Origin of the sequence: Pacificibacter sp. AS14 (genome assembly GCF_038899935.1) — a bacterium.
In the GTDB taxonomy this organism is placed as follows: Bacteria; Pseudomonadota; Alphaproteobacteria; order Rhodobacterales; family Rhodobacteraceae; genus Celeribacter.
Genome location: NZ_JBBMQI010000003.1, coordinates 1 through 57,671, shown reverse-complemented (window position 1 = coordinate 57,671; position 57,671 = coordinate 1). Strand labels below are relative to the sequence as shown.

Below are 57,671 nucleotides of genomic sequence, written 5' to 3'. Positions count from 1 at the left end.
GCGCTTGGGCGAGACGCCTGCCCATTTTGAAAACACTTTTTGAAAGTGTTGCGGGCTCATGCCTAGGTCTCTCGCCAGCGCTTCTAAGGTCACAGTGGATTTGGACTGATCAATGTGCGAGATCGCACGACGAATGACCTGATAGTGATAGCGATCTTCGACCGTCATTTGAGCCTCCCATGTGTTTGAGGCGATAATCACACAAAACCTCTCGTCATGGCGACCCGAAACTTGATTAATGAAACAGATTTAGGCGACCATGCTCCGCGTGGCCACGGCGTAACGTGGTTGGGTCACAATAGCTTCGCCGCTGTGTAAAACCATCCGTGCGGTTTGCGATGTCGCTTGATTGGGGCCAAGTTTGGACAGGATCTCTGCGGTCGTGCGAGGACCTAAAAACTTTAAGGTTTCCTCATCGGGGAAAAGGCTCTCTATCCAAACGCCCTCGGACAAAATGATTTCGTGTTGGGCTAGTAGAACATGGCAGTAGGCGTAGTTAGAATAAGGGATTTCGAACTCAGTTTCTGCTTGCGTTGCAATGTCGGACGCGGGTGCCAGCACTTCGTTTTCGCCAAAATGCAGGCCCACCATAGGAGAATTCAAAAGTAACTTATGGTTCGGCGAAACGATAAGATCATGTTCAGGCGTGCGCCCGCCCAAAGACCCCGCATAAATGCGTACAGGCGGCAGCGCGCCGTCGTCATCCATGGCGCTGCGGCCAACCCAGACAATGGGTTGATAACCGTTGTCGCGCGTGAGCAGCAGGTCGCCAGCACGTAGCCATTCCACAGGTTGAGCCCCTTCAGACGTTTCGATCATCACGCTGGGGCCGAAGCCCGATAGCCCTGGCGGCGTACGTATTGGCTTTGATGCAGCATTGTCTTCGTCTGCGTCAAAAAGGGCCAGCGTGTCGCGCGTCTCGGGGCGTTCAAATTGTCCGAATGGGGTATGCATGATATTCGCGTCCGCTGATAAGTGTTGTGTCGAGAATGCGGCGAATTGGTCAACGCAGGATTAATCGCAATATCAGATCTGTCGCCAATTTTATGAAAACCCAAGCCTTGCCGTTAAGGCCACAAAAAGGCATTAAACGAAGTATGGTAAAACAACTCGATTATCACACGATCTTTGAAATATTTTCGCGTTTTCACGCCGCTGAGGCGGAACCCAAAGGTGAGCTTGATCACACCAACGCCTATACTTTGGTTGTGGCGGTGGCCCTGTCTGCGCAGGCCACTGATGTGGGCGTGAACAAGGCGACGAAAGAGTTATTCAAAATCGCGGATACCCCGCAAAAGATGCTCGATCTGGGAATCGAGGGTCTCACCGAACACATCAAAACCATCGGGCTATTTCGCCAAAAGGCCAAGAACGTGATGAAAACGGCGCAAATCTTGGTGGATGATTTTGACGGCATCGTGCCCTCATCGCGCGCGGCGCTTGAAAGCCTGCCTGGTGTGGGCCGCAAAACTGCGAATGTGGTGCTGAACATGTGGTGGCATGTGCCAACCCAAGCTGTGGACACGCATATCTTGCGTTTTGGCAATCGCTCTGGTGTCGCGGTCGGCAAAGATGTGGTCGCGGTTGAGCGCGCCATCGAAGACCAGATTCCCGCTGAATTTCAACAACACGCGCATCACTGGATGATCTTGCATGGTCGCTATACCTGCAAGGCGCGTAAACCTTTGTGCAGCACTTGTCTGATACGAGACATCTGCGCCTTTGAGGAGAAGAATTTTGACTAAAACCTACCAAGTTGTCGGCATCGGCAACGCGATCGTAGATGTGATCACCCAGGCGGATGATAGCTTTTTAGAGCTTATGGGCATCGAAAAAGGCATCATGCAATTGGTCGAACAAGCGCGTGGCGAGATGCTTTATGGGGCCATGGAAAACCGTGTGCAAACGCCCGGTGGCTCAGTCGCCAACACTTTGGCCGGCTTGGGCAATCTTGGCTTGAAAACGGGTTTCATTGGTCGGGTGCATGACGATGCTTTGGGGCGCTTTTATGCGGCTGAGATGGAAACCGACGGCACTGTTTTCGTCAATCCGCCGGTTGCTGGCGGCGAGCTGCCGACATCGCGGTCTATGATCTTCGTGTCCCCAGATGGGGAACGCTCGATGAACACCTATCTTGGCATTTCGTCTGAGATTTCGTCTGCAGACGTGAATGCAGATGCGGCCTCAGACACGACCATTATGTTTCTTGAAGGCTATCTGTACGACAAAGACATGGGCAAGGCGGCGTTCGATGAAGCGGCTAAGTTGACCCATGCGGCAGGTGGCAAAGTGGGGATTTCTTTGTCCGACCCATTCTGTGTGGACCGTCATCGTGATGATTTTCGACAGTTCGTCAAAGAAATGGATTTCGTGATCGGTAATGAACACGAATGGGAAAGTCTCTACCAAACAGATCTATCCGCAGCACTTGAGATCGCAGCGACCGAATGTGGTTTGGTGGTCTGTACGCGTGGTGGTGGTGGCGTTGTATTGGTGCAAGGCGACGAAGAGGTCGTGGTGCCTGTAGAACGCGTGCAGCCAGTGGATACCACAGGCGCGGGCGACCAGTTCGCGACAGGATTTTTGTACGGCTTTGCCACAGGGGAAAGCTTGGAAATCTCTGGCAAAATGGGCTGTGTCGCGGCCGCCGAAGTGATTTCTCATATCGGACCACGACCTGAGGCCGATCTTAAGGCCCTGTTCAAAGACGCAGGGCTGCTCTAAGTTTCAGATGAATTCGAATAACGGCGTTAGGAATGTGTGATGGATGGAGCTATGGCAGCCGCGTTTTTGCTATTCGGGGGGCTTGATATGGTCCTAAATGATTGCGGGCCTGGTTCTGGTTGCTTGGCTCAATCTGACGTACCTGCGCGTTTTGCCATCTCAACAGGGCTGGTCGATTTTGATGAAGACACAGTGTCTCAAGAAGCCTATTTTCGTTACGATTTTGGCAAAAAATACGGACCGTTTCAGCCCATCATGGGTGCGTCCTTTACAGGTCAAGGTGCTGTTTGGGCCGGAGCGGGCGCGGCCTATACCAAAGAGCTAGCTGAGACGGGTCTTTACGCCCAGCTTCATCTGATGGGTGGCCTTTTTGACAAGGGCTACGGGGAAGACATTGGCGGAAATATACATTTTCGCTCTGGTGTTGAGCTTGGCTATGAGGCTGACAATGGATGGCGCTATGCTGTGTCATATGATCACCGATCCAATGCAGAGTTGGAGGGCGTGAATCCTGGCCTAGAGACGCTACAATTCCGCATTTCTGTTCCGCTCGACTAAAGCTAAAAGCGCGTAGACATTAAAAAAAGGCGCGTTGAGATCAGTCTCACGCGCCTTTTTTTAATGGGTGTTCAAGCCAAGGCGCCTAATGCGCCTCTGCCCAATTGTTGCCGATGCCTGCGTCGACTTCAATTGGAACGTCTAGTTTCACGGCGGGTTCTGACGCGTTTTCCATCACGTCTTTTACGGCCTCGATTACCTGATCGCAGGCGTCCTCATCCACTTCAAAGATCAACTCATCGTGGACTTGTAGCAGCATCTTTGCAGGCAGGTCTTTAATCGCGTCGGGCATACGGATCATCGCGCGGCGGATGATATCAGCAGCGGTGCCTTGGATCGGTGCATTGATCGCGGCGCGTTTGGCAAAGCCTGCTTGCGGACCTTTGGCGGCGATCTCAGGCGTATGGATTTTGCGACCAAACAGCGTTTGCACGTATTTATGCTCTTTGGCGAATTCCACCGTTTCGTTCATGTATTCTTTGATGCCGGGAAAACGTTCAAAATAGCGGTCGATAAAGCCTTGGGCTTCTTTGCGCGGAATGCGCAGATTGCGCGCCAGACCAAAGCCTGAGATGCCGTAGATCACACCAAAATTGATGGCTTTCGCTTGGCGACGGATCATCGGATCCATGCCTTCCATTGGCACATTGAACATCTCAGAGGCTGTCATCGCGTGAATGTCGTGACCATCGCGGAAGGCTTGTTTAAGACTTTCGATATTGGCGACATGGGCCAAGATGCGCAGCTCGATCTGGCTGTAATCCAGCGAGATCAGTTTCTTGCCTGCACCTGCCACAAAGGCTTCGCGGATTTTACGGCCCTCTTCTGAGCGCACAGGTATGTTTTGCAGGTTCGGATCAGAAGACGACATGCGGCCTGTCACGGCACCTGTTTGGATGTATGAGGTGTGCACGCGACCGGTGTCTGGGTTGATAAAGGTTTGCAGCGCGTCCGTGTATGTTGATTTTAACTTCGACAATTGGCGCCAATCCATCACGCGGGCGGGCAATTCGTGGCCTTCAGAGGCAAGGTCTTCAAGAATATCAACACCTGTAGCATAGGCACCGGTTTTGCCTTTTTTACCACCGGGTAATTCCATCTTATCAAACAGAATTTCACCAAGCTGTTTGGGCGATCCTACATTGAACGGCTGGCCTGCAAGATCTTGAATTTCCGCCTCAAGTCCTGCCATTTTTTGCGCAAAGGTATTGGACATGCGCGACAGCACATCGCGATCGACCTTAATTCCGTTGCGCTCCATTTGGGTGAGCACAGGCGATAAGGGGCGCTCTAACGTCTCATAGACCGTGGTGACCTGTTCGATATGCAGCTTAGGCTTGAACACCTGCCACAAACGCAGGGTGATATCCGCATCCTCGGCGGCGTATTTGATTGCCTTGCCCAGTTCGACTTTATCAAATGTAATCATAGACTTGCCAGAGCCCAACAGTTCCTTGGTGGGGATCGGCGTGTGGTCCAGATAACGCGTCGACAGGGCATCCATGCCATGATTGTGTAGGCCTGCGTGCAGCGCATAAGACATCAACATGGTGTCGTCATAGGGCGCAACTGTGACGCCGTAGCGGGCAAAAATCTTGGCGTCGTATTTCATGTTTTGGCCGATTTTCACGATGCTTGGGTCTTGCAACATGGGTCGCAGCGTATCGATCACCAGATCAAGCGGCAGTTGACCCTCGACCAAGCTATCGCCGCCGAACAGATCGTCATCCCCCGCTTTATGCGCGATGGGAATGTAACAGGCTTGGCCCGCCTCAACGCACAAAGAGATGCCGACCAAATCGACCTGCATTGCATCCAAGCCCATGGTCTCGGTATCGACCGCCACATAGCCACGCTCATAGATGGCATCGACCCAGCGCTCGAGCGCCTCGATCGTGCGGACATGTTCGTAGGCGCCCAAATCAAACGGCTTGGCGGCAGGCGTTGCCGCCTGTTGTGTTGCTATGGCCGCACCACCGGCTGGTACATCGGGCAGGGCAGGCGCATCAACGCCAAAGCGCTCGGAGGCGCGTTTGACCATGGTGCGAAATTCCATTTTGACCAGAAAGGCGACCAAATCGTCGACATTTGGCTCTTGGACCTCAAGGCTTTCCAGGGTGAAATCCAGCTCCATCTCGCAATCCAGTTTCACCAGTTCGCGCGAAATGCGGATCAGTTCAGCGTTGTTTTGCAAGCTTTCGCGGCGTTTGGGCTGCTTGATTTCATCTGTGCGCGACAAAAGCGTTTCCAGATCGCCGTACTCATTAATCAAAAGGGCCGCCGTTTTGATACCAATACCGGGCGCGCCGGGCACGTTGTCAACGCTGTCGCCCGCAAGCGCTTGCACATCGACGACGCGGTTGGGGCGCACGCCGAACTTTTCCTCGACGCCCTCGGAATCGATGCGCTTGTTTTTCATCGGATCGAGCATTTCAACGCCGTCGCCGATAAGCTGCATCAGGTCTTTGTCGGACGAAATAATGGTGACACGGCCCCCCGCATCGCGCGCGTTGCAAGACAGGGTCGCGATGATGTCATCGGCCTCAAAGCCTTCGACTTCGATGCACGAAATATTAAAAGCACGGGTCGCGTCACGGGTGAGCGAAAACTGGGGCCGCAAATCTTCGGGAGCCGGCGGGCGGTTCGCTTTGTATTGCGGGTAGATTTTGTTGCGAAAGGTGTTGCCGGAGTGGTCGAAAATCACCGCGGCATGTGTCGGTGCATCGGGGCCAGTGTTGGCCTCAATATAGCGGTACAACATGTTCGAGAACCCTGAGACCGCGCCCACAGGCAGGCCGTCAGATTTGCGCGTTAAAGGCGGCAGCGCGTGATAAGCGCGAAAGATAAAGGCGGAGCCGTCAATAAGGTGAAGGTGATGTCCCTTGCCGAAAGTCATATGCGCGCCGCCTTTGTGTAAATGTGCCTTGCTTTGATAACACGAAGGGGTGCCCCACCTGCAAGCTGTGATCGTGTGAAAAGGTCAAGCTTGCTTGTTGTTTTCTGGGGCAAGATACAATGGGGTCAAACATGGTAAAACAGCCGGCGTGAGCGCGACTGTTTTTAAAGATCATACTTTGGCCGAGGAAAGACAGGGCATGGGTTGAGAAAACCGCGGCCTAGGCCTCGCTTTCCAATTTTGATGACGTGTGGACGAATTTTTTATCGCAATAGCCACATTCAACGAATCCTGTGTCATGCGGGATCACCAACCAAACACGCGGGTGGCCTAAAGCGCCTTCGGAGCCGTCACAGGCGACTTTCCATGTGGAAACGATTTCGGTTTCTGGGGCATCGGTGGTCATGTTTGTCGCTCACTTTTGGCTGATTGCATCCCTTGTTCGATTTGCACAAGGGGTGCGCAGGCTGTCACTGTTGCCGAACCTGTTTGTACGGCTTATGTCAACCACACATGATAGCGATCCGCGCGCCGCGAGCAAGGGGGTGCGGTGAGATCTGCGCAGGAAAAGCCCCGCGCGAAAGGGAGAGACGATGACAAACAATGCCATTGAGATCAGAGGCCTGCGTAAAACCTATCGTGGCCAAGGTCATGCACCCGCCAAAGACGCGCTCAAAGGTATCGACTTGGACATTCCCAAAGGCTCTATTTTTGGGCTTTTGGGGCCAAATGGAGCCGGCAAATCCACTTTGATCAACATTTTGGCTGGGCTTGTGGTTAAGACCTCTGGGCAAGCCAAGATTTGGGGGTTTGATCAAGACGTCAATCCACGTCAATCGCGTGCAGCCATCGGGGTGATGCCGCAAGAATTGAACCTTGATCCGTTTTTTACCCCACGCGGCGCGTTGGAAGTGCAAGCGGGGCTTTACGGCGTGCCGAAAAAAGATCGCCGCTCTGATGAAATCCTCGAAATGGTCGGTCTCACAGATAAGGCCGAGGCTTATGCGCGCACCTTGTCGGGGGGGATGCGTCGCCGTCTTTTACTGGGCAAGGCGCTTGTTCATAAGCCTCAAGTGCTGGTTCTGGACGAACCAACAGCAGGAGTCGACATTGAGTTGCGCCACATGTTGTGGGCCAATGTACGACGCTTGAACGAGACCTTTGGAACCACGATTATTTTGACAACGCACTACTTGGAAGAAGCTCAAGAAATGTGCGACGAGATTGCCATCATCAACCACGGCGAAGTCGTCGCGCGCGACACGACCAAGAACCTTATCGGGTCTATGGACGCAAAGACTTTGGTGATTGTACCAGAAGGCGACGCACCCGAATCCTTTGAATTGCCGACGGGTGTCACCTTAGATAGAAAAGTTGACGGCTCCATGGCCTTTTCTTATTCGCGCTCTAAAACCTCGGCCAATGTCATTTTGGATGCGGTGAAAGCGGCTGGAATCGTCATTGGCGATGTGCGCACAGTTGATCCTGACCTTGAGGATGTTTTTGTGAATTTGACCTCTGGCAAATAGGGCTTAGCCTCAGCAAAACCGACCTTTGAGTAAAATAGAGAAAGCCCCACTGATGTCAGCGGGGCTTTTGCGTTGTCTGCTTGGGGCTCTTAGTGTGCCGTCAAAGGGCCGCAGGTTTCGCCGCCCAAAAGATGTACGTGAAAATGCGGAACCTCTTGGTGGCTGTCTGGGCCAGAATTGGTGATCAAGCGATAGCCATTGCCACCGTGAGCCTCAGAAGTACCGGTTTGCTTGGCGATCAGGGCAACAGACTTGAAAAAATCAAGCTGCTCTGTATCGCTTGCTGTTGTTACAAAGTGGTCATAGCAACGGTACGGACCTTTAGGTATCACCAAGATATGCACGTTTTTTTGTGGCGAAATGTCTGGAAAGGCGACGGTGTGATCGCTTTCAAACACAGGTTTAGACGGGATCTCGCCGCGTAAAATTTTAGCAAAGATATTTTGATCATCATAGGTATAGGCCATGGGGAGTCCTTTGGCTTAGTCGTAAAACAGGTAGTCAGTATTGGCGATCTTAAGGGCTTCTTCTTCTGATATTTTCAAGAACCGCGAGATGGGGCCAGCGTTTTCTTCCGGCGTTTTCGATTGAGAAATCCGTTCATGATTTTCAAATTCAGCATCGCGAATGCCATCGTATTCATGGTTGATGTCAGATTTCAATGTTGGAAGCAGTCTTTCGAGCGCGTCTTGGGGCGTTTGGTCGCCCGCCAGCCCTACACGTTTGGCGTGGCCCTCTAGGTAGTCATCCGTAAATTCGCATTCGATTTCTAATAATCGCGTGCCAGAGCGATCACTGTAAAAATCTTTGATCAGCTCCAAGCCGTCGGAATCCAAACACACCACCATGCGATCGGTTTCATAGTAATCGAACAACATACGCACCCAGGCGCGTCGGTGGCGGGTTCGTTTTTCAAGGCTTTTCTCGATTCCGCCCAAATCAGGTAAGGGGGTGCTTTCCTCATTAAACAGGTACTCGATGCATGGCACATCGCTGTGTTCTTTGATCTCGGCTATAAGCCGTTTGGCAACATGCCATTTCTTGCAAACTATCATCAATAGTTCGCGGTCACGTCCTAGCGAGCTTTCGGTTTCCCAAAATCGTTGCGCAAAACGTCGACCATCACGTCCTCGCCCAGTAAGGAACTTGTACAAAGATCGCCCTTCGCCAGAAATCTGAAACTCAACGCCTTTTGCCGCAAAAAGATCGCCAAGCCGCTTTTTGAGTATAGTGGCTTCGGGGGAAATTTTGCGCGCGAATAGAAAATCTTGCGTCACCAGCAAATCATAATGATCATTATAAAGTACAACGGGCATGCCATAATCGGTGAACATCAAAAAGGTTAGCGTACGCGCACGAATCTCTGATTCGGGCACGAGATGCCGGACCAGCGTTTGAAAGAATGTCTCATCGGGAATCCACGTGGTGCGGAAAAACTTCATTACATCTTTACGTTTGCGCGTGAATTCTAAAATCCACTCGACGGTGCGCCGGCGCAAGCACCACCACTGAGATCCGATTTGAACCTGAATGTCTGCTGGGATCTCGCGTTGAAGTCCAAGACGGCGCTGCAGCCAGAAACTTTGATAAAAACGCCACTTTTGTGTACGCTCATTGAACCAGTGACGATAAATGAGGCGTTCTTCTTTGATCCCTGTTTTTATCCACTCCGATTCGAAAAAATCAAAACTCTCGACATAGTCGACATCCTCTTGATCCAAATAGTCGTGCATATATTCTGCTGTCTTCACAGACATGCAGTCGCCAGAGACCATATAAAAATGTGTTGCGCGTGGAAACGCTTTCTCTGCGGCTTCAACGGCATACAAAGATGCTTGGACTAGTGACCACGCACCCCAGCCGCATTTGATGCGCCTGGTGGCGTATGCGACGTTTGGATTGCCTTTTAAGCCTGCGCGAATCTGCTCAAAAGGCGCACGACCACTGCGTGCATCAAAGTGAATAGAGATAAAATCGCCTGCCGCTGTGAGTCTGCGGGCTTGATCTATGATCGCTTCTGGGTCTTTGTGGCACAGAAGAATGAATGCAATTCGTGCCATTATGGAAACCGTATCCTCATTTTTGCCGCATTGTGCATTATAATCGTAACCAGTTATTGAATAAACAAGCCTAATTTGCTTTTAAAGTGCAAAACGTTGCTTGTGTGCAGTCTTGAGGAGAACGGGTCGATATGGGCTTTCCAGGAACTTGGATGACCGAGAGTGAAAGCGTGGTTTACCGCGTTGTTCCAAAATGTGCATGTTCGACCATTGGTCAGATCATGTTTTATTCAGATCACGGCGAATTTTTCGACGGCGATATCCACGACAGCAAAGATCGTATGCATAAGTGGTCGCAAGAAGATAGCCAGCCGCTGATCGAAGCGAACGCGCAGAGACATACGTCCTACGCCTTCACATGTGTGCGCAATCCGTACACGCGCGTGCTGTCGTCTTTCTTTGACAAAATCTGTGGCATCCAGCGCAACGGCAAACGCTACCGTGGCAATATGGTGCCGCAGCTTGTGCAGAAATACGGCATCGAAGTGGGTGGGGACGATGGCAAACAAGAGTTTGACCAGATCGCGTCGTTCCGTCGGTTCCTTTTGTTTGTGCGAGACACCATCCGCTGGCGTCGCCCGATGGACCCGGACATTCATTGGTCTGCGATGTCAGGCCATGTGTCGACATTTATCGCCAATGGCGGTCGCTACGACAAAATCGTTTACACCGAAACGTTCAACGATGGCATGCAGGACGTTCTGAATGCGATTCAAACACCTCACCAAGTTGATTTGACTAATATTCCACGTTTCAATGAATCAGAAGGTCACGGTCCAAAGCGTCTTCACCCTGTTGAGGACTACTTTGATGATCTGTCCAAGCATTTGATTTGGGAAATCTACAAGCGTGATTTCCAACTTTTCAAATATGATTTCGAAAACCCTGCCAACAAATTCCCAATCGCGGAGATTGACTTGGATGAGGTTCACGCCAAACTTGGTGATTGATCCAAAATCGATATGATTTCAAAAAGCGTCGCCCGAAAACGGCGGCGCTTTTTGTCTTTGGACTTTTTTCATGTGGCCCTGCGCCCATTGCAGGCCTTTGGAAGTGCGAGCTTTTGGATTGTATTCGCCAGAAATCCAACCGATATAGCCGCTCTCATCCACTGCCTTGAAAAACGCAGGATAGTCGATCTCGCCTTTCAGTGGTTCTTGACGATTGGGCGACGACGCGACTTGGATATGGCGCACATGACGATGGTGCGCGTCCCATGTGTCCATGGCGTCGCCTGTGATCATATGGGCATGATAGGCGTCGAACTGCAGCCCAACATTGGGCAAATCTATAGCCTCGATAATCTCAGCAGCGGTTTCAAAATCGCTAAGGAAATATCCAGGCATATCGAATTCATTCACGGGCTCGATCACAAGGCTCATGTCGGGGGCTTGCTTCGCGGCCCAAGTCAAATTGCGCTTGAATGTCTCAAGCGCTACGATGCCCTTGGCCTTTCCAGCCATAATATGCATGTGCTTCGCGCCCAGCAATTTGGCAAAGCGCAGAGCGCGGATAAAATCGTTGCGAAAGCGTTCTTCTAAGGCGGGCACAGCAGCAAATCCGCGTTCACCCCCAGCCCAATTGGGCGGCGGGGTGTTGATGACGATCATTTCCAATCCGTGCTCCGTCAGTTTGCGCGCAATCTCGGACGCCGCTTCATCATAGGGAAACAGCACTTCGACCGCATCAAAACCATTTGCTTTGGCTTCAGCAAAGCGTTCAATAAAGGGAAACTCTTTGAACAGATAGGTGAGGTTGGCGGCAAACTTTGGCATTAAAGGTTTTCAGTGGTCGCGGGGGCGTCGAGACAAAAAAACTGGCCTGAGGACCAAACGCCGATACGCAGCGCGCCGCTTATTGAGTGCTCAACCGCCAGTTCAGCCAATCGAAAAAAACTTTTACGGTCAATGAGCGCGTCTAGACCTGATCTGATCTCGACATAGGGCGCAGGCTCACCCGAGGCGCGGGTCTCAACACGCAAAGGGTGCTGCGCGTCCAAGATTGCGTCATCGCCCATCGATGTGTGAAAGGTTAAAATCTGATCTACACCAGTGCCTTCCACATCAAAATCTATCGCCAAAAACGGCGCATCCTCGACTGTGATCCCGACCTTTTCAGCGGGCGTGACCAAGAAATAGTTATCACCTTCTTTTTTCAACACGGTCGAAAACAGGCGCGCCAAACGCACCCGCCCAATCGGGGTGCCAAGGTAAAACCATGTGCCGTCCTTTTTGATCTGAATATCGAGATCGCCACAAAAGGGCGGATTCCAAAGGTCCACGGGGGGCAAACCACGGCCTTTTGCGGCGCTGATCGCGGCCGCGATGCTATCTGCAGAGACACTCACGATAAGTTCACCTTAAAATCACTCCATTATCGATACCATAGCATCATTGTCTGTTTGTGCTTTGGCTCAGACCTGTTTCTAATAGTGCACGCAATTGTAGGATAGGTGAAGACATGTCGCAAAATGATCTTGTGCTCGAAATCGAACAGCTTGGCACCAAATTGGCACAGGCCAAGGCCTCGGTGACACGGCGTTTTATAGGACAAGAACAGGTTGTTAATCTGGTGTTTTCTGCTTTGCTGTGTGGCGGTCATGCGCTTTTGATCGGCCTGCCCGGTTTAGGCAAAACCCGACTTGTCGACACGATTTCCACCGTTATGGGGCTCAAAGGCGCGCGGGTGCAATTCACCCCCGATTTGATGCCTGCCGACATTTTGGGATCAGAGGTTCTGGAAACTGCGCCGGATGGTACGCGGGCCTTTCGCTTTGTCAAAGGGCCAGTGTTTTGTCAGCTCTTGCTGGCCGATGAAATCAACCGCGCCTCGCCGCGCACTCAATCAGCATTGTTGCAAGCGATGCAGGAAAAATCAGTGACCATCGCAGGGCAGGCGCATGATTTGGAACCGCCTTTTCATGTGCTCGCCACGCAAAACCCGCTGGAACAAGAGGGCACCTATCCGTTGCCCGAGGCCCAGTTGGACCGTTTTTTGGTTCAGGTGGATGTTGAATACCCTGACCGTGACACAGAGCGCGCGATCCTGTTGGCCACAACAGGCGAGACCGAAGAGGACGCGCATGAAGTGCTCAGCGCCGCTGAATTGATCGCGGCACAGGCTTTGTTGCGCAAAATGCCAGTGGGCGAAAATGTGGTCGAAATGATCCTTGATTTGGTGCGCTCTTGTCGCCCCGACACAGCCGATACCTCTGACGTTATTTCAAACTCTGTCGCATGGGGGCCTGGTCCGCGTGCGGCACAGGCTTTGATGTTGACCGTGCGCGCCCGCGCTTTGCTGGATGGACGTTTGGCCCCGTCACCCGATGATGTTTTGGCCTTGGCGCGCCCTGTGTTGAGCCACCGTATGGCGCTGACGTTCGCGGCACGCGCGCGCGGAGAAACCCTTGGGCCTTTGATTGATGCCGCAGCACTTGCCGCTTTGAAAAACCGAGCAGCCGCGTGAGCAACACTGGCGCCTCTTCAAGCCATTTAAGGGCGCAGGCCGAACAGCTTGCAAGTCCGATGCCCGCGCTTTTGGCCAAGGCTGACGCACTTGCACGCACCATGATGATGGGCGGGCATGGCAGGCGGCATTCAGGCAATGGGTCTGAGTTTTGGCAATACCGCCCCGCGCAAGCGGGCGATCCTGCGCGCGCGATTGATTGGCGTCGTTCGGGTCAGTCGGACGGATTTTTTGTGCGCGAACAAGAATGGCAGGCTGCGCAATCGGTGCACTTTTGCTGCGATCAATCCGCGTCGATGCAGTTTTCTTCGTTGAAGGACCAGACCACCAAGATGGATCGCGCCGCTTTGCTGACATTGGCGTTGTCGATTTTACTGATGAATGGCGGCGAACGGGTGAGTTTGGATGGCTTGGGCACGCCGCCACGCAATGGCGCGCAGCAATTGCGGCGAATCGCTCAGGCTTTATGTGAGCCTAAGAAGGATGAGTTTGGTGCCTTTGATGCGGCAGATTATCTGCCCAAATCCCGTGCTGTTTTGATGTCCGATTTCTTGGGGCCGATTGTGTCAATTGAACGTGCTGTCGGCACCGCTGCGGATCGTGGCATTCACGGCGTGTTGTTTCAAATCCTAGATCCAGTTGAAGAAGCTTTCCCGTTTCAAGGTCGTACGGTGTTCAGCTCGATAGGGGGCGGTGTGTCGCATGAAACTTTGCGGGCAGGTGATTTGAAATCGCGTTATCTGGACCGTTTGGCTGAGCGCAAAGACGCGTTGTACAATTTTGCGCGGCAAGCAGGCTGGCAATATGATTGCCATCACACAGACAAGCCTGCACAGGTCGCGATGGTGTGGTTGTTCCAAGCCTTAGACGGGGGCGCAAGCTGATGTGGATCGTCGGGCCAATAGGATTTGCAACGCCTTGGTTGCTGTGGGGGCTGTTGATTTTGCCGCTGCTATGGCTGTTGTTGCGCGCGGTGCCGCCTGCGCCCAAACGTTTGCGGTTCTCAGGCGTGTCCTTGCTTTTGGGTCTGAAGGATGCCGACGCTCAAGCTGCAGCCACACCGTTATGGTTGCTGCTGTTGCGCATGGGGGCAATCGCCGCGCTGATCTTGGCATTTGCCGGCCCTGTTTTGAACCCAAAAATAGAGGACGCTGAAAACGGCCCGATGATTCTGATGGTCGATGGCACATGGGCGGACGCGCCGATTTGGTCGTCGCAGATCGCGCGCATCGACGATATTTTGGAACGTGCTGAACGCAATGGCCGGCTTGTGGCATTTGTCGTCGCGACGGATTTGCCCAACGGTGGTCTGAGTTTCAAACCCGCGCGCGATTGGCGTGCTGCATTGGCGGGTATTCAACCTGCTGCTTACGCACCTGACGCAGCCAAATTGACCCAAGTGATCGCATCATTAGACCGCGCTTCAAACACAACATGGCTGTCGACTGGTGCAGACTTTGATGGGCGTTTGGAAGTTTTGGAAGCCTTGCAAGACAAAGGCACTGTCAGCGTTTTGCAGATGCAAAGACTGATTTTTGCCCTAGGTCCCGTGACACGGACTGAACAAGGCGTGTCATCTGTCGTGCACCGGATCGGTGGCTTGGGCGCGGCTGACGTTACCGTCACGGCTATAGGTCCTGATCCGAACGGTGTTGAGCGAGTCTTGGGTCAAGCCAGCCTTTCGGTCAATGCTGGCGAAACTGTCGTGAACATCGCGCTGCGCACGGAATTGCGCAATCGTGTGACGCGGTTTGAAATTGAAAACATCCGCTCAGCGGGGGCCGTACAGTTGATCGCGGACAGTTTGAAACGCCCCGAAGTGGCGCTGATCTCGGGCGAAGATGACGGCAGCAGTGCACAGTTGTTATCGCATCTGCATTACCTGCGCGCAGCCTTTGGCGCGACCTCTGATGTAATTGAAGGTGAGTTCAGCGATTTGATTGCCGCCAATCCCGACGTAATTGTCTTGGCGGATGTCGCGCGGCTTGCTGGCGGCGAAGCCGCAGACCTGTTGGAATGGACACAAAAAGGTGGCTTGTTGTTGCGTTTTTCAGGTCCAAAGCTCGCTGCCTCGGATGTGGCGCGCGAGGGCACTGATCCTTTGTTGCCCGTGCGGTTGCGCGCAGGCGGGCGGTCTGTAGGCGGTGCGATGACTTGGGGGGATCCCAAAGGGGTGCGCCCCTTCGCCGAAACCTCGCCGTTTTACGGCCTCGCGGTGCCCGAAGATGTCACAGTGACTTCGCAAGTCATGGCGCAACCAGACCCAGATTTGGCAGAGCGCGTGATTGCGACTTTGGCGGATGGCACGCCTTTGGTCACCCGCAAAGCGGTTGGCCAAGGCCAAGTTGTCTTGTTCCATGTGACCGCCAACGCCCAATGGTCCACTTTGCCATTGTCAGGATTGTTCGTGTCTATGTTGCAAAGATTGACCTCCGTTTCGAATGCCCAAGGATCTGAAGAGAATGATTTGTCTGGGCAAACCTTGACGCCTGTTACGGTTTTGAATGGGTTCGGCCAATTGCTGGATGCTGGGTTGCAAGCCTCTGTCGATGGCGACGTTTTTGCCGATGCACTTGCATCCAAAGAAACGCCAGCGGGGGTCTACCAAACACAACAACAGGCTGTGGCATTGAATGTTTTTGGCCGCGCAGATGCACTGACGCCCGCAGTTTGGCCCAGCACTGTTCAAATGCTTGGAACACAAGACACAGGCGAAATTAGCTTAAAGCCTACTGTGTTAACAGCGGCTTTGATCGCGCTCGCTCTGGATTTGATTGCAGTATTGATGCTCTCTGGGCGTGTTACGCTTGGCCGCGCCAGTACTGCAATCAGCGGTGTCATACTGGCGTTAGGGCTCGCGGGGCCTCAGCCTGCACGCGCGCAAGAGAATGCGGATGCATTTTTGCGTCTGGCCAGTTCAGAACTGACATTGGCCTATGTGATAACCGGAGACGAGGCCGTCGATAGGGTCTCGCAGCAAGGGCTTTTGGGCCTCTCACACGTTTTAGCCAATCGTACTTCTGTGGAGCCGTCCCCCCCGATGGGCGTGAATTTAGAGGTCGATCCTCTGGGTGTCTTTCCGATGCTGTATTGGCCAATGACAGACGCGCAGCAACCTTTGTCGGCGGGCAGCTATGCCAAGCTTAACGCCTATATGCGTGCGGGTGGCATGGTCTTTTTCGACACGCGCGATGGCGATATTTCGGCCTTTGGGCGAGAGACGGCGCTGGGCACCAAGCTGCGCAATATTGCCTATGCGCTGGATGTGCCGCCGCTAGAACCTGTGCCGCAAGATCATGTTCTGACCCGCACATTCTATTTGCTGCAAGGCTTTCCGGGACGTTTCTATGGGGCTGACGTTTGGGTGCAAAAATCAGCTCAGGACACACAAGACATCGAAGGTATGCCATTTCGCAATCTCAACGACAATGTCAGTCCGGTGATCATCGGCGCAAATGACTGGGCTTCGGCTTGGGCCGTGGGCGATGACGGGCGTGCCTTACGGCCCGTTGGCAGCGGATACAGCGGTGAGAGACAGCGCGAGATGGCGTATCGCTTTGGCGTGAACTTGATCCTTTATGTGCTCACAGGCAGCTATAAATCAGATCAAGTACATGTGCCTGCGCTTTTGGAAAGATTGGGCGAATGAGATCAGATATCACCTTTGTGCCCTACCTGCCTTGGCCGTTTCTAGCTGTTGCTGCCGTGGTTTTGATCGGCGTTTTGATTTTTGCAGCCTCTCGTGGTTTCAAAGGTTGGCCGCTGCGGGCGCTGGCCTTTGGTGCAGTACTTTTTGCCTTGGCCAACCCATCTATCTTGCGCGAAGATCGCGCGCCTTTGACCGACATCATAGTGCTTTTGATTGATAAAACAGCCTCGCAAAACCTGTCTGCGCGCGCGGCGCAAACGAAGGCAGCACAAGAGCGTCTTGAGGCGCAAATCGCAACGATGCCCAACACCGAATTGCGGACCGTCACCTTGGCTGATGGCACGGACAATCAAGGGTCTTTGTTGATGGCGCGGGTGCGCGATGCGATGACTGATGAGCCTCAAGGGCGTTTGGCTGGCGTATTCGCGATCACCGACGGCCAGATACATGATGCTGGTTTGGCACCTGATTTTCCGGCCCCTTTGCACGTTTTGCTCACGGGGCTGCCTGATGATTGGGATCGACGGCTGATTGTCGAAAACGCGCCCGCTTTTGCCATTTTGGACGAAGAAATAACCTTGACCTTGAAAGTCGAAGACCAAGGTGCGGTGCCCGCAGGGCTGTCTGCGACCTCGCCTTTGATCGTGTCGATTGACGGCGGCGAAGACATCGTACTGGAAATGCCGGTGGGACGCGCAGTGCAAGTGCCGCTGAAACTGCCCCATGGTGGCATGAATGTTCTGCAATTTTCAGTGCCTATGGCGGATGGCGAGCTGACGGATCGCAATAATGCATCGGTGGTCCAGATCAACGGCGTACGCGATCGTTTGCGTGTGTTGTTAGTGTCGGGCGAGCCGCACAATGGCGAGCGCACGTGGCGCAACCTGCTTAAATCTGACACTTCAGTCGATTTGGTGCACTTCACCATTTTGCGCCCGCCTGAAAAACAAGACGGCGTGCCTGTGACCGAGCTGTCTTTGATCGCCTTTCCGACTCGTGAGTTGTTTTTGGAAAAAATAGATGATTTTGATCTGATTATTTTTGATCGCTATAAACAGCGCGGTATTCTATATGCCAATTATTTTGAAAATATCGCCCGATATGTTGAAGACGGTGGCGCGGTGTTGTTTTCGGCTGGTCCAGATTTTGCCTCAGCCGACAGCCTTTATCGCTCCGCTTTGGCACGGGTTATCCCAACGCGACCAACAGGGCGGGTGTTTGATCAGGCCTTTGCGCCGCAGATATCAGAGCTCGGCCTACGCCATCCCGTGACCCAAGGCTTGGGGGGCGTGACGCGATCCGATATTACTCCCGAATGGGGGCGTTGGTTCCGTCAAATCGATCTCGACCCTGCCGCAACGACAGGCGATGTGATCATGACGGGCAGTGAGGGGCGGCCTTTGCTTGTTGTGGACCATGTGGGTGCGGGACGCGTCGCGGTTTTAGCCTCGGATCATGCTTGGCTCTGGGCGCGTGGCGTTGAAGGCGGGGGACCTCAATTGGAATTGTTGCGACGTTTGGCGCATTGGATGATGAAAGAGCCCGAGCTGGAAGAAGAATCTTTGTCTGCTAGCGCTACTGGCAATGAGATTACTGTGACACGTCGTTCTTTGACCGATACTCCACGCAGTGCGACGGCCATCGCGCCGAACGGAACCGAGTTCAGTTTTGACATGACAGAAATCCGACCTGGACTATTTCAAGCTGTCATCACGGGCGACGACATCGGACTTTACCGGCTCGCACAAGACGATCATAGGGCTGTTGTTGTGTTGGGACCTGCCGCGCCCAAAGAGTTTGAGCAAACTATAGCGACTGGCACAGTGGTGGACGCCGCGGTGCGTGCCACACGGGGTGGCGTTTTCGCATTGTCCGATGGCATGCCGGATCTGCGTCGGGTTTCCGTTGGTCGCGCCGCCGCTGGGCGGACTTGGATGGGCATCACGCCGCGCGCCGCCTTTACTACAGTGTCGAGCTCTAAAACGCCGATTATACCTGCGTGGCTTTGGATGTTAGCTCTTTCGAGCTGGGTTATTTTTATGTGGCTGCGTGAAGGTCGCAGGTAATATAAAAAATGACCAATTGGTGTGATCTTCACTCAATTTCATAGGTTTGTTGAATCGGCAAAGAACCAATTCGGTGACTAGGTTTCGTCTTGCAAAAGCACTTCGCGCGACGTAGAGGCAAATTCGCGACGCACAAGAATGAATACAGTGATCAAGGTGGCAACAATCAGACCCATTGGCCCCAAAAACCACCCCAATGCACCAAGTGCGAAATAGATGCTGCGCAGCCCTCGGTTAAACGCACGCGCTGCGGCAATGTTTAATTCGCCTGCTTTCTTAGCGCGCGGCAGGGCTTCTTTCGCGTCCACTTCGTTGGGCACTGAAGCCATAACGACGCCGCAATAGCCAAACAACCGATTGGCCCAAATGAATTTCAAAAAGGCGCTGGTGATAAAGATGAGCGCCACAAGAATTTTAACTTCCCAAATGATTTCAGGCACATCAATCGTCAGGTCTTGGGCGACACCGCGCACACGCTCAGCGTTGGACACTGCCGCCAATCCGCCGCCAATCGCAATCATGCAGGCGGATGCGAAAAAGGCCGTACCTTGGCGTAGGGTATCCAAAACGGATGCATCAAAAATACGCGGTTGGCGTGTAATCATCTGGACCATCCACTTGCGCCGGTAATCCGCCATGATGACAGAGGTCGAGGTGCGCGATTTTGGTGGACTTTCAATGATGTACCCCAAGGCAATCCAAGACAGAAACAACAGCGCGACAGCGATGCCATCTAGCGGGGTAAAATAGCGCATTTGATCCAGTAATTCCATAAGCTTGCTATACGCGTTTGAGTTTACCTTGTCATACGGAAAAATTGGTTATAAAAACTTACCAATAGAAATGACATCGCGGAGTCGCCCATGGAAATGCCTGTCCCCAACACCGAGGTTTTGTCTCGAAGGCCCGAATTGGTTTCAAAATTGCGCGCTGTTCTAGGTGCGCAGGGCGTCATCGATGCCCCCGAAGAGGTGAGAGCCTATGAATGCGATGCCTTGGCGGCTTACCGGTGCCCACCTTTGGTCGCCGTGCTGCCAAGCACCACGGAAGAGGTGGCACAGGTGCTGCGCATTTGCTTTGAGATGGGCGTGCCTGTGGTGCCGCGCGGTGCGGGGACGTCATTGGCGGGCGGTGCCTTGCCCACCGCGGATTGCGTCATCTTGGGCGTGGCGCGGATGCGCGATGTTTTGGACGTCGACTTCCCCAATCGTGTGATCAAAGTCCAAACGGGCATCACGAACCTGTCAGTCACAGGCGAAGTAGAAGACGATGGTTTCTTTTACGCGCCGGACCCCTCAAGCCAATTGGCTTGCGCGATTGCGGGCAATATTGCGATGAATTCTGGCGGCGCGCATTGTTTGAAGTACGGCGTGACCACCAACAATCTGTTGGGCGTAACAATGGTTCTAGCAGATGGCGAAATCATCGATATCGGCGGCGATCATATGGATGCAGGAGGCCTAGATTTGCTTGGCGTTATTTGCGGTTCTGAAGGTCAGCTTGGGATCGTGACTGAAGCGACTTTGCGGATTTTACCCAAACCCGAAGGTGCACGCCCTGTATTGATCGGCTTTGACAGCAACGAAGTCGCTGGCGCTTGTGTGTCGGACATCATCAAATCGGGACTTATTCCTGTGGCGATTGAATTTATGGATCGCCCATGTATTCGCGCCACTGAGGATTTCGCCAAGGCGGGATACCCTGATTGCGAAGCCTTGCTGATCATTGAAGTCGAAGGATCAGGCGCAGAAATTGACGAACAATTGGCGCGCATCGTCGCCATCGCCCAGCAGCACAATCCCGTTGAAGTTCGCGAAAGCACATCACCCGAGGAAAGCGCGCGTATTTGGCTTGGGCGCAAATCGGCCTTTGGCGCGATGGGGCAGCTTGGTGATTACATCTGTCTGGATGGCACGATCCCCGTGGGCGAATTGCCTTATGTTTTGAAACGTATCGGCGAGCTGTCTAAAGACTACGGTCTGGGTGTCGGTAACGTGTTTCACGCGGGCGACGGCAATATGCATCCGCTGATTTTGTATAACGCCAACAAAGAGGGCGACCTTGAGAAATGCGAAGCCTTGGGGGCGGATATCTTGCGGCTTTGTGTTGATGTCGGCGGCTGTTTGACCGGTGAACATGGTGTGGGCATCGAGAAACGAGACCTGATGACCCATCAATATACGCTAGATGATTTAGAGGCGCAGATGAATGTGAAAGATGTGTTCGATCCAAGCTGGATGTTGAACCCCGCGAAAGTGTTCCCGCTTGCGGCGTCTACAACACGCAGGGGGCAGCTATGAGCATCTTAGGCACGAAAAACCCCGATGTCGCAGCATGGGAAACACAGTTGGCTGATCAAGTGCGTGCAGGCGATGCGCATTTAATCATAGGTGCTGGATCAAGTCGGATTGGATTGGCCGCAGGAGCTGAGTTGAAAGCGCCTGATCAAGCGTGGGATTATGATTCCAGTGCGTTAACCTTGACCACATCTGCGGGCGTACCTGTTGATGTGATCCAATCGACCTTGGCCAAGGAAGGCCAAAGGCTTGGGTTTGAGCCGCCAAATCTAGCGCCTATGTTGGGTCGCACTTCCGCAGGCACGATAGGCGGGCTTGTGGCCACCAACGCCTCTGGCCCTAGTCGTGTGACCGTTGGCGCGTGTCGTGATTTTTGCCTTGGTGTCGGGTTCATTGACGGGCAAGGGCGCGTGATCAAAAACGGTGGTCGTGTGATGAAAAACGTCACAGGGCTCGATTTGGTCAAGCTGATGGCGGGCAGTCAGGGCACGCTTGGGTTGGTCACTGAAGTGAGTCTCAAGACGCAGCCCATTTCTGAAATGATCGTGACCCTCGTGATCGAAGGGCTGACCGATAGCGATGCTGTGGCTGCTATGTCTGCAGCTTTGGGAACACCTTATAGTGTGACTGGCGCCGCGCATATTCGGGCGCATGAGAAGACAGGTCAAGCACGCACGTTGATCCGCATCGAAGGGTTTGAACGCTCTGTGACATACCGCGCTGAGGCGATGCAAAATGCGCTTGCGGGTTTCGGGGGGAGCCATGTGATCTGGGATGCTGATGAGACTGCGGCCCTTTGGGCATCCGTTCGCGATGTCACGCGCTTTCAGGATGTGGTGGGCGATGTCTGGCGTCTGTCGGTCAAGCCATCAGATGCGCCAAAACTGGTCGCGGCCGTGCAGCCAGAGGATGTCATTTATGACTGGGGCGGCGGGCGACTTTGGCTTTTGACCAAGCCTGACACCGATGTGCGCATTCATATGGGGGCAGGGCATGCCACGTTGGTGCGTGCAAGTGAGACGACCAAACAGTCTCTTGGGGTGTTTCATCCTGAGAACGCCTTGGTGACCAAAATAAGTGCAGGATTGCGGGCCAAATTTGACCCCATGCAAAAATTCAATCGCGGGATGATGGGCTGATGCAAACGAACTTTACACCTGAACAGCTCACGGATTCGGCCACGGCAAGCTCGAATGAGATTTTGCGGGCCTGTGTTCATTGTGGGTTTTGCACCGCCACCTGTCCGACCTACGCGGTTTTGGGCGATGAGTTGGACAGCCCGCGCGGGCGAATTTATCTGATTAAGGACATGCTGGAAAATGATCGGCCTGCGGATGAGAAGACGGTCAAACATATTGACCGCTGCCTGTCGTGTCTGTCGTGCATGACGACCTGCCCGTCTGGTGTTCATTATATGCATCTGATCGATCACGCGCGTGTTCATATTGAGAAAACCTATAAACGTCCGCTGATGGATCGCCTTCTGCGCTGGACGCTGGCGAAGATTCTGCCCTATCCAGGGCGATTTCGGTTGGCTTTGCTGGGGGCTAAAATCGGACGACCGTTTCGCCATATGATCCCTGATCCGCGATTGCGTGCGATGCTTGAAATGGCACCAAAGACTATTCCGCCTGTCTCGCGTAATGACGATCCGCAGGTGTTTTCTGCTGTGGGGCCTCGCAAAATGCGAGTGGCCTTGATGACAGGCTGTGCGCAAAAGGCGTTGGACACCAACATCAACGACGCGACGATCAGCCTGTTGACACGCCACGGTTGCGAAGTTGTTGTCGCCAATGGAGCTGGGTGCTGTGGCGCGCTTACGCATCATATGGGACGTGAATCTGAGGCGCATGCCTCTGCTGCGCGCAATATTCGCGCGTGGATGACCGAGAAAAACGGTGAAGGCTTGGATGCAATTGTCATCAATACCTCTGGTTGTGGCACGACCGTTAAAGACTACGGGCACATGATGCGGGATACTGATTTGGCTAAGGATTCGTTGACGGTTTCGCATTTAGCAAAAGATGTGACAGAGATTCTTATGAAATTGGATTTACCGACCGGCAAACAAGACATGATTGTGGCATATCATGCCGCTTGTTCGCTTCAACACGGGCAGCAGATCAAATCTGATCCAAAGGTTCTTCTTAAACGGGTGGGATTTACGGTGGTCGAACCCAAAAACAGCCACCTTTGTTGCGGTTCGGCAGGCACATATAACCTTTTGCAGCCTGAAATCTCACAAAAATTGAAAAAAATGAAGGTCGACAGCTTAGAGGTGAAGACCCCAGATGTAGTGGCTGCAGGCAATATTGGCTGCATCATGCAGATAGGATCGGGCACACAACTACCGGTTGTTCACACTGTTGAGCTGTTGGATTGGGCAACAGGCGGCAAAATTTCACCCAAATTGTCCACAAATCAGACATAATCGTGCCCTGAACTACCGGTAGCTATAAGTTCAGAAATAGGTTCTGGGGACGAATATGAAATACTTACTGACCATCCTCTTTCTGATCTGCGCAGCAGGTCAGGTTCAAGCAGACAGCCGTCTTAAAACGTTTCGGACGGGTGATGATAGCCGTGGGTGGGAAGCTGTTGGTCGTCTTGATTTCGGCGGACGCAGTTTTTGCACCGGATCATTGATCTCGCCATCGTTGGTTTTGACAGCGGCCCATTGTTTGTATGACATCGACACGAAGAAGCTGCACAACTCGAATGCGATTCAGTTTCGTGCGGGATGGCGCGACGGGCACGCCCAAGCCTATCGCAGCGTGTCGCGCTATTTTGTGCATCCGGACTTTGCTTTGAACAATGGTAGCCGGCATGACAGATTGACCAGTGACATCGCGCTGATCGAACTGGACCGTCCAGTGAATGATACGTCTGTGTTGCCGTTTCCAACTGCCCATCGCCCCAATAAAGGTCAAGCCGTAGGTGTTGTATCTTACGCCCATGACCGCGCCAATAGCCCCTCTTTGCAAGAGACATGCCATATTTTGGCGCGCCAAGGTGGTGTATTGGTGACCTCTTGTGATGTGGATTACGGATCTTCTGGCGCACCAATCTTTTCGATGACGAATGGCAAACCGAAAATTGTCTCTGTTGTTTCAGCCAAAGCAAACTTTCGCGGACAAAAGGTGTCAGTGGGGACGTCCTTGGATGGACCTCTGGAAGATCTGTTGGCTATGGCCAAAACCGGACGCAAGTACTTCGAGAAAGCTGAATTGCATCCTATTATAGGCGAATTGAGCGATGTTGAAGCGGTGGTCGGGTTGCTCAAAAACTAACCCCTTGAAAGACGAAACCTCCATCCCCAGATGAATTGTATCGGACGCTGCATAGCGGGTCCGATACAAGCCTGTCCCCGATGGGAAGGCATTTATTTGGATCGCTCAATGGAGGATACCCATGCGAAATTTTGACCTTACACCGCTGCACCGTGCAACTGTTGGCTTTGATCAAATCACGGACCTGATGGACCGTGTGATCCGCCAAGATGTTTCTCAGCCCAGCTACCCCCCTTACAACATTGAAAAATCTGGAGACGACGCTTGGCGAATCTCGCTGGCCGTTGCAGGGTTTTCGACAGATGACATTGTGATCGAGCAGCGTGAGAACGCCCTGATCATCGCCGCACGCAAGCCTGACGATGCCAGTGAAGCGGGTAAAACCTATCTGCACCGCGGGATCGCAACGCGCGCGTTCGAGCGTCGGTTCCATTTGGCAGACCATGTGAAAGTGACCGAGGCGTCCCATGCAAATGGTATGTTGCATGTCGATCTGCTGCGTGAAGTGCCCGAGGCGCTGAAGCCGCGCCGTATCGCGATTGCCTCGACCAAAGATGTTGAGACGCAGGTCGTTGAGACCTTAGAGGCCTAAGCCGACTTAACATTTGAAATAGAAAACGCCCGAGAATTTTTCTCGGGCGTTTTTGGTTTTTGGGTGATAAGGCCTCAGCTTTTTATCAGGCTTACATCTTGCCGATGGACCAGAAGAAGGTCTCGCCAGAGCTGTCATCCACACCATCGTTGTCGGTGGATACGAACATTTCACCGTCCGCGTCGATGGCCAAGCCTTCGATCTTGTCAACAACATAGCCGTTGTACGATTTGAGATCTGGGATCAAGTCGCGCACTTCTTCTTTGGACACTGTTGGCAGGTCGCCACCAAGGGGGGCAGGCACCATGTCTGAGGCTGGGATACGGAAGATTTTCTTGGTCACAGCGTTAGACCCGATTTGGTTGTCGCGCTCGATGACATAGAAATAATCGCCAGCAGCCACGATTTCGGACATGCCAACCCAACCTTTTGCAGGCTCGGCTTTCTCGTAACGCACAGCGCCCCATTCTTTGGTGTCTGTGTTGTAAGACACAAGCTTCACAGTGTTTTTAGGATCGTCTTTCCATTCGCGTTGAACGGGCATCCAAAGCGTATCACCGACTTTGGTGATGCCTTCAAAGCCAAAGCGTGTCTCAACGCCCATCAACTCAGCTGGAAGGCCGATTTCTGCTTTGATTTCGCCTTTGGCGTTCACGTTATAAAGCGCATGTGGAATAACGCGATCTGTGCGACCTTCTGAGGCGATCCAGAATCCACCTTTGCCGTCCAGCGTGATGCCTTCCATGTCCAGCTTTTGTGCCACATGGCCGCCGCGAGTAACGGTCACAGCATCGGTGATGCGCGCCGGTGTCTGTGTCGCGTCGATGGTAAAGATTGTTGGCTGATAGCCGTAGAAACTGTCGTTTACGGCGTAGATTTTACCAGCAACGTCAGCGTCGCCAACCATGCCAGAAATAGCACCCCAACCGATAAGGGTATCAGCGCCCTCAGATGTCAGTGTCGGGTACTGCGCTGGTGCGTCGGAAAGTTCGTAGACCATTACGTGAGAGCGCACACCGCCATCTTCGATCAAATCGGCCTCGTTGGCTGTCACAAACAGGTTGCGCGATGGAATTGCGATCACGCCTTCTGGTGCGATGCCGGATGGCAAAAGCTGTGTGAACACTGGGTTTGTCGCATCTGTGACATCGTAAACAGAAACGGTAGAGGCACGTTCCGCCAAAACGAAAGCGTAAGTCGTGTCGCCGAATGTGCCGACTTCCATGCCTTCTGGCTCTGCGCCTTTGGCGTCTGAGCGTTTGTCAGGGTAGTGACCGGCTTGGATGATAGCAGTTTCGAAATCGGAACCGGATTCGAACACTTCGGTGCCGTCTTTGTGGAACACAGTGATAGAGCGCGAACCGCCGTCCATGTCGCCTTCATTGGCGATCATGATGTGGTTGTCGTCGAGCCACTGCATGCCGTCTGGTTCGCGCAAACGACCCATTTGGCTTTGGTCAAATATCAAAGCAGCACGTTCGTCGATAGTGTCGATACGCGTCAGATCAACCGCACCTGCTGAGAAGTGGTTGATCACTTCGCCAGCCGCGTTCAAGATCACGATGTGGTTGTTTTCTTGCATCGTCACAGCGATTTCGCCAAGGCTGTTGATGTCAACGAATTCTGGCTCGGGGTCTTCTGGGGAAATCTCTGCAAGGCCAGTGACGTCGATTTTTTGCAAAGTGTCACAGAGCAAGGCTTCGTCTTTCACGCCGACATTGACCATGTAACCAGCAGGCAACTGACCCACACGGCCATCGCCGAGGTCTTCGTCGCGCTCATTCTCAATCGCGACAGACACGAGATCGCCCGCGTGGGAATGCGCAGTTGAATCTGGCTGGCCGCCAAGATCACACATGCCTGTGATGGTGCCGTCTTTCAAATTGATAGACACAAGCTTGCCTGAGGGCGCAGTGAAGCTTTCCGATGTGTTCACTGCGACAAAAGCCGTGTTGCCGATCACGGTCACTGACGTTGGCTCGCCGCCAAGTTCCACATTGCCTTTGGCTTTTGGGTTTTTAGGGTCGGTGATATCGATCAGACCAGCAACGCCAAGCGGGCTGTCCGTGTAGATGACTGTCATGCCGTCTTCGGACGCGCCGATGATTTCGGCAGATGTTTCGCGGCTCAAGTCTTCGCCAGCGGCCATATTGCCGATGGTCTCGAAAGACGCGATGCGGTTGAATGTCATGTCGGCATGCGCGGCCCCAGCGGTCAACGCGAGAGCGGATGCAGCAACGAGCAGGTTCGATTTCATTTGGTAATCCCCTTATCCATAAGATGATGCGGGTGTGATCGCAAAAGCTAACGAAGCTGCGACGATTTTGTTTCAAATTTGTGATACGCATATTTAAGTCAGTATGGTTGACATAAATATCCATTTCGTGCATCTGTGGCGCTCTAAGGGAGAGAGCCATGAATCATACCGATCTATTTGCCCAACGCGCACAGGGCATGAAAGCCTCAGAAATCCGTGAGCTGCTCAAGCTGTTGGATCAACCTGATATCATTTCCTTTGCTGGCGGCATTCCTGATCCTGCGCATTTCCCGCGCGAAGCCTTTGCTGAAGCGATGCAATTTGCCTTGTCTGAGGCCTCAGCGGGCACGGCTTTGCAATATGCCGCATCTGAAGGCTACGTCCCCTTGCGCGAATGGATCGCAGATTACATGGCCTCGCTTGGCGTGCCTTGCGGCATCGACAACATTCTGATCACCGCAGGATCGCAGCAGGCTTTGGATTATCTGGGCAAGCTCTATCTTGATAAACACGACACCGCTTTGGTGGAATGGCCGACCTATTTGGGCGCGCTGGGCGCGTTCAATGCCTATGAGCCAAGCTTTGATCGTTTAAACGCAGGCGAAAACCGCACCCCTGCAGAGATCGCCGAGGATGCAAAATCGCAGGGCGGGCGGGTGAAGTTTTCCTATCTGTCGCCTGATTTTGCCAACCCAACGGGCAAGACTTTGACACGTGATGAGCGTTTGTCAGTTTTGGCCCAAGCCGAAGTGCTTGATATCGCAGTGATCGAAGATGGTGCCTATCAATCGCTGCGCTATGCGGGCGAAGACATTCCATCAATCCTTGCGCTTGAAATGGCTGAGAAAGGCAATATTGACGCCTGTCGTACGGTCTATTGCGGCTCGTTTTCGAAAACACTTGCTCCGGGCTTGCGGGTGGGCTGGGTTGTGGCCGCCAAGCCGGTGATTGCGCAGATGATTCTGCTCAAACAAGCGGCGGATTTACAGACGGCGACCATCAACCAAATCGCGGTCAATCACGTGGCGCGTGCTGTCTTCGATCGGCATGTTGCAACCCTGCGTAAGGTTTACGGGGCACGAATGAGCGCGATGTTGTCGGCTTTGAAAACGCATATGCCACAAGGGATCACGTGGACCTCACCCGAAGGCGGTATGTTCGTTTGGGTTACTTTGCCGACATCGATGAGTGGCAAATATCTGCTTGAGCAAGCACTGGCGCAAAAGGTGGCTTTTGTACCGGGGGCTGCCTTTTATGCCGATGGTGCGACGACCAACACCATCCGTTTGAACTTCTCTATGTCTGGTGAAGCCGTGATAGATAAAGGCGTTGCGCGATTGGCGGATGTGATCCGTACAGCGATGTCCGCTTGAAAATCTACTGTTTGGTAGGGGTTTTGCTCTATAGGTTTTGTAGGCCATAGAATGATTGTTTGGAGGCAGCCGTGATGAATACACATTTTCTGACATTTGCTGTGTTGCCTATCGGTACGTTGGCCGTTTTGGCCGTGGTTGTGCCGCTGTGGGTCACCCCACGCAATACAAGATCGCAACGGCGATTGACTATCTGTGTGGGCCTATCCGCAATCATTCTTTTGGTCATAGGGGCTGTATTTATGGCCGTTCTATATGCTGCCGAAGGCACTGATGTCGGGCATGTTATCGCCAATTCACCTCTTAATGCGGTGATATTTTTCGGCGAACGCTCAGCTTTGGCTGCATTGATCTGGATGCCACTTTTGGCTTTGGCGTGGTTTAGTCTTGCGCAAAAAATTGAGCGTCTCAAAGGCAAGGACGGCATTCGGGTTGGGATGGGCAGCAAACCTGCCAAGGCGCAAACAGCTGGCGAGAGTCAGTCTGAGGCTACATCTGAAGTGCCAACGTCGCTGCAAGAATAATTTACACAAAAGCCTCTCGTGCTTTGCCTCGCTTAACGTTACTCTGTGACCAAACTTGGTATCGTGCCGAGAAGTCGCTTAGTGAGTCAAAATGCTCGGTTTTCTAAAGTTCTTGGTCATCGGATTTGTCGGGCTGACCGTTTTATACGGGCTGTTGTCGATTTATGTGCGTTCGCTCACCCGCGAACGCCTTGAGCAAGACTGGGAAGACGAGGGTTCCATCGGCACCCGCGAAGACTATGTACAAAAAGGGCTCGACGACTACGCCCGATCCTTGCGTCCCAAGCTACTGCTTGGGGTTTACATCCTTCCGCTGATCACGTTTTGCGTGATCTTCTATATGACGAATTTTATGTGAGGCTGCCCAATGCGCTACGTTAAATGGACCCTGATTGCTTTGATCGTGCTTATCGTGGGCAGCTTCGTGCACTACACTTTGCCGCAGCACGATATCGTGCGTGTGGTCGGCACAAACACAGAACGCACCATAATCCCTGGCAATCGTTCGATGTTTTGGTCGTCGGGAGAAGCCACGCGCGACGTGCAATTCATCCAGACGGTTAAAGCCAACGGCCAGACCATGGAATACCGCAACGAGGACACAGGCTGGGGCTGGCCGCCTTATTTTAAATTCGACACCTCAAGCCTCTACACAGAAGCCTCAGACGCGGAATCAGACAAAGCCACGCCAGAATGGTATTCGGTCACGCATTATGGCTGGCGTAACGAAGTCTTGTCGATCTTCCCCAATGCCATCGCGATCGAACCTGTCGCAGGGCCTGACGCCAAAGTCGTGCCTTGGGTGAACATCATTATCTTGGCGGTCTTGGCCATCGTGATGTTGCTTATTTGGCGCATGTGGGTGCAGTTCCGCGAACGCACGATTGATCCACTGGTCGAAGACGCGGGCGAAGCATGGGATGCGGTTGACGACAAAGCTGATGCGCTCAAAGGCGGTATTAAAGGTTGGTTTGCAAGGCTGCGCAAATAAGCGCGGCCTTGGGGCTTTGGGGCTCACGCGCTTTGATACCTATTTTAGATGATAGCGTAAAGCCGCACTGACCAGCAGCACGAGCTTATCGGTCTGCACCACGTCACCCTTTGAAAATACTACCGCGCGGTTGCCGTCATAGGCAAAATCATCGCCGAACAGCGCGCGAAAGTCAGAAATTACCGTCGTCTGGCAATGAACCAAAATCGCAAACCCGCCGGTCTTTGGCAGGCCAAGCCGCAATGTCGTGCCTGATTTTGTCTTTGACGGCAGATAGGCAGGTTGCCCCCATTTGAGGGTCTCTTCAATCTGGCCAATGTCAGCATCGCGGGCGGCGACATCAAAAATCAGCTGACGCAAACCCAAAAGGCCCACGCGCTCAAAAGGTGAAAATTCGGCGAAGACTTGCGCCACCGCCGGATTATCAATGTCATAGACATGGGGCTGTGATGTCTCACTCGCCATATGGAATCCAGATTGTTTTAACCTCGACCGACTGGGCCAACCAATCACGTGCAGCATAGCTGCGCGTATGGCCGTTGTTCACCCAAGTGCGTTTGAGATTGCCAGCACTTTCATGCTCGATGACTTTGGAAATATCCGAGTTGGAAAAGCTCCACACCGCGTCGATATCCAAATGCCCTGCCATGGTTTTAGCCAGATCATCGTGGGAGCCTGTGATAATATTCACCACGCCCGCAGGCAGATCAGAGGTGTCCAGCACCTGATAAAAATCCGTCGCCGCCATAGGATAAGCGTCACTGGCCACGGCGACAATACGGTTGCCCATGGAAATCGCGGGCGCAATAACATCGACCAATCCGCCCAATGGACGATCGTCACAAAACGCGCCGATCACGCCGACGGCTTCATTCATAGCCAAGGCTACGCCGCGCATGGGTACGGGTTTTGCTGCGCCATCAAGCTTGTCGCACCACGCGGCGAATGTGAACAATGTGTCGATGGCATCAGACACTTCTGTTTGGGCTTTGCCAGCCGTTGTGCCGGTCAATGCCTGAATGCGTGCTGCAAATTCATCTGCACGGGCGGACAGGTTTTCACCAATGTAATAAAGGATTTGCGCTCGTAGATGCGCCGTCGCTTTTGTCCAACCTGTGGCACCGCGTGCGGCCTCAACCGCGTTGCGAATGTCTTTGCGTGATCCAATGGCAGTGTGCCCCAAAAGTTTGCCTTTGGGGGAGTAGACCGCTTTGGAATATCCGCTGTCAGGGCGCGCTTGTTTGCCGCCAATGTACATCTTGGCGGTGCGGTCCAGCCCCTCGACATCGATGTCGTCAGGTTTACCATAGGTCTTCGCGGGCTTAATGGCCGCTGATTTTCCGACAGGTTTTGTATAGGCTTGCAAGCCTTCCCAGCCGCCTTCGCGTCCAAAACCGCTTTCGCGAACACCGCCGAAACCAGCCGCTGCATCCATCATATTCGCGCCATTCACCCAGACCACGCCTGCCGTCAGTTTTGGCGCAATGTCCAAGGCAAGGTTGATGTTTTCGGTCCACACACTTGCGGCCAAGCCAAAGCGGGTGTTGTTGGCGACCTGTACGGCTTCCTCTTGCGTGCGGAAGGTGGTGGAGACCAGCACGGGCCCAAAGATTTCTTCTTGCATCAAAAGTGCTGCGCTGTGCATTCCTGTGATCAAGGTCGGTGGGTAATAACAGCCATCAGGGGTTGGAACAGGCTGGTGCACCGTGCCCTCGTGTCCGCCTTGTGTCACCAATGCTGTGATCCGTTCCAATTGCACAGGGTCGACGATTGCGCCGACATCGATGCTTTTGTCCAGAGGATCGCCGATGCGCAGTTTTGCCATCCGCGCAATTAAGCGCGTGTGGAAGGCGTCGGCGATGCTTTCTTGTACCAAAAGGCGTGAGCCCGCGCAGCAGACTTGGCCTTGATTGAAGAAAATCGCGTCCACCAGACCTTCAACAGCGCTGTCCATATCGGCGTCTTCAAACACCACGTAAGGGCTTTTCCCGCCCAATTCCAACGTCAGCGCTTTGCCTGAACCTGCTGTGGCTTCGCGAATGCGGCGGCCTACGCCAGTTGATCCTGTGAAGGCGATTTTATCGATATCATCATGCGTGACGATCATTTCGCCCACAGCGCCGTCGCCGGTGACGATGTTCACGACACCTTTGGGCAGGCCAGCTTCCGTGCAAATCTGCGCAAACAAAAGCGCTGTCAACGGCGTATATTCTGCGGGTTTCAGCACAACTGTGTTGCCCATGGCAATCGCAGGGGCGACTTTCCAAGCCAGCATCAGCAGCGGGAAATTCCATGGGATGATCTGGCCGCAAACGCCCAAGGCCTCACGACCTGGCAGCTCTTCGTCCATGAGTTGCGCCATGCCTGCGTGGTAATAGAAATGTCGCGCGACCAGCGGGATATCGACATCGCGCGCCTCGCGAATGGGTTTGCCATTGTCCAAGGTCTCAAGCACAGACAACAGCCGCGCATGTTTTTGCACCAAGCGCGCCAAGGCATACATGTACTTTGCCCGCGCTTTGCCGCCGATTTTGGCCCATTTGCCTTGCGCTTTGCGCGCGGCCGCCACAGCCATATCGACATCGCTTTGCGTGGCTTGGCTCACTTGCGCCAGCACGTCACCGGTGGCGGGATTTTTGGTGTCAAATGTGGTTGCTGGGTCTGTCATCTTACCATCAATGAAGTGGCCAAAGCGATCGCCATTATCAACCAACCAGCGCAAAGCCTCAGCCGCGCTTTCAGGGGCTGTGCCGTAATCCATGGTCTCGAATATGTCTTTTACTGTCATCTGGGGGCCTCAATGGCTGTCGTGTTTATCTATATGGTAGAGCGGTCTAGACCATTATTCAGGCCGAGGATTAGCCAATGGCATGTCGATGCGCGGCGGAATAGCGGCCCGTCACATGGTGCTCTAACTGCCGCTCAATATCGCCCAAAAGGCTGGAGGCGCCAAAGCGGAACATATGGGGCTGTAGCCAGTGATCGCCAAGCTCTTCTTTGATCAGGCTTAGGTAAACCAAGGAATCTTTGGCTTTGGAAATGCCGCCTGCGGGTTTGTAACCGACGCGGAATCCTGTGCGGGCGTGAAAATCGCGAATGGTGCGGATCATGGTCAAGGACACGGGCAGGGTCGCGTTGACGCTTTCTTTGCCCGTTGATGTTTTTATGAAATCCGCGCCCGCCATCATGCAGACATAAGACGCGCGTGCGACATTGCGCAGCGATCCCAACTCGCCCGTGGCCAAAATCGCTTTCACATGGGCCTCGCCACATGCCGCGCGAAAGGCGCACATTTCGTCATAAAGCGCCTGCCAGTTACCAGTTAAAACATGGCGACGAGAAATTACGATGTCGATTTCGCGCGCGCCTGCTTTGACACTTTCCTCGATCTCTTGCACGCGCAAATGAAACGGGGACAGACCTGCAGGAAAACCGGTGGACACGGCGGCAACAGGAATGCCTGTGCCTTGCAAAGCCTCGACTGCGGTTTCGACCATATCGTGATAGACACACACAGCGCCTGTGGTGATGTGATCCATACCGAGCGCATCCAAAATGTCGTGGCGCACTGGGTTGGCGGCTTTCGCACACAGGCGTTTGACGCGCCCTGCGGTATCATCGCCCGCTAAAGTCGTCAGGTCAATCATAGTGATCGCCTTAAGCAGCCAAGCCGCTTGGTGGTCTTTCTTGACCGAGCGTCGTGCAGGCAAGGTGGCGCAGCGGCGCTCGATAGCGGATGTGTTGGCCTGTGCGCCAAGCGCCCAATCCAAATCCAGCGGCACGCCTGTGTTGCGCGGCTCATGCACTTGCGGCAGATGCGCATTCAGTTGCGTTTTGGTCACTTCAGTCGTTGTCATCGTTGCGGGCTCCGTCTGCCTGTCTGCGCGCCTAGGCTGGCATGATGTGTGAGCTTTGGCAATGTTTGACCTGTTGGTCAAATGCTTTGGGCAGAAATGATCGCAACGTCACAGCAAGACGTCGCGTTTTGGGCAAGTTTGGGTGACAGGCAGGCCCAAACCAAGTAAAGCCTCGGATTAGAGAGCTAAAAACAATAGGTGACTTATGTCTAACCCAACGTCCTTTGATCGGTCTATAAAGATTGCGCCCTCAATCTTGGCGGCTGATTTTGCAAATTTTGGTCAAGAAATCGAAGCCGTCGAGGCCCAAGGCGCCGATTGGATCCACGTTGATGTGATGGACGGGCATTTTGTACCCAACATAACGTTTGGTCCGGCAACCTGCAAAGCGATCCGTCCGCATATCAAAACCGTGATGGACGTGCATTTGATGATCGCGCCAGTCGATCCGTTTATTGATGCTTTTGCGGATGCCGGAGCAGATTATATCACCGCGCATTTGGAAGCTGGCCCCCATATTCATCGCACCTTGCAAGCCATCCGTGGGGCAGGGGCCAAAGCTGGGCTGGCGCTCAACCCCGGTACGCCGGTCGAGGACATGGCCTATCTTTTGGATATGGTCGATCTTGTCTGCATCATGACGGTGAATCCTGGTTTTGGCGGGCAAAAGTTTATCCATTCGCAGGTCGAAAAAATCCGTACTTTGCGCGCTATGATCGGCGATCGTCCCATTCATATCGAAATTGATGGCGGTGTTGATCCGACAACAGCTCCGCTTGTGGCGGCTGCTGGTGCGGATGTGTTGGTCGCAGGATCTGCTGCCTTTAAAGGCGGATCTGTCCAAAATCCTGCACCATATGGCACAAACATCGCAGCGATTCGCAAAGCGGCTGAAGGCGCTGCTTAAGTTACATCAGTTTTGAATTCAGTTTCTTGGATGATCTACTGCAACGCGCGTCTCCATGTGTTGGAGTTGCACGCTTTTGCTATCAACTTGGTGTTTTCTTTTAGAAGCTTGGGGGATCGGAATCTTGCGCAGGCATTGGTTCGCGTCCCTATGTCACTTTGACCGCATCGAAAGTTATTGCGTGTCTGGGGCCAACTCTCCTTGGGTCGCGGGCAAGAGAAAGTTTACATTGTCTTTTGCGGCCAAGGTGACGATGTCGTCTTCGTAGTTTAAAGACAAATCGTGTATTATTTCCGCAGTCCATCCGGGCACAGTACACGAGGCTGTCATAACGCTTTCATCGGCATATTTGTCTAAAAAAGCCAGCACAGCGCGCTCGTATTGAATGGCGGATGTGAGTGTGTGATTGCGCAAGAATTTCCGAAATCTTTCGACGCCCTCTGGTTGAAGCGAATCCGAAATGGCGGCTATTGTGCCACGTATAGGGGTGTCCTCGGGGACATTGGCAACTTGGCGTAGGATGCGTGGCCAAATGAGAGGCGTGTCTTCTTCACACCACATAGTAATTTGCGCTTTGGGCATCGCCTCTTGCAGTTGTTCAACAGGGGCCACCCAAGACAAATCCATAGGATCGTTTGATTTCAAAAACCACTTCAAAGATGCGGGTGTGGAAGGTGCCGTCAACGCGGCATTTATCAAAAAGGCAGGGTTTCGAATAGCCATCGTGATGTGCACATCATGCTGGGAAAAGAGTTCCGCAACGCGTGAGACAGAGGCGCCGATCTCTGTGTAGAGTTGCCCGCCTTTGAACATCATGTTGCGGTCGCCAGCCCAGTCTTCGTTGATCATGATTAGGTGCTGAGCTTCCGTTTGTTTGCCCAAAATCTGCGCCAAAACGGCATCTTCCTCATCGGCGATCGGTGGCAAGCCATCAAGCCGGGTCAGTTCGTTCGCTATAATGGGCCGATAGTGACTTGGGCTAGAGGTCGCAATATTCAGGCGTCCAAATGCGCGTTCACAGGATTTTATCGCCCCAACGAGACGCGGTGTGCGTGTTTGATGGGCGCCAATGTGAAGCGTGATCCGCATGGTGTGTCCTATTCTCCGAGCCTCGATTGCAAGCGTTCTGGCGCATTTCTTTTAATGCGTGGTTTCTCCACGCTCAACCGTGAAGAAGAATTTTTCGTCATGATCTGCCTGAACAACTTCGTCAGGCACGCTTTCCGGTCCCATCAAGAAGATGTTCGCGCCGAAATGATGATGCATTCGGGCCAGTTTTTCCATACGGTCGCCGGTTAACTCTTCGTAGAATTTCGAATAGTTTTCCGTTGCCCGCAAAGCATCGATTTTTTCGCGGTGGGCCGTCACACATTCCTCATGTTGGGCGCGAATGTCTGGATCGGCCAGCATCTTGTCGTACTCAACTTGCAGCTTGGGGATCATACGTTGGATCGACCGCTCTTCGACGTAATTGTTGTTCATACGGAACCAATATGCGAGGCCTTGATCGCGGTCGACGTGGTTCACACGACCCCGATCTCGTTTGACCAAAAAACTTTCGGCTGAGCGCACGGCATAGTGATTGAGTTGCACCAAGTCATACCCGTAGGTGTCGGCGTTTGACCGCCAAGCATTGCGATATTCTTCGCGTGGCATGGGCTTGCCAGAGCCATTGTACCAGCGGATTTTGTCCCAAACCTGTGGCTTCAAGCCCTTAGGGCGGTGCACGCCAAGCTTTTTAAACAGCCCGACATTTTTGAAAAGGGTTTTGAAACCCCATGCTTGGTGCGGTTTGTTGGCAAATTCGGGGGCGCAATTGGTGAACTGGTCCACCAAAAAAGCGTCTTCGTATTTGTGCACATCGTTGTTGCCAAACAGGCGCCATGTGCATGAAATCAAGTTCGCGTCAGGCAGGGCGTCGAACAGGGCGGGCAGGGTGCCATCGCCGACTTTGATGTCGATAAATTCATCCACATCCATTGAGATCGCCCAGTCAGATTTTTTGTAGACGTCTTCTTTTTCCGCCTGTTGCAACGCGTGGTGTTGTGGTTTGAGACCCGTGCCATGAAAGGCATTGTCGCGGTGTTGCAAAAAACCTTTTTTCTGCATCAATTCCAAAAGCGTATCTGTGCCGTCGGTGCAATCATTGGTGTAGACCAAAAAGCCTGTGACCCCGATAGCACGGTGGTAGGCGATCCATTCCAAGATGAACGGCCCTTCGTTTTTCATGCAGGTGACGATGGCCACAGAGTTGTCACCCTTTGGCGGCTTGGTCACGTCTTCTTTTGGCATGAAAACAGGTTTGTAGCCCCATTCTTTCTTGGCCATTTTAATCAGCTGATCGTTCTCGATCAAAGAGGCCTTGGGGACAATTTTTGACACTGTTTTGGCGATATGGCGCAGGCCCATGTACCGGAAAAACGGATAACCCACTTTGGCATCTGCACCGCCGATACGGATCAAGCGAAAAACCGCACCCTCTGACAGTTTGGCAGGGGCTGCACACCAGCGCCCTCGTTTCTTTTTTTCGTCAAACTGGACGCAGATATGATCGGCGAACCGCACGGCGTCTTGGTCGCGTGCACGCCAAGGATAGCACTGACTGCCCACAAGTTGCACCACACCGTTTTCAGCCGTTTGGGCCAAATCGAAAACCGACGCGTCACCGTTGTGCGGTATCAGATCGTAAACCTCGATGTTGGCAATAGCTCGGGCGGTCTCCAAGTACCGTCTTCGCAGCAGTTCATAGACCAAAACATCGGCCAACGGTGATGACCAAGGCTCTGGATTTGGAATGGCCATACGGTCTTTGCCCGGCGCGCCCGGTGTGGCGAAAGGGTGGTTTTCAGACGGTGATTTTCGATTGCCCAAGGGTTCGGTAACATCAACAACAAGAACGCGCAAATCGGCTTGCAGGGCGGCCAAGCCAAATTCAAGTCCAGCAAGAAAATTTGGATCTGTATCAGGTGCTGCCCTGTTTAAAATCACGGCCCCTGTCAGACCTTGGTGTTCGACGTGAAAGGCCAACCATTCCAGTACGGCTTCTGACGTCTCGCCATTCCGCGTCGCCAAAGCCACGTTGCGTCCTGCCATGAGCTCGGGTTGCGGCTTCACAGGCGTGATTTCGCGGGGATGTCCGGCCAAAGTGGCCGTGATGACGTCGGTTGTCGGCGTACCGATGATCCAAGGCGCATTGCCAACCGAGCGGAGTTCCCCGTCCTTAAAGATATCTGTGGCGATGGAGTTGGGCAAAAAGCTTGTGTGATCAAAAAATAGCTCAACCTTGCCGCTAGGTGTGGTCACTGCGTCCAAAAGGGTGATGTTCCCAAAGACCTGAGCTTCGATACAATGTGTGATAAGTTCAGCCATTTGGGTCCTCAGAGACAAGAGATTTAAGTCGTGTGATATGTGCACCAAGCTGCGCTTGTGTCGGGGGCGTCGAACCGGCCAGCAGTTCAAGCTGCCACATGAACTCTATGATGGGCCGTTTAGATGTAAGCGTGGCAAGTGCTTTGCGGTGCTGCGCCACACTTGCGGCGTGCAACGCATTAAGATCCGAAAGGGTTTCACGCACCGCTTGCGCGGCAGCTCGCATGGGTGCGATGCGTAGATCTTTGACGCTGTTAAAATTGCGCTCTGCCCAATAGCCTGCTGCGATGGGTTTATCCATATGATTGGGCAAGCCACGCGCGGATTTAAGCACGAATTCTTCGATGGAGCGGACCGAATAATGGTTGAGCCAAGCGCGTTCGCCCTGATGTGGGACGCCATATAGATTTATACGCGATTGCTGTGCCGCGAATTCTGGCGGCAAGCGTTTGTTTGAGGCGGTTTGCCAATGCGCGTCCTTGCCCTTCGGGCGGTGAATGCCCAATTCGCGAAAGGCCTGCGGCCTATGTAGCGTTTTGAAAAAATGCGCCAAAGGCAGATTGATGCCGTCAGGGGCCGCATGGATGAACCGCTCCGACACCGGTTGATCGATATATGTGCCATGTCCTGAATGTCCAAACAAATGCCAACGCAGCGGCACAGCATCAGCATTGCCGATCAGGTCGTCCATCGGCAAGCCATCCAAGACGAGGTATTCATCAACGTCAAAAAACAAAGCGATATCAGCCGACTTATATCTATCATGTCGGGTCAACAGCTTCATGGCTTGCCATTGAACCGAGGCATCGCCTTCGGGTTCAAACGGCAAATGAGTCACAAGGCCCTTTTCTTGCAACGCGTCCAACAGGGTGTCGGTGCCGTCCATGCAATCATGGGAGGCAATCAAAAAATGGGTGAATCCGGTGGACAAATGATGCGCGATCCAATCAAGAACCCACGGGCCCTCATTGCGGATGCATGTGATCCCAACTGCGTTCAAACCAAAATACCCCGGATTCGCCACTGGCCGCCACGCGACCTTTTCAAACTTTATGTCTGATATTCTTTGGAAATGGGTCTCATACCCCCTTGCCTAAGTCAAGGTTCGCCCGTTTCAGCGGCACCTATAAGCCTTGTTTTTCATCGAATGCCTCAAAGCCCCATGAGTGCTGGACGGATGGTGACCGGATGTTTAAGATTCCCCTTAGAGCAGGTCGTGGCTTTGGCTAAAATGCCGGAGCAAAGATAGTAAAAAAAGGGCGGTTTGCGCCCGAGGATGCAGGTTATGTCAGAACTTCCCGAAATTGCGTCATTGTGGATTGGTGGGCGCCTGAGCTGGCTTGAACAGCTCTGCTTGAAAAGTTTCGCAGATGCGGGGCACCACACAACTTTGTATTCGTATGAACCGATCCCCAATGTGCCCGAAGGGGTTCACACGGCGGATGCGGCGGATATTTATCCGGCTGAGCCCATGTTGCGCCACGCGCGGACGGGTAGCCCTGCGATCCACGCGGATATGTGGCGCCTTAATTTACTCAAGCAGACCGACAAGATTTGGGTTGATGCGGACATGTATTGTTACCGCCCCTTTGATTATAGCTCGCCCTATGTCTACGGTTGGGAAAAAGAGGGCCTTGTGTGTAACGCCGTTTTGGGCCTGCCACGCGACAGTAAAACGCTTGACGCGTTGCTCAACTTTTTCAAAGACGAATATGCGATCGCGCCTTGGTTTAAAGACTGGCAGATCCGTGAGCTTGAAGCTGAACGGGACGCAGGCAAACCTGTACATATGACGGCGCAAAACTGGGGCTTTACGGGGCCTGCCTCTGTGACCCATTTCTTGATCGAGACGGGCGAAATCGAACATGCGCAGCCAGAGCCTGCGTTTTACCCCGTGAGCTTCCCTGATCGCAATCACATGATTCAAAGCCGTTTCAACGTGGAAGAACGCTTTACAGATGACACCAGAGGTGTACATTTTTGGGCTCGCCGGATGAAACCGCGCTTGGAGGAAAAAGAAAACAATGTGCCGCGTCGTGGGTCTTTCATGCATGGCTTGTTGGCCAAGCATGACATCGACCCATCGAAAGCGCCGATCCCTGCGAAAAAACCGAACGCGAACGCCAAAGCCCCGACTGATGACGCGAAATTCCAAGCCGAGATCGGGCTGGCCGCGCTCAAAGCCGACTCTTCTATGGACAAGCTTTGTCGCGATTTCTTGGTGGATAAACAATTTATCAAAACATGCCGTGACACGATTTCTCAAAACGCAGCAAAGCTGTTTGAGAGCGAAGAGGATTGAAGGCTAATGACACACATTGAAGATCTCGTTGCAAATTATCCGCACCGTAGACATTTTTTGCAAACGGTGAACTTGCCGACTGTCGCCCCAAACGGGCAGTCGTTTTTGTATATGAAAAATCACAAATGCGCCTGCACCACGGTGATCGCGACGCTCATGAGCTTGCTGGCAAAACAGCAAGGTATTGAAGAAGAAATTTCAATGGATTCTGTGCACGCTCCGCCCAAGTCAGTGTTGCTAACGGGGCCGCGTGGGCTCAGCAATGAAAGTGTGATGGCAGCGATCGCGGATCCTAAGGTGTTTAAATTCTCTATTGTGCGCGATCCAGTAACACGCACAGTGTCTGCATATGCTGATAAAATCGCATCTGGTGATAAGCAAAAGGCCAAGCTGATGAAGTACCTTGGTCGCCCTGCGGACAGCAACATTACGCTCAAGCAGTTTATTGCGCTTTTGGCCTCTGATGAGGGTGCGCGCAATCTGGACCGTCATTGGCGCTCGCAACGTCAAGAGATTTCTTATGACCATATCCCGTTCGATTATATCGGTACAGTCGAAGACATCAAACCTGCGATGGGTCATATTGTTAGCAAGATTTTTGGTGATGAAGCCGTGGCGCAGGTCGTCGATACACGCACCTCTATGGGGCATAAAACGTCGTCGAAAGCTATGATCGCGACATTGATTGACCGCGATATGAGGAACCTTCGCAAAGCATTTGGGCCCGACTTTGAAATGTACGAAGCGGTGCAGTCTAAACTGGCAGCAGCAAAATGATGGATGGCGACGCCAGCCCAGCCACAAAGTCTGATTGGCGCGAAGAACTGCGTCAACTCGGAGCCTCTGAAGGTTTTTATGAGGAGTTGGGCGACAAGCACACAGCTTTGCATATCAAACGTGGTTCGACGTTGATTGTGACCTTTGAAAACCTTGACCACGTGTTTGAAGATGGTGAAGGGAAAATGCCTTGGGGCTTTGACTTCGTGACCAAACGCGGTTGGTCGATGCTTGGACTGATGGCGCATGATTGGACGTGGTATCGCGATGAAGATGTTTATGCGTTTTTTGATCGCTTGAAATCTGAAGGTTTTTTTGACAGTTTCGAGCGGGTGGTGTTCTACGGTGCGTCCATGGGGGGCTATGCGGCTGCGGCGTTTTCTGCGGCCTGCCCAGGGGCAACGGTTGTGGCTATTTCACCGCAGGCGACATTGTCGCGAACAGATGCCAGCTGGGAAACGCGCTATCGCAAGGCATGGAAGCGCGATTTTTCCACGCGATACGGGTATGCACCTGACATGGTTCAGTCAGCAGAGAAAGTGTTTTTGTTCTACGACCCTTTCGCGCCCTTAGATGCAATGCATGCCGCGCTGTTTCGTGGCGATAACGTCGTCAAACTGCGCTGTCGGTACTTTGGGCATCGCATCGCATCAATGTGGATCCGTTTGGGTATTTTAAAGCCGATTGTCGAGCAATCTATTGCTGGGACATTGACGGAACCTGTTTTTTATAAAATGCTGAGGGCACGCCGCGAAGATGCGCGGTTTCAACGAGAAATGCTTGAGCGTCTTGAAAAAAAAGATCGTCCTTGGCTTGTCGCAATGTATTGCGACGCAGTTCTTGGGCGACGAGGTGGTCCTAAATTTCGACAAGCGATGAGGGCAGCGCGTAAAAAAATGAGCCACTAAAAGTGTCTCTGTGGATAAAGTGGGTTATTGGTGCTAGACAATTACAAAGCATATATTCGGCGCGACCCTGATGCGCCAAACTCCAAGACGACGCGCGCCAGTGTCCTGACTGCTCGGCTTCGCGCCGCCATATTGCGCGGGGAACTTAAGTCAGGGCAAAAGGTCAATCTTGATCGGTTGCGTGACAAATACGGTGTGTCGTTGTCGCCTCTTCGCGAAGCCATTTCGCGTCTGTCCATCGATGGTTTGGTCCACACTCAGGACCAGCGTGGGTCAACAATAGCGCCAATGACTCTGCGCGAACTGACAGAAATCGGACGGTTGCGGCGTGAAGTCGACGTTCTTGCGATGCGCACGGCAATGGCGCATGGCGGAACTGAGTGGCGGTCAAACTTGCGAACTATGGCGGTTGAACTTCACACTGCGTCGCAGTCGACAGCGGCCGAGTATTTTGACGAAATTTGGTCCATTGCTCATACGAATTTCCATAAGGCTTTGGTCAGCGGCAGTCAAATGCCGATGTTGAACGCCTTTTGTATGAATTTGCATGATCTTCATGATCGATATCGACGCCAATTGTCACCTCCAGACGTTTCTTATTCTGGCCTGTGGCGTGAACATGCGGAAATTGCGTCATGTGTCTTGAACGGTAGCGCGGATGTGGCGGCGCTTGCACTGCAAGCACACTTTGACAAGGAAATTGCAACTCTTGCCGAGCGGCTTGAAAACGCGTCATAAAGAGTTGGGCCACTATCGGCGCGACATTTGTGAAAGGCGACCCAAATGACTAAGAAGATTTTCATTCTAAACGGGCCAAATCTAAATCTTTTGGGCAAGCGCCAACCTGAAATTTACGGTCATGACACGCTTGACGATGTCGCCGCCAACTGCGCTGCTTTGGGGGCTGATCTCGGTCTGGAAATTGAGCTGAAACAGTCCAATTTTGAGGGCGGCATTGTCGAGATGATCCACGATGCGCGCGAACAAGCGGCTGGCATCATCATCAATCCGGGCGCCTACACGCATACATCTGTGGCAATTCTGGACGCGCTCAACACCTTTGAAGGCCCTGTTTTTGAAGTGCACATTTCAAACGTCCACAAACGCGAATCCTTTCGCCACCATTCCTATGTCTCACTGCGCGCGGACGGCGTGATGGCTGGATTTGGTGTTCAGGGCTATGAATTGGCTTTGCGCCGCATGGCTGTTGTTCTGAACTGATATCGTTGCTTTAGCGCCTCAGGCGAATGGCTAGCCATGACAAAATACTGGGAGCGATCGCGATCAAAATCACGATGCGCGCCAGATGATGCAAGGCGATATAGGCGACGTCGCCGTTCATCGCGATGGCGACCAGCGACATTTCTGTCAAGCCTCCCGGCGCGTAAGCCAGTAAGACTTGTTGGGTCGTTTGGCCAAACATGCTGTGCAATGAGACGGCAAACCCCAAAGACACAGCCAGCATCACAGTGGTGGCGATGGCACTCAACACCAGCGTCTCAACGATTAGCTTTGAGGGCGCCCCCATAAAGCGACAGCCCATCATGGTGCCCAAAATGATTTGCGAACAAATCACCAAAACGGGCGGTGGCGCAGAGTGCGAAATCCCTGTCATATGGGCGATAGCTGATAAGATCAGGGGGCCTAACAACGGCGCTGCTGGCAGTTTCAGCGCTTTGCCCAATACCCAGCCAAGCACGGCGCAGCTTAGTAGAATTGCCCCGCTTTTAAAATCAAACGCAACCTGTGTACCGCTGGGCACCGCAGCACTGGCGACATTATAGCCCAAAACAAGTCGAAAATAGACGGCGATGAACGACACAGTGACGACAATACGCGCGGCGTGCGACAAGATGATCCGCTTTTCATCGCCACCAAGTTCACCGCCAATGATGGTCATTTCATTCAAACCGCCGGGCATGGCAGAAAAGAACGCGGTCACTGGATCAAGTCGTCCGATTTTGATGTACAGCGGGACCACCAATGCGGCCGCGACAGCGATGTAGATGACCAAACCGATCAGCGAGAATGCCCATTCTTGTAAATGTGAAAAGGTCTGCGTGTCAAAACCCGCGCCCAGCATAATGCCGATCACTGGCATGACATAGGGGCGCAAACCGCCAGGGCCTTGCAGTGGCACTTTTACGATCACGGCCAAGAAACTGGCAAACATGGCCCCAAGCATCCACGGCAAGGGCAAACCCAAAAGTGAAAACGCAAGACCGCCGCCTGTTCCAATGGCCAAAGCCAATGCAATTTGAGGTGATTTGAGGGGCAGCGTGAGGTTGAATTTCAAAATGAGACCAAAAGTTGTTTCCGAGTGTTTATACGCTCGCGATTTTGAAATGCGAGTAAAAACAGCCCAGCATATCTATGAATGGCATGCATGTTCAGGCGAGCTCCGTTGCCCAAACGCAGAAAATTCCACCGCGCGAGAACTGAATTTTGTGGTTCATCTCGGTGAAACGCCCTTTTATTTGTGGTTATCGGTGCCAAAACCCATTATTTAAACACAACTGTCATCAACGGAGACTGTCTCAGTGCTCGATATTACTCATGTCAAAACTGTTCTTGCAGATCACTACGACCTTGCGCCTTCCCCAGAATTGGCCGCAAGCATGCAAGATATCTATGACAAAATGTCCCGCGTTGTATCGCCCGTTGAGTGGGCCATTTACGCCCCATACGTCAAAGCGATCAATGAATTAAAGGTCAAACGCAACGCGGTGATTTTGGGTCACAACTATATGACGCCCGAGATTTTCCACGGTGTGTCTGATTTTGTGGGCGACAGCCTTCAGCTTGCGATCAAAGCCACCGAAGTCGAGGCCGATGTGATCGTGCAGGCCGGCGTGCACTTTATGGCAGAGACCTCAAAAATTCTCAGCCCAGACAAAATCGTGCTGATGCCTGACATGGACGCTGGGTGTTCCTTGGCCGAAAGTATCACGGCAGAAGGCGTCGAACAGATGCGCGCCAAATACCCCGGTGCGCCTGTGGTGTCTTATGTGAACACAACCGCCGAGGTGAAGGCTGCGTCTGACATTTGCTGTACGTCTTCGAACGCGGTGCAGATTGTTGACGCTATGGAAAGCGATACGGTCATCATGACGCCGGATCAGTTCCTTGCGCAAAATGTCGCAAACCTGTCCAAGAAAAAGGTCGTATTCTGGGAGGGCTCGTGCATCGTGCACGAATTGTACAAAGCAGAAGATCTGCGCGCATACCGCGAAAATGATCCAGAGGTGAAAATCATCGCGCACCCTGAGTGCACGCCTGAAGTGGTCGCCGAAGCCGATTTTACTGGCTCCACCAGCGGCATCATCAAATGGGTTCACGACAACAAACCCGCCAAAGCGATGTTGATCACGGAATGTTCGATGGCGTCCAACATCGCGGATGAGCTGCCGGAAGTTGAGTTCGCGAAGCCCTGTAATGCTTGTCCGTTCATGAAGAAAATTACGCTCGAGAAAATCTTGTACGCGCTGCACACCATGGAAGGCCAAGTCGAAATTGACCCTGAGATGGCCGAAAAAGCCAAGCTGTCTGTAACGCGGATGATTGATTTGTCTCGCAAACTGGGTTTGTGATCTAAGTCATGAAAGAGATCAAAACAGACCGTATCGTCATTGTTGGCGCTGGCCTTGGTGCCCTTTATGCAGCTCTCAAATTGGCACCGCGGCCTGTTGTGATGATTTCCCCAGAAGTCTTGGGCGAAGGCGCAAGCTCTGCTTGGGCGCAAGGGGGCGTTGCTGCGGCGATGGACCCTTTGGATGATCCCAAAAATCACGCAGCCGACACTGTGAAAGCTGGAGCAGGGACCGTGGATGCTGAGGTCGCTGACTTGGTGACGTGTCATGCGCGCGACTACATTTTGGATCTCACCCGTATGGGCGCGCCCTTTGATCGCACGGATGACGGCGGCTATGTAATGTCGCGCGAGGCCGCCCATAGCTATGCCCGCGTTGTACGGGTCAAAGGCGACCAAGCGGGTGCCGAGATTATGAAAGCCCTGATTGAGCAGGTCCGCGCAACGCCTTCTATTCAAGTGCTTGAAGGCACTATGGCAACGGCCTTGGACACGCAAGATGGCAAGGTGACGGGCATCGCGATTCAAGACTCTGCCACGGGACGTTCATCGCCGATTATGTTGCGCGGTTCGGCGTATCTTTTGGCGGGGGGGGGCTCTGGCGGGCTTTACGCAATCACAACCAACCCGCCCCGTATTCGTGGGCAAGTGATTGGCATGGCCGCGCGTGCAGGGGCTGAAATCACCGATGCTGAGTTCGTGCAATTTCATCCTACAGCGATGGATGTGGGCGAAGATCCGGCACCTTTGGCGACCGAAGCTTTGCGCGGCGAAGGCGCTATTTTGGTCAACAAAGACGGTGAGCGGTTCATGCAAGCCGTTCATCCAGATGCAGAACTTGCGCCGCGTGATGTTGTGGCACGTGCGATTTTCTCACAGTGGAAAACGGGTATGCGTCCGATGTTAGACACGCGCGAGGTTTTGGGTGAGAGCATCAAAACGCAGTTTCCGGCCGTGGCCGAAGCCTGCGCACGCAATGGTATTGATCCCGCGCTAGAGCCCATTCCCGTGGCCGCTGCCGCGCATTATCACATGGGCGGTATTGCCACTGATACAGATGGGCGTGCCAGCCTTGGTGGGCTTTGGGTCTGCGGTGAGGCGTCATCAACGGGGCTTCATGGTGCGAACCGGTTGGCCTCGAACGGATTGCTTGAGGCTTTGGTTTACGCGCGCATCTGTGCCGATAATATCATTGCTGCTGTGCCTGCCTCAAAGGACGCTGCCATCAATACGCCACTGGATATTCAGTTTGAAGAGGGCGGCGTTGCCCCCGATCCTGAGGTTGTGATGAGCCTGCGTCAGACGATGACTTCGTTGGTTGGCGTTGTGCGTGATGAGGCGGGGCTTCGGGCCGCCTTGCGCAAAATTGATGCGCTCGAGGCCGCTCATGCTGACAGCCCCTCGTTTATGAATATGTGTGCCACTGCCACCTTAATTGCGGGCTGTGCGCTGTTGCGTCGTGAAAGTCGCGGTGCGCATGAACGCTCTGACTTCCCTGAGACGGATGCGGGCGAGGGCGTTCGCTCCAAGGCCCAATTGACAGATATGCTCGCGTTGCGGGCCAAGATTTCTAAGGACACAGTATGAGTTTTTCCACCGTTCCCGATCTCGTGCTTGAACCGATGGTGCGCAGTGCGTTGCTTGAAGACTTGGGCTCTTACGGCGATGTGACCACTCGCGCTGTGATCCCCGCCAGCACGCAATATGATGCCCGCATCAACGCACGCGAAGACGCGATTGTCTCTGGGATGCAAGTGGCCGCTTTGGCGTTTCGTCTTGTCGATCCGAAGCTTGTGATCGAAGTGCATATCGCGGATGGGCAAACTTGCGTGAAAGGCGACACTTTGATGACCATCAAGGGTGCGGCTTCCTCGATCTTGTCGGGCGAACGCGTGGCGTTGAATTACGCGGGGCGCCTTACAGGCATCGCGACCAAAACCGCTGGTTTCGTGGCCGAGGCCAAAGGCACCAAAGCTCGTATCACTTGCACGCGTAAAACCACACCGAACATGCGCTTGGTTGAAAAACTGGCCGTGCTGCATGGGGGAGGGTTCAATCACCGTTATTCGCTGTCTGATGCCATCTTGATCAAAGACAACCACATTGCAGCCGCCGGCGGTGTGCGCGAAGTTCTTGAAGCCTCCAAAGCCCATGCCAGCCACATGATGGCCGTCGAGATCGAAGTTGATCGTCTGGATCAATTGGCTGAGGTTTTGGACGTCGGCGGGGCCAGCGTTGTGTTGCTCGACAATATGGACAACGACACCCTGTGCGAGGCTGTGGCGATGGTTGCGGGGCGGATGCTGACCGAGGCCAGTGGCAATGTCACTCTGGACCGTATCGCGTCAATTGCGGCGACTGGCGTGGATTACATTTCATCTGGTGCGCTGACGCATTCTGCGCGCACTGTTGACCTTGGGCTTGATTTTTAAGTCGCTCAGCTCGGTCTCAACTTTACGGATAATGTATAACTTCGGCGGCACTCTATGCCAGGTCACAAATCTCAGGCCGCGCCTGGAAGCAACGGCAGGTGTGGATAGGCATTTTGGCGGTCTTGAAATGACAAGATCGACGGCTTGACCACAACGCCCGTGTCAATGTTGCCGCTGGCAACACCCGGCTGCATGGGATTGATGCCGCGACAGTGCAGGATGTCCCGACATTCGCGCAAATCCTACCTGAGCTGCGCCCTATTATGGAGGCGCATCCACTTGTTCAACACAGCCGCTTTGATGAAAAGGCATTTGATACGGCATGCAAACGGGCCAATCTGCCGATTTTAAAGTCGGTTTGGACCGATAGTGTGGCTGTTGCGTGCAAGGCTACCGGAACATTGGGCGGCCACGCTGGTTGGTCATAAGTCAGCACGGTCAGAGAATGGGATCACCTATGGCATCTATTCAGCAGGTATCTCTGACGCACAGAAGCGGTCCATCGTGGATCAGATACGGTTGCCAATGCCCACAGGGGTCTAGGTAACATCATCACCTCGGCGGGCCATGACGGTTCGCCGGGGGTCCACTTTGCTTTCTTTTTGCCCCAGTAACCGCCTCAGTTAGAAGGATGACGCAGTAAAGGCGATGCAAACCAATAGACCTCAATGTCTCCTACCACCCCAGCCATTTTCACCATCATCAACAAGCATAGACCCAGCAGACGAACACGCTGAGGAATGCCCCAGATTTATGCCTCCTGTGGTCTCTTACCTTTGTTACTTCTTCTTTCGTAAGGAGGGAGGGGGAATAGGTATAAGCCGCCCGTTTTTTCAAATTGCTGAATCCAACTCCGGTGACTCTTGCTGGGATCGAAGTTGCGCATATGATCCAAAAAAGTCCGTTTGACCAGTCAGAGTAGTCTGACTTCACACAATTCTCTGCATTCGCTGGATAGGTGTATCCGCTCGTAGAGCCACCTTCGGCGCGCCGGAAACTTTGCAACACTATCAGCCAAGTTAGGCAATCTGCATTGGGCTCTGTAGGTTGGGCACAGATACGGTTCTGATTTGTTCCAACCTTGGCACAGCGGATAACAACCGTTTGGTATAGGGGTGCTGCGGATCGTTTAGAACCTTATGGGTTGGGCCGGTTTCCACGATTTCCCCTTTCAGCATCACGGCAATCCGGTGGCTGACTCGTTCGATCACGGCGATATCATGGCTGATAAATAGCATCGAAACCCCGTCGCGTTGTTGGATGTCCGCTAAAAGATCGGTCACGCGTCGAGCGTTCGACACATCTAACGCCGACACAGCTTCATCTGCGACAATGATCTTTGGTCGCACAGACAGGGCGCGCGCGATACAAATACGTTGACGTTGCCCGCCTGAAAACTGATGTGGGTAACGGTCCACCGCATCGGACGGAAGCGCGACTCGCGCCAAAAGCTCCACAGCCATCTCACGGCGATCTTTGCGGCTCACCGTCCCATGTAAGAACGCGGGTTCAGTCACCACATCTCGGATCGCCATGCGCGGGTTTAGGGAGGCGTAGGGGTCCTGAAACACCATTTGAATATGCGCCCGATGGGCCTTTAACGCCGCGTGAGACATTCCGTCAATCCGCGTGCCCAACAGATCGATTTCACCTGCTGACGGTTCCACCAGTCGCATTATGGATCGGGCAAGAGTGGATTTTCCGCATCCCGATTCTCCCACCAAGCCCAGCGTTTCCCCTTGTCCCAATTCAATCGTCACATCGCGCACAGCAGCGACGGCCTTATGGCGTGAAAATATCCCGTTGCCGCCATAGGTTGTCGTCAAATTGGAAACCTTCAAAACCGGTTTGGGGTCCTTCAAAGGCGCAGGCGATCCTTCGCCCAAGCGAGGTGAAGCTGCAATCAATTGTTTGGTGTAATCCGCGCGTGGCGTGGCAAAGAGACCCGCAATATATCCTTCCTCGACCTTGACACCATCCTTCATCACCACAACCCGGTCGGCGATTTCCGCCACCACGCCGAGATCATGCGTGATGAACAAAACCGCCATGCCCATGTCGGCCTGCAAGGATGCGATCAGGCGCAAGATCTCAGCCTGCGTTGTCACATCCAGCGCAGTTGTTGGTTCATCAGCGATCAGCACTTCAGGCTCGCACGACAACGCCATGGCAATCATGACCCGCTGGCGCTGGCCCCCAGACAATTCATGTGGATATTGATCTAATCGCTTAGCGGGGTCGGGCATCTTTACCCGTTTTAACGCCGCACAGGCCGCATCCCGCGCTGCAGAGCCACGTAATCCGCGATGCATTGTCAGCGCCTCGGATATCTGCGCACCGATGGTCATCACTGGGTTGAGCGAGGTCATAGGCTCCTGAAACACCATCGCAATCCGATCCCCGCGCAGGGCACGCAATGCGGCTGGTGGCAATGTGGTTATCTCTTCCGTGGTCTCTTCGCCAAAACGAATGGAGCCGCTTGTGATCTGCCCTCCTTCCCGTTCAATAAGCCGCAGGATCGACAGCGCGGTCACACTTTTGCCCGATCCGCTTTCGCCAACCAGTGCCAATGTTTCGCCGCGGTGAATGTCAAACGATAGACCATGCACCGCCTCGGTCTCGTCAAATGCAACGCGCAGATCGCGGACAGACAAGATAGGTGGATTGGAGATCATCGGCTTCACTCCTCAGAAAGCTTAGAAATGAACTGCGCTAGAGGTGTGGTCCAACGCTGCCGTGTCGGGGTCAAACGAGTCTCGAACGGATCATCGCCAAAAACCTGCCAATGGATTGTTTCGCCCAACTCCAACATCCCCCATGCACGCGCGGGTTCTCCCGCTGTGGTAAAGCTCTCGGTCAGGCTTTGTTGGGTGATGTGGGGGATGCCATCAACGGTGGTTACGGTGTTCCAATGTACATGCCCTGCGATGCAGACCAGCGGCACACGCGCTTGAGCCAACACATCTCGCACGCGCTCTGCCTGAGGATAGGTCGATAGGCTGGCGTTGCGTTGGAAATAGTAATTGCCGATCTGGCTATGGCCAGAACACGGAACATGGCTTGCCACCAGTGTCGGTTTCTCGGCGCGCTGCACCATGTGGGACAACCACAGCAAATCCTGCTCTGGCAGGTCAAATCCAGCGGGCGGGGTATTCCGGTGAATCTTGGCATCCGCACGCCACAGCGCCAACTGCCAATCACCGAGGTCGACGAGCTGATGATCCAGGCCGGTGTCCAAAATGGCCTCGTTATCGGCCACACTCAGATGGTCTCGGTCATGGTTGCCACAGATATGATGCACAGGCATGTCCAGATGTTTGAACACTTCGGCCACTTCACGCTCCAACCGCAGATCGGTTTCGGTGTCGATGTCGGAAATACGATCGCCCAGATCCAGCACGAGATCGGGCTTTTCCATATTTGCCCAATCACAAAACTGGGTCAGCAGATCAATCGCGGTATCCCCGCGTTTGGTATGAGATGGCGCGCCGTGATGGATGTCGGTGACGATTGCGATCCGGGTCATTGATTTGGCTCCTCATGGGATATGGGCCGGGCGCGCGAACGCCCGACTCTTTTAGGTTTCAGGCGTTTAGTTATCGGTCAGCGTGATGCTGCCCGCGCGGAAATCAAGAACATAGGGAATGTGACCTGGCATCGGTGCCCAATTGATGGACGTCTTCATGCCCCAGCTTTCGAACGGCCGATACAGTGGCAGAACCGCCGGATCGGCCTTAACCCGGTCCATCAACTCGGCATAAGCTGCCTTGCGGGCCTCGACATCCGTGGAGAAGCGGAAGCGTTCCCACATTTCTGCATATTCAGCATCAGTGTTGAACCGGCCTTCGCCTTCCGATGGTCCATCAGGCGCCCACATCACGCCGAACGATCCAAATGGGTCAGCAAAATACATCGGGTTGGACCAGTTGCGCGCCATCATTTCTGGATCATTGCCAGACCATTGTTCCTGCACGTTGACCTTGCCGACGATCCCGACATTGGCCCACATTTCCATGATCGCCTGCGCGGCGAGCAAACCGTTGGTGTAATAGGTCGCTGCGGTGTCATACTGGATTTCAAACCCGTCATACCCAGCTTCGGCCAGCAGTTCCTTGGCGCGCTCAGGGTCGTATTCAAAGGTCACAAGGTCCGGCTGATGCAGTGCGCCCATTTCGACCATTGTGTGCGTGGATGGCACAATAGCCTTGCCCAGCCACAGTCCTTCGTTCAGCGCGTCGCGGTCGATGGCCAGACTCATCGCTTGACGGATGCGCGGGTCTTTAAGTTTGGGGTGGTTCTGGTTCATGATCATCACATGAAACAACGCAGTGGCGGAGCCTGCAGTCTTCAAATCCTGGTCATTATCGATCAACGACAATTGGTCGGGCGCGATATTGGTAACGATGTCCGCTTCGCCGGTTTTCAGCGCGGTGATGCGGCTGGCGGTTTCGGAAATTTGAATTACGTTAACGCGTTCCAGCGGAGCCGTTTCGCCCCAGAAATCGTCAAAACGCTCCCAAACCAGCTTTTCACCCGGTTGAAAGCTTTCAACCTTGTAAGGTCCGGTGCCCACGGGAGCCAAGGCGAATGCCTCAAAGTCGCTGTCTTCGGCAACTTCGGGATCACCCGTCAACGCCATAGTATAGGCTTTGGGGATGATCATGACCTGTTGCAGTGAAATCAGCGTTTCCCAAAGCGGCTCTTCGCGGTTGGCATGGATGCGGATCGTGGTTTCGTCCACTTTTTCCGCCATAGGGAAGTTGGCCAGACGGTCTTTGGCACGCACAACATAGGGCGGGAACGTCGCCTGCATCATCCGGTTCAGGGAAAAGATTACGTCATCGGCGGTCATCGGATCGCCATTGTGGAATTTCACGCCTTCGCGCAGTTTCAGCTCCATAATGGTGGGTTCAATGAGCTCCCAAGAGACGGCAAGCGCAGGCACCCATTCGGGCTCAAGCTTGGAATGATCGCGGTCGATCAGCGTGTCGAAGCTGTTGTAGTAAAACTGTGAACCAACGTTGGAATGGTCGCGACCGGGGTCGAGGTAGGAAGATACATTGGCAGCGCCAACGGTGATTTCCTGCGCAGCAACAGCCAGCGGCAGTGCAACAGCAAGAGCAGTGGTCAGCAGTAAACGGTACATGGGATATCTCCAGTTATTTTGAGGTCTGAATGGTGATCGGAAGTCAGTCTCTGGGCCGCTTTTGCACGGCTCTTTGGGTTATTAGCGATCGTGCAATCGCACATCGGCGCGATCACGTAACCAATCGCCAAGGATCTGCACGGAAAAGGTAAGCGCCACGATCAGTGCAGCAGGCGTGAGGACAATCCACGGCGCAGTCGGCATGTAATCCCGACCCAGCCCCACCATTGAGCCAAGCGAAGGCTGCGGCGGTTGCACGCCAAGGCCAAGAAAGCTGAGTGTGCTTTCAAGGATTACGATATTCGATAGCGCTAGCGTGAATTGCACCACCAGTGGCGACACAAGATTAGGCAGCACATGGCGCCACGCGGCATAAAATGGCCCCGCTCCGGCGGTCCAGGCGGCCTCAATAAAGGGCAGCGACGACAGGCGGCGCACCTCGGCGCGCACAATTCGGGCGTATTGCTCCCATCCTGCAATGCCGAGTACGACCACCAGCACGGTCAGGCTCGACCCAAGAAGCGACAGGATCAACAACGCGATCAGCGTAAAGGGGATGGCGATTTGCATATCAACGAGCGACATGATCGCATCCTCAACCCAACCGCCCCGCAATCCGGCGATTAACCCGAGCGTGCCACCAATCAACAGCCCGATCAACGCCCCGGCAAATGCCAATGCTAGTGTTAGTCGTAGGCCATGCAAGGACCGCGACAACACATCCCGGCCAAGCTCATCTGTGCCGGCCAAATGCCCCGACAAATACCGTTCAAACCCTAGCGGCGGGCGCAACCTGCTCAGCAGGCTTTGATCCAATGGCCCAAAGGGCGTGATAACAGGGGCAAACACTGCCGAAACGACTAATATGACTGCTATCGCGATGGCGATTTTCTGGATGAAATCGGTGCGATCTGTCTTGCGACGGGGACGCGAAACCGGATCTGCAAGATTGGCCATGTCGTCTCTCCTTAGTTACGAGCAAGTCGGATGCGTGGATCAACCAGCGCATAGGACATGTCGGTGATGGCGTTGATGATCACGACCGCAACAGCCACGACGATGACCCCGAATTGCAGCACTGGATAATCGCGGATCAGGGCGGCATTCACCAAAAGTTGGCCGATACCTGGCCAGGAAAAGATGCTTTCGACCACGACACTGCCCGCGGCCGCCAATCCCGCGACCTGAAGGCCAATGACCGAAATCACCGTGACCCCGGCATTGCTAAATCCATGGCGCAGCACGACACGCGCCTCTCTCAGCCCTTTGGCACGAGCGGTGCGGATAAAATCTTGACCAAGCACATCCAACATGGCGTTGCGTGTAAATCGCGTCAGCGCGGCAATTAGAACGCCGGACATGGCGATGGTCGGCATGATAAAGTGTAGAAAGCTTCCATTTCCCACAACCGGTAACCAATTGAGCCAGTAGGAGAAAATTAGGATCATTATGATGGCAAGAATAAAAGAGGGCACTGCATATCCAGCAAAAGCCACCATCATTACCGCCGACCCGATCCAGCTTTTACGATAGAGCGCGGCAATAATCCCCAGCGGGATCGACAACACCACAGTTAGCCCAACAGAGGCCAACAACAATTGCCCCGAGGCCCAAAGACGATCGCCCACAACCTCGGTCACTGGACGGCGATCGACAAAACTAAGACCAAATTCACCAGAGAGCGCGCCGCGCAAAAACGCCAAATATTGCTGCCAGAGCGTGCCATCGAGTTGGAAGTAGCGGATCAACTCTAAACGACCTTCCGTCGTCAGGCCTTCGCCAAGAAACGTATCAATCGGGTTGCCCGACAGCCGGGTGGCGATAAAGGTAAGCGTAGCGATTGCGAACAAGGTTATCGCGGATTTAACGACCACGCGCGTCAGATATGGGATCATTGACCGCCCCTCCTTTGAATATGAATGAATGGTATGCCAAGTGCCGACGCCGCGCGCCCATCGGTCAAAATATTGTCGCCGACAAACACCGCATCGCGGGCGTTCAACCCGCTGCGCGCCAGCGCCATACGGAGCATTGTTGGACCCGGTTTGCCCAGGCTGCGCCACAGTAAATCCGGGCGAATGGCCAGCAAAGCCGCCAACAAGGCTCCGGTTTCCGCTATAGGTTGATTGTCGTGTCCCGGATGCGACAGATCTTCATTCGCAACCCAAAGTGGAATATCCTTTGCGACACCGGTCAAAATCTGACCCATTGTGTCCACCGTGACCCCCGGATCTCGGCACATCAGGAACGCATCGGGGGAATCGGATGTAAGGTCTAGTCCCAATGTTTTGGCATGCTCAATCAAGGAGACATCTGCAAACAGTTGGACGCGGCGCACCTTTTCGGTTTCTGCGAGATAATTGAGTGTAATTTCCCCTGCCAACAAGATACGATCTGCGGGCACGTTAATGCCCAAACCGGCAAGCCGCTGCGACATGATTAGGGCCGTGGTATCCGAACAGTTTGAAATAATCCAAAGCCGCTCACCGCAGGCCTCGACAAAGTTGGCGGTGTCGAAAAAACTGCGCCCTTCGGCCATCAGGCAACCATCCAGATCGCAAAGCACTAAACGCGCATCCGCCACAGCCGTGGCATCCAACCCAGAGTACCGTTTCACATTCGAAATTAGGTCAGTCACAGTGTCCAAGTCACAGTCTCCGATCTAGTGCCGAGCATTGCGCTTGGCTTTCAGGGGACATGTGATGGAGGTTTGTAATATCCTTGCTACAAACCAAAGCTAGTCTTTGAGTTAGATAAAGCTATTATTTGGAACCTATGAAATGGCCCTAAGCACCATTCGCCTCAATGCCGTTCGCGCCGTCGCCGAGGCTGGTTCTTATTCCGGCGCAGCTCGGCATCTGGGCGTCACGCAGCCGAATATTTCGGTTCAGGTTCGCGCCTTGGAGACCCAGTTCGGTGTGCGCCTTTTCGTGCGCGAGGCAGGTCAGCTTTTACCCACGTCTCTATGTCTCAAGCTTTGCGACTTGGCCGAACGTGCGGCAGAGGCACAGGGCGAGGCGGAACGCTTGTTGCTCAGCCGTTCCTCACTGTGTGAGGGTCGGATCGCCATTGGCTTGGGCAATGCCATGCCTGGAATGGCGGTGATTGCCGCTTTTCACCGTGCCTGTCCGGGGGTTACGTTAGATGTCGAAACAGGGTCGCATCAAAAAATCATTCGCGCCGTTTGTAACCATGAGTGCGATATTGGCCTGTTGCCCGACTTGCCCAACGATCCCCGGTTTCGACGCGAACTATTAGCCCATTCCGAAGTGATTGCCATCACGCCTGTCAATCATCCACTGGCAGGCAAAATCAACGTCACCGCAACGCAATTGTCAGCAGAATCTTTGATTTTTCGCGCGGCGGGGTCGTCCACTCAGCGGGCAGTGGAAAAGATGTTTGCGCAGGCGGGCTTGACGCCAAAGCCGTTCCTAACGCTCGACGCGCGCGATGGTTTGTATGAGGCCGTGGTGAACGGGCTAGGTGTCGGGTTCCTATGGCGCGATAGCACCAGCCGCACCGATGGCGTGGCCCGTCTACCAATTGTTGAAATGCGAGGGATCACATCCTACGAAACGGTATTCAGCTTAAAGGAGACCCAAAATCCGATTGTCGGAGCGTTCTTTGGCATAGCCAAACACTTTAATATGGGGCCTGAACAGTAGAAACCGTGTCGTTGAGTTTCATTCAGAACACTGGTTGGTATTGCAAAGTTGGTGACAAGGTTCGATCAAACGATATCAAAGTCATCCAAATAGCCAACCTTGGCGCATATCGCAGCGAAAGTCCGGTTTCCGCCCTCATTGCCTACCCTGCCGCAACCTTCGCCAACCATTCCTCAATCGTCTCATGTATCTTTGAGCGGTCTTTTTCTGACTCGCCCAAAAAGCGCGGGCAGGGATGTTGCCCCATGGTGCGCCCCCGCCGAGCGAGCTTTTGGCGGCCCCATACGAATAGGGATTAAATTTAAGATAGCTTTGAGGCGTAGTGAACGGCCCATATGTATGTACCGGCTGCTGTTCGCAAATGATTTCTTGCATGTTCTCGGAAGTCGCTCATATGTATTCGGCCTGTTGATCGACACGCAGGTCGTGGCCTTGTTGGGGTTACGCA

General features: G+C 53.5%; 51 protein-coding genes (1 of these 51 running past the window's edge). 28 read left to right on the top strand and 23 right to left on the bottom strand.

Annotated elements, in window-relative coordinates:
- Together WNY38_RS04475 and WNY38_RS04470 are read right to left on the bottom strand one after the other, a co-directional pair.
- Positions 1-168, bottom strand: partial view of a bifunctional helix-turn-helix domain-containing protein/methylated-DNA--[protein]-cysteine S-methyltransferase gene (locus WNY38_RS04475; protein ID WP_342856138.1) — the beginning only. The gene continues 663 nt to the left of window position 1, outside the view; only the first 168 of its 831 coding nucleotides appear in the window; its start codon is at positions 166-168; its stop codon lies off the left edge, out of view.
- Positions 169-249: 81 nt separating this feature from the next.
- Positions 250-954, bottom strand: a complete 705-nt coding sequence (locus WNY38_RS04470; RefSeq protein ID WP_342856137.1) for a Hint domain-containing protein — start codon at positions 952-954, stop codon at positions 250-252.
- 143 nt (positions 955-1,097) lie between these two features.
- Here WNY38_RS04470 and nth point away from each other — a divergent pair, with 143 nt between their 5' ends.
- The 3 genes from nth to WNY38_RS04455 are packed head-to-tail and all read left to right on the top strand — an operon-like array spanning position 1,098 to position 3,282.
- Positions 1,098-1,745 carry an endonuclease III gene (gene nth, locus WNY38_RS04465; RefSeq protein WP_342856136.1) on the top strand — a complete coding sequence of 216 codons (648 nt, stop codon included), beginning with the start codon at positions 1,098-1,100 and terminating at the stop codon, positions 1,743-1,745.
- The gene (locus WNY38_RS04460) at positions 1,738-2,724 is read left to right on the top strand and encodes an adenosine kinase (RefSeq protein ID WP_342856135.1); all 987 of its coding nucleotides are present in this window, start codon (positions 1,738-1,740) and stop codon (positions 2,722-2,724) included. The genes nth and WNY38_RS04460 overlap by 8 nt, the downstream gene beginning before the upstream one ends.
- A 51-nt stretch (positions 2,725-2,775) precedes the next feature.
- Complete coding sequence (locus tag WNY38_RS04455) at positions 2,776-3,282, top strand: acyloxyacyl hydrolase (RefSeq protein WP_342856134.1); 507 nt, start codon at positions 2,776-2,778, stop codon at positions 3,280-3,282.
- 85 nt (positions 3,283-3,367) lie between these two features.
- On the opposite strand, the gene polA is transcribed toward WNY38_RS04455, so the two are convergent.
- Both polA and WNY38_RS04445 read right to left on the bottom strand, forming a co-directional pair.
- On the bottom strand, positions 3,368-6,178 hold the full coding sequence (gene polA, locus WNY38_RS04450) for a DNA polymerase I (RefSeq protein WP_342856133.1): 2,811 nt from the start codon (positions 6,176-6,178) through the stop codon (positions 3,368-3,370).
- 220 nt (positions 6,179-6,398) lie between these two features.
- Complete coding sequence (locus WNY38_RS04445; protein ID WP_215942474.1) at positions 6,399-6,584, bottom strand: zinc-finger domain-containing protein; 186 nt, start codon at positions 6,582-6,584, stop codon at positions 6,399-6,401.
- Between the two features lie 187 nt (positions 6,585-6,771).
- Between WNY38_RS04445 and WNY38_RS04440 the strand changes: the two genes are divergently transcribed.
- Positions 6,772-7,707: an ABC transporter ATP-binding protein gene (locus WNY38_RS04440; RefSeq protein WP_342856132.1), complete on the top strand. Its 936-nt coding sequence runs from the start codon at positions 6,772-6,774 to the stop codon at positions 7,705-7,707.
- Between the two features lie 89 nt (positions 7,708-7,796).
- Here the strand turns inward: WNY38_RS04440 and WNY38_RS04435 are convergent, their stop codons facing one another.
- Complete coding sequence (locus WNY38_RS04435) at positions 7,797-8,174, bottom strand: HIT domain-containing protein (protein WP_342856131.1); 378 nt, start codon at positions 8,172-8,174, stop codon at positions 7,797-7,799.
- 15 nt (positions 8,175-8,189) lie between these two features.
- The gene (locus WNY38_RS04430) at positions 8,190-9,767 is read right to left on the bottom strand and encodes a DUF5928 domain-containing protein (RefSeq protein WP_342856130.1); all 1,578 of its coding nucleotides are present in this window, start codon (positions 9,765-9,767) and stop codon (positions 8,190-8,192) included.
- Positions 9,768-9,898: 131 nt separating this feature from the next.
- Between WNY38_RS04430 and WNY38_RS04425 the strand changes: the two genes are divergently transcribed.
- A complete protein-coding gene (locus tag WNY38_RS04425) occupies positions 9,899-10,717 on the top strand; it encodes a sulfotransferase family protein (RefSeq protein WP_342856129.1) in 819 nt (272 codons plus the stop codon).
- Positions 10,718-10,735: 18 nt separating this feature from the next.
- On the opposite strand, the gene WNY38_RS04420 is transcribed toward WNY38_RS04425, so the two are convergent.
- Both WNY38_RS04420 and WNY38_RS04415 read right to left on the bottom strand, forming a co-directional pair.
- Positions 10,736-11,542, bottom strand: a complete 807-nt coding sequence (locus tag WNY38_RS04420; protein ID WP_342856128.1) for a TIM barrel protein — start codon at positions 11,540-11,542, stop codon at positions 10,736-10,738.
- Complete coding sequence (locus WNY38_RS04415; RefSeq protein ID WP_342856127.1) at positions 11,542-12,114, bottom strand: DUF1285 domain-containing protein; 573 nt, start codon at positions 12,112-12,114, stop codon at positions 11,542-11,544. Before WNY38_RS04415 ends, WNY38_RS04420 begins: the two co-directional genes overlap by 1 nt.
- Positions 12,115-12,227: 113 nt before the next feature.
- On the opposite strand from WNY38_RS04415, the gene WNY38_RS04410 reads away from it, so the two are divergent.
- Genes WNY38_RS04410 through WNY38_RS04395 form a run of 4 tightly spaced genes read left to right on the top strand, consistent with a single transcriptional unit; the run spans position 12,228 to position 18,947 of the window.
- Entirely contained in the window at positions 12,228-13,232 is a 1,005-nt protein-coding gene (locus WNY38_RS04410) for a MoxR family ATPase (protein ID WP_342856126.1), read from the top strand.
- Positions 13,233-13,291: 59 nt separating this feature from the next.
- On the top strand, positions 13,292-14,116 hold the full coding sequence (locus tag WNY38_RS04405; protein ID WP_342856356.1) for a DUF58 domain-containing protein: 825 nt from the start codon (positions 13,292-13,294) through the stop codon (positions 14,114-14,116).
- The gene (locus WNY38_RS04400) at positions 14,041-16,881 is read left to right on the top strand and encodes a DUF4159 domain-containing protein (protein ID WP_342856125.1); all 2,841 of its coding nucleotides are present in this window, start codon (positions 14,041-14,043) and stop codon (positions 16,879-16,881) included. Before WNY38_RS04405 ends, WNY38_RS04400 begins: the two co-directional genes overlap by 76 nt.
- Complete coding sequence (locus WNY38_RS04395; RefSeq protein WP_342856124.1) at positions 16,878-18,947, top strand: hypothetical protein; 2,070 nt, start codon at positions 16,878-16,880, stop codon at positions 18,945-18,947. Before WNY38_RS04400 ends, WNY38_RS04395 begins: the two co-directional genes overlap by 4 nt.
- A gap of 77 nt (positions 18,948-19,024) precedes the next feature.
- On the opposite strand, the gene WNY38_RS04390 is transcribed toward WNY38_RS04395, so the two are convergent.
- Entirely contained in the window at positions 19,025-19,702 is a 678-nt protein-coding gene (locus WNY38_RS04390; RefSeq protein WP_342856123.1) for a DUF599 domain-containing protein, read from the bottom strand.
- Between the two features lie 108 nt (positions 19,703-19,810).
- Here WNY38_RS04390 and WNY38_RS04385 point away from each other — a divergent pair, with 108 nt between their 5' ends.
- The 5 genes from WNY38_RS04385 (at position 19,811) to WNY38_RS04365 (ending at position 25,126) form a co-directional block, all read left to right on the top strand.
- Positions 19,811-21,247 carry an FAD-linked oxidase C-terminal domain-containing protein gene (locus tag WNY38_RS04385; RefSeq protein ID WP_342856122.1) on the top strand — a complete coding sequence of 479 codons (1,437 nt, stop codon included), beginning with the start codon at positions 19,811-19,813 and terminating at the stop codon, positions 21,245-21,247.
- Positions 21,244-22,383 (top strand): FAD-binding protein, encoded by a 1,140-nt coding sequence (locus tag WNY38_RS04380; protein ID WP_342856121.1) that lies wholly within the window; start codon positions 21,244-21,246, stop codon positions 22,381-22,383. The genes WNY38_RS04385 and WNY38_RS04380 overlap by 4 nt, the downstream gene beginning before the upstream one ends.
- Positions 22,383-23,675, top strand: a complete 1,293-nt coding sequence (glcF, locus tag WNY38_RS04375) for a glycolate oxidase subunit GlcF (RefSeq protein ID WP_342856120.1) — start codon at positions 22,383-22,385, stop codon at positions 23,673-23,675. Before WNY38_RS04380 ends, glcF begins: the two co-directional genes overlap by 1 nt.
- 55 nt (positions 23,676-23,730) lie before the next feature.
- A complete protein-coding gene (locus WNY38_RS04370; protein WP_342856119.1) occupies positions 23,731-24,534 on the top strand; it encodes a trypsin-like serine protease in 804 nt (267 codons plus the stop codon).
- A gap of 121 nt (positions 24,535-24,655) precedes the next feature.
- On the top strand, positions 24,656-25,126 hold the full coding sequence (locus WNY38_RS04365; RefSeq protein ID WP_342856118.1) for an Hsp20 family protein: 471 nt from the start codon (positions 24,656-24,658) through the stop codon (positions 25,124-25,126).
- A gap of 91 nt (positions 25,127-25,217) precedes the next feature.
- On the opposite strand, the gene WNY38_RS04360 is transcribed toward WNY38_RS04365, so the two are convergent.
- The gene (locus WNY38_RS04360; protein WP_342856117.1) at positions 25,218-27,383 is read right to left on the bottom strand and encodes an esterase-like activity of phytase family protein; all 2,166 of its coding nucleotides are present in this window, start codon (positions 27,381-27,383) and stop codon (positions 25,218-25,220) included.
- A 158-nt stretch (positions 27,384-27,541) separates the two neighbouring features.
- On the opposite strand from WNY38_RS04360, the gene WNY38_RS04355 reads away from it, so the two are divergent.
- The 4 genes from WNY38_RS04355 (at position 27,542) to WNY38_RS04340 (ending at position 30,271) form a co-directional block, all read left to right on the top strand.
- Positions 27,542-28,756, top strand: a complete 1,215-nt coding sequence (locus WNY38_RS04355; RefSeq protein WP_342856116.1) for a PLP-dependent aminotransferase family protein — start codon at positions 27,542-27,544, stop codon at positions 28,754-28,756.
- A 74-nt stretch (positions 28,757-28,830) separates the two neighbouring features.
- The gene (locus WNY38_RS04350; protein WP_342856115.1) at positions 28,831-29,280 is read left to right on the top strand and encodes a hypothetical protein; all 450 of its coding nucleotides are present in this window, start codon (positions 28,831-28,833) and stop codon (positions 29,278-29,280) included.
- 91 nt (positions 29,281-29,371) lie between these two features.
- Positions 29,372-29,638, top strand: a complete 267-nt coding sequence (locus WNY38_RS04345) for a hypothetical protein (protein ID WP_342856114.1) — start codon at positions 29,372-29,374, stop codon at positions 29,636-29,638.
- Positions 29,639-29,647: 9 nt separating this feature from the next.
- Positions 29,648-30,271 (top strand): DUF1523 family protein, encoded by a 624-nt coding sequence (locus tag WNY38_RS04340; RefSeq protein ID WP_342856113.1) that lies wholly within the window; start codon positions 29,648-29,650, stop codon positions 30,269-30,271.
- A gap of 39 nt (positions 30,272-30,310) precedes the next feature.
- On the opposite strand, the gene WNY38_RS04335 is transcribed toward WNY38_RS04340, so the two are convergent.
- The 3 genes from WNY38_RS04335 to deoC form a co-directional block, all read right to left on the bottom strand.
- Positions 30,311-30,736, bottom strand: coding sequence for a DUF1801 domain-containing protein (locus WNY38_RS04335; protein WP_342856112.1), 426 nt, complete (start codon positions 30,734-30,736; stop codon positions 30,311-30,313).
- On the bottom strand, positions 30,726-33,059 hold the full coding sequence (locus WNY38_RS04330; RefSeq protein WP_342856111.1) for an aldehyde dehydrogenase family protein: 2,334 nt from the start codon (positions 33,057-33,059) through the stop codon (positions 30,726-30,728). Before WNY38_RS04330 ends, WNY38_RS04335 begins: the two co-directional genes overlap by 11 nt.
- 70 nt (positions 33,060-33,129) lie before the next feature.
- Positions 33,130-34,128: a deoxyribose-phosphate aldolase gene (deoC, locus tag WNY38_RS04325; RefSeq protein WP_342856110.1), complete on the bottom strand. Its 999-nt coding sequence runs from the start codon at positions 34,126-34,128 to the stop codon at positions 33,130-33,132.
- A 205-nt stretch (positions 34,129-34,333) separates the two neighbouring features.
- Here deoC and rpe point away from each other — a divergent pair, with 205 nt between their 5' ends.
- Positions 34,334-35,035 (top strand): ribulose-phosphate 3-epimerase, encoded by a 702-nt coding sequence (gene rpe, locus WNY38_RS04320; RefSeq protein WP_342856109.1) that lies wholly within the window; start codon positions 34,334-34,336, stop codon positions 35,033-35,035.
- 174 nt (positions 35,036-35,209) lie between these two features.
- Here the strand turns inward: rpe and WNY38_RS04315 are convergent, their stop codons facing one another.
- The 3 genes from WNY38_RS04315 to WNY38_RS04305 are packed head-to-tail and all read right to left on the bottom strand — an operon-like array spanning position 35,210 to position 39,428.
- Positions 35,210-36,124: a hypothetical protein gene (locus WNY38_RS04315; RefSeq protein ID WP_342856108.1), complete on the bottom strand. Its 915-nt coding sequence runs from the start codon at positions 36,122-36,124 to the stop codon at positions 35,210-35,212.
- A 51-nt stretch (positions 36,125-36,175) separates the two neighbouring features.
- Positions 36,176-38,404, bottom strand: coding sequence for a glycosyltransferase family 2 protein (locus tag WNY38_RS04310; protein ID WP_342856107.1), 2,229 nt, complete (start codon positions 38,402-38,404; stop codon positions 36,176-36,178).
- Positions 38,397-39,428 (bottom strand): glycosyltransferase family 2 protein, encoded by a 1,032-nt coding sequence (locus WNY38_RS04305; RefSeq protein ID WP_342856106.1) that lies wholly within the window; start codon positions 39,426-39,428, stop codon positions 38,397-38,399. Before WNY38_RS04305 ends, WNY38_RS04310 begins: the two co-directional genes overlap by 8 nt.
- Before the next feature lie 261 nt (positions 39,429-39,689).
- Here WNY38_RS04305 and WNY38_RS04300 point away from each other — a divergent pair, with 261 nt between their 5' ends.
- The 5 genes from WNY38_RS04300 to aroQ are packed head-to-tail and all read left to right on the top strand — an operon-like array spanning position 39,690 to position 43,612.
- Positions 39,690-40,706 carry a hypothetical protein gene (locus tag WNY38_RS04300; protein WP_342856105.1) on the top strand — a complete coding sequence of 339 codons (1,017 nt, stop codon included), beginning with the start codon at positions 39,690-39,692 and terminating at the stop codon, positions 40,704-40,706.
- 6 nt (positions 40,707-40,712) lie between these two features.
- Positions 40,713-41,483 (top strand): sulfotransferase family 2 domain-containing protein, encoded by a 771-nt coding sequence (locus WNY38_RS04295; RefSeq protein WP_342856104.1) that lies wholly within the window; start codon positions 40,713-40,715, stop codon positions 41,481-41,483.
- Positions 41,480-42,391 (top strand): phosphoadenosine phosphosulfate reductase, encoded by a 912-nt coding sequence (locus WNY38_RS04290; protein ID WP_342856103.1) that lies wholly within the window; start codon positions 41,480-41,482, stop codon positions 42,389-42,391. Before WNY38_RS04295 ends, WNY38_RS04290 begins: the two co-directional genes overlap by 4 nt.
- 30 nt (positions 42,392-42,421) lie before the next feature.
- Positions 42,422-43,129, top strand: a complete 708-nt coding sequence (locus WNY38_RS04285; RefSeq protein WP_342856102.1) for a GntR family transcriptional regulator — start codon at positions 42,422-42,424, stop codon at positions 43,127-43,129.
- Between the two features lie 45 nt (positions 43,130-43,174).
- Complete coding sequence (gene aroQ / locus WNY38_RS04280) at positions 43,175-43,612, top strand: type II 3-dehydroquinate dehydratase (RefSeq protein ID WP_342856101.1); 438 nt, start codon at positions 43,175-43,177, stop codon at positions 43,610-43,612.
- A gap of 10 nt (positions 43,613-43,622) precedes the next feature.
- Here the strand turns inward: aroQ and WNY38_RS04275 are convergent, their stop codons facing one another.
- The gene (locus WNY38_RS04275) at positions 43,623-44,687 is read right to left on the bottom strand and encodes an AbrB family transcriptional regulator (protein ID WP_342856100.1); all 1,065 of its coding nucleotides are present in this window, start codon (positions 44,685-44,687) and stop codon (positions 43,623-43,625) included.
- Positions 44,688-44,931: 244 nt separating this feature from the next.
- Here WNY38_RS04275 and nadA point away from each other — a divergent pair, with 244 nt between their 5' ends.
- The 3 genes from nadA to nadC are packed head-to-tail and all read left to right on the top strand — an operon-like array spanning position 44,932 to position 48,412.
- A complete protein-coding gene (nadA, locus tag WNY38_RS04270) occupies positions 44,932-45,981 on the top strand; it encodes a quinolinate synthase NadA (RefSeq protein ID WP_342856099.1) in 1,050 nt (349 codons plus the stop codon).
- Positions 45,982-45,989: 8 nt separating this feature from the next.
- Complete coding sequence (locus WNY38_RS04265) at positions 45,990-47,567, top strand: L-aspartate oxidase (protein WP_342856098.1); 1,578 nt, start codon at positions 45,990-45,992, stop codon at positions 47,565-47,567.
- Positions 47,564-48,412 (top strand): carboxylating nicotinate-nucleotide diphosphorylase, encoded by an 849-nt coding sequence (gene nadC / locus WNY38_RS04260; RefSeq protein ID WP_342856097.1) that lies wholly within the window; start codon positions 47,564-47,566, stop codon positions 48,410-48,412. Before WNY38_RS04265 ends, nadC begins: the two co-directional genes overlap by 4 nt.
- A 1,019-nt stretch (positions 48,413-49,431) precedes the next feature.
- On the opposite strand, the gene WNY38_RS04255 is transcribed toward nadC, so the two are convergent.
- The 6 genes from WNY38_RS04255 to WNY38_RS04230 form a co-directional block, all read right to left on the bottom strand.
- Positions 49,432-51,087, bottom strand: a complete 1,656-nt coding sequence (locus WNY38_RS04255; RefSeq protein WP_342856096.1) for an ABC transporter ATP-binding protein — start codon at positions 51,085-51,087, stop codon at positions 49,432-49,434.
- Positions 51,088-51,092: 5 nt separating this feature from the next.
- A complete protein-coding gene (locus WNY38_RS04250; protein WP_342856095.1) occupies positions 51,093-51,938 on the bottom strand; it encodes a metallophosphoesterase in 846 nt (281 codons plus the stop codon).
- A gap of 66 nt (positions 51,939-52,004) precedes the next feature.
- Positions 52,005-53,558 carry an ABC transporter substrate-binding protein gene (locus tag WNY38_RS04245; protein WP_342856094.1) on the bottom strand — a complete coding sequence of 518 codons (1,554 nt, stop codon included), beginning with the start codon at positions 53,556-53,558 and terminating at the stop codon, positions 52,005-52,007.
- 81 nt (positions 53,559-53,639) lie between these two features.
- On the bottom strand, positions 53,640-54,515 hold the full coding sequence (locus WNY38_RS04240; RefSeq protein ID WP_342856093.1) for an ABC transporter permease: 876 nt from the start codon (positions 54,513-54,515) through the stop codon (positions 53,640-53,642).
- 11 nt (positions 54,516-54,526) lie between these two features.
- Positions 54,527-55,453 carry an ABC transporter permease gene (locus WNY38_RS04235; protein WP_342856092.1) on the bottom strand — a complete coding sequence of 309 codons (927 nt, stop codon included), beginning with the start codon at positions 55,451-55,453 and terminating at the stop codon, positions 54,527-54,529.
- Positions 55,450-56,196 carry an HAD hydrolase-like protein gene (locus tag WNY38_RS04230; protein WP_342856355.1) on the bottom strand — a complete coding sequence of 249 codons (747 nt, stop codon included), beginning with the start codon at positions 56,194-56,196 and terminating at the stop codon, positions 55,450-55,452. Before WNY38_RS04230 ends, WNY38_RS04235 begins: the two co-directional genes overlap by 4 nt.
- 142 nt (positions 56,197-56,338) lie before the next feature.
- Here WNY38_RS04230 and WNY38_RS04225 point away from each other — a divergent pair, with 142 nt between their 5' ends.
- Complete coding sequence (locus tag WNY38_RS04225) at positions 56,339-57,223, top strand: LysR family transcriptional regulator (protein WP_342856091.1); 885 nt, start codon at positions 56,339-56,341, stop codon at positions 57,221-57,223.
- The last annotated feature ends 448 nt before the right edge of the window (positions 57,224-57,671 follow it).

Bases quoted from the DNA above. Each gene is read 5' to 3' on its own strand.
- WNY38_RS04435 (WP_342856131.1), bottom strand. From the start codon at position 8,174: ATGGCCTATACCTATGATGATCAAAATATCTTTGCTAAAATTTTACGC.
- WNY38_RS04340 (WP_342856113.1), top strand. From the start codon at position 29,648: ATGCGCTACGTTAAATGGACCCTGATTGCTTTGATCGTGCTTATCGTG.
- WNY38_RS04470 (WP_342856137.1), bottom strand. From the start codon at position 954: ATGCATACCCCATTCGGACAATTTGAACGCCCCGAGACGCGCGACACG.
- deoC (WP_342856110.1), bottom strand. From the start codon at position 34,128: ATGACAACGACTGAAGTGACCAAAACGCAACTGAATGCGCATCTGCCG.
- WNY38_RS04240 (WP_342856093.1), bottom strand. From the start codon at position 54,515: ATGGCCAATCTTGCAGATCCGGTTTCGCGTCCCCGTCGCAAGACAGAT.
- WNY38_RS04365 (WP_342856118.1), top strand. From the start codon at position 24,656: ATGCGAAATTTTGACCTTACACCGCTGCACCGTGCAACTGTTGGCTTT.
- WNY38_RS04370 (WP_342856119.1), top strand. From the start codon at position 23,731: ATGAAATACTTACTGACCATCCTCTTTCTGATCTGCGCAGCAGGTCAG.
- WNY38_RS04265 (WP_342856098.1), top strand. From the start codon at position 45,990: ATGAAAGAGATCAAAACAGACCGTATCGTCATTGTTGGCGCTGGCCTT.
- WNY38_RS04350 (WP_342856115.1), top strand. From the start codon at position 28,831: ATGAATACACATTTTCTGACATTTGCTGTGTTGCCTATCGGTACGTTG.
- WNY38_RS04440 (WP_342856132.1), top strand. From the start codon at position 6,772: ATGACAAACAATGCCATTGAGATCAGAGGCCTGCGTAAAACCTATCGT.
- WNY38_RS04420 (WP_342856128.1), bottom strand. From the start codon at position 11,542: ATGCCAAAGTTTGCCGCCAACCTCACCTATCTGTTCAAAGAGTTTCCC.
- WNY38_RS04335 (WP_342856112.1), bottom strand. From the start codon at position 30,736: ATGGCGAGTGAGACATCACAGCCCCATGTCTATGACATTGATAATCCG.
- WNY38_RS04405 (WP_342856356.1), top strand. From the start codon at position 13,292: ATGCCCGCGCTTTTGGCCAAGGCTGACGCACTTGCACGCACCATGATG.
- aroQ (WP_342856101.1), top strand. From the start codon at position 43,175: ATGACTAAGAAGATTTTCATTCTAAACGGGCCAAATCTAAATCTTTTG.
- WNY38_RS04330 (WP_342856111.1), bottom strand. From the start codon at position 33,059: ATGACAGTAAAAGACATATTCGAGACCATGGATTACGGCACAGCCCCT.
- WNY38_RS04255 (WP_342856096.1), bottom strand. From the start codon at position 51,087: ATGATCTCCAATCCACCTATCTTGTCTGTCCGCGATCTGCGCGTTGCA.
- WNY38_RS04235 (WP_342856092.1), bottom strand. From the start codon at position 55,453: ATGATCCCATATCTGACGCGCGTGGTCGTTAAATCCGCGATAACCTTG.
- nadC (WP_342856097.1), top strand. From the start codon at position 47,564: ATGAGTTTTTCCACCGTTCCCGATCTCGTGCTTGAACCGATGGTGCGC.
- nth (WP_342856136.1), top strand. From the start codon at position 1,098: ATGGTAAAACAACTCGATTATCACACGATCTTTGAAATATTTTCGCGT.
- WNY38_RS04355 (WP_342856116.1), top strand. From the start codon at position 27,542: ATGAATCATACCGATCTATTTGCCCAACGCGCACAGGGCATGAAAGCC.
- WNY38_RS04425 (WP_342856129.1), top strand. From the start codon at position 9,899: ATGGGCTTTCCAGGAACTTGGATGACCGAGAGTGAAAGCGTGGTTTAC.
- WNY38_RS04315 (WP_342856108.1), bottom strand. From the start codon at position 36,124: ATGCGGATCACGCTTCACATTGGCGCCCATCAAACACGCACACCGCGT.
- WNY38_RS04445 (WP_215942474.1), bottom strand. From the start codon at position 6,584: ATGACCACCGATGCCCCAGAAACCGAAATCGTTTCCACATGGAAAGTC.
- WNY38_RS04410 (WP_342856126.1), top strand. From the start codon at position 12,228: ATGTCGCAAAATGATCTTGTGCTCGAAATCGAACAGCTTGGCACCAAA.
- WNY38_RS04245 (WP_342856094.1), bottom strand. From the start codon at position 53,558: ATGTACCGTTTACTGCTGACCACTGCTCTTGCTGTTGCACTGCCGCTG.
- WNY38_RS04395 (WP_342856124.1), top strand. From the start codon at position 16,878: ATGAGATCAGATATCACCTTTGTGCCCTACCTGCCTTGGCCGTTTCTA.
- WNY38_RS04300 (WP_342856105.1), top strand. From the start codon at position 39,690: ATGTCAGAACTTCCCGAAATTGCGTCATTGTGGATTGGTGGGCGCCTG.
- WNY38_RS04345 (WP_342856114.1), top strand. From the start codon at position 29,372: ATGCTCGGTTTTCTAAAGTTCTTGGTCATCGGATTTGTCGGGCTGACC.
- WNY38_RS04360 (WP_342856117.1), bottom strand. From the start codon at position 27,383: ATGAAATCGAACCTGCTCGTTGCTGCATCCGCTCTCGCGTTGACCGCT.
- glcF (WP_342856120.1), top strand. From the start codon at position 22,383: ATGCAAACGAACTTTACACCTGAACAGCTCACGGATTCGGCCACGGCA.
- WNY38_RS04380 (WP_342856121.1), top strand. From the start codon at position 21,244: ATGAGCATCTTAGGCACGAAAAACCCCGATGTCGCAGCATGGGAAACA.
- WNY38_RS04290 (WP_342856103.1), top strand. From the start codon at position 41,480: ATGATGGATGGCGACGCCAGCCCAGCCACAAAGTCTGATTGGCGCGAA.
- polA (WP_342856133.1), bottom strand. From the start codon at position 6,178: ATGACTTTCGGCAAGGGACATCACCTTCACCTTATTGACGGCTCCGCC.
- WNY38_RS04310 (WP_342856107.1), bottom strand. From the start codon at position 38,404: ATGGCTGAACTTATCACACATTGTATCGAAGCTCAGGTCTTTGGGAAC.
- WNY38_RS04455 (WP_342856134.1), top strand. From the start codon at position 2,776: ATGGCAGCCGCGTTTTTGCTATTCGGGGGGCTTGATATGGTCCTAAAT.
- WNY38_RS04385 (WP_342856122.1), top strand. From the start codon at position 19,811: ATGGAAATGCCTGTCCCCAACACCGAGGTTTTGTCTCGAAGGCCCGAA.
- WNY38_RS04430 (WP_342856130.1), bottom strand. From the start codon at position 9,767: ATGGCACGAATTGCATTCATTCTTCTGTGCCACAAAGACCCAGAAGCG.
- WNY38_RS04250 (WP_342856095.1), bottom strand. From the start codon at position 51,938: ATGACCCGGATCGCAATCGTCACCGACATCCATCACGGCGCGCCATCT.
- rpe (WP_342856109.1), top strand. From the start codon at position 34,334: ATGTCTAACCCAACGTCCTTTGATCGGTCTATAAAGATTGCGCCCTCA.
- WNY38_RS04225 (WP_342856091.1), top strand. From the start codon at position 56,339: ATGGCCCTAAGCACCATTCGCCTCAATGCCGTTCGCGCCGTCGCCGAG.
- WNY38_RS04390 (WP_342856123.1), bottom strand. From the start codon at position 19,702: ATGCGCTATTTTACCCCGCTAGATGGCATCGCTGTCGCGCTGTTGTTT.
- WNY38_RS04295 (WP_342856104.1), top strand. From the start codon at position 40,713: ATGACACACATTGAAGATCTCGTTGCAAATTATCCGCACCGTAGACAT.